This is a genomic window from Geomonas subterranea (assembly GCF_019063845.1).
Classification (GTDB): Bacteria; Desulfobacterota; Desulfuromonadia; order Geobacterales; family Geobacteraceae; genus Geomonas; species Geomonas subterranea.
On the sequence record NZ_CP077683.1, the window covers coordinates 2,470,701 to 2,528,371 of the forward strand.

At 63.6% G+C, this 57,671-nt stretch carries 48 protein-coding genes (2 of these 48 cut by a window edge); 18 read left to right on the forward strand and 30 right to left on the reverse strand.

Features of this window, described 5'->3' with window-relative positions:
• The 5 genes from KP001_RS10750 to KP001_RS10770 form a co-directional block, all read left to right on the forward strand.
• Nucleotides 1-702: the 3' portion of an MFS transporter gene (locus tag KP001_RS10750; protein WP_217289497.1), read on the forward strand. 558 nt of this gene lie to the left of the window's left edge; 702 of the gene's 1,260 nt are visible here — the last part of the coding sequence; the start codon falls outside the window, past its left edge; the stop codon is at nt 700-702.
• Nucleotides 699-1,304 carry a transglutaminase-like domain-containing protein gene (locus KP001_RS10755; protein ID WP_217289498.1) on the forward strand — a complete coding sequence of 202 codons (606 nt, stop codon included), beginning with the start codon at nt 699-701 and terminating at the stop codon, nt 1,302-1,304. The genes KP001_RS10750 and KP001_RS10755 overlap by 4 nt, the downstream gene beginning before the upstream one ends.
• Nucleotides 1,305-1,440: 136 nt before the next feature.
• Nucleotides 1,441-2,346 carry an MBL fold metallo-hydrolase gene (locus KP001_RS10760; RefSeq protein WP_217289499.1) on the forward strand — a complete coding sequence of 302 codons (906 nt, stop codon included), beginning with the start codon at nt 1,441-1,443 and terminating at the stop codon, nt 2,344-2,346.
• Between the two features lie 247 nt (nt 2,347-2,593).
• Nucleotides 2,594-3,667 carry a lactonase family protein gene (locus KP001_RS10765; RefSeq protein WP_217289500.1) on the forward strand — a complete coding sequence of 358 codons (1,074 nt, stop codon included), beginning with the start codon at nt 2,594-2,596 and terminating at the stop codon, nt 3,665-3,667.
• 327 nt (nt 3,668-3,994) lie between these two features.
• Nucleotides 3,995-4,507 carry a lipocalin family protein gene (locus tag KP001_RS10770; RefSeq protein ID WP_217289501.1) on the forward strand — a complete coding sequence of 171 codons (513 nt, stop codon included), beginning with the start codon at nt 3,995-3,997 and terminating at the stop codon, nt 4,505-4,507.
• A gap of 83 nt (nt 4,508-4,590) precedes the next feature.
• Here KP001_RS10770 and KP001_RS10775 read toward each other — a convergent pair whose 3' ends face one another.
• Both KP001_RS10775 and KP001_RS10780 read right to left on the reverse strand, forming a co-directional pair.
• Entirely contained in the window at nt 4,591-9,039 is a 4,449-nt protein-coding gene (locus KP001_RS10775) for a translocation/assembly module TamB domain-containing protein (protein ID WP_217289502.1), read from the reverse strand.
• Nucleotides 9,036-10,838, reverse strand: a complete 1,803-nt coding sequence (locus KP001_RS10780) for an autotransporter assembly complex protein TamA (protein WP_217289503.1) — start codon at nt 10,836-10,838, stop codon at nt 9,036-9,038. The genes KP001_RS10775 and KP001_RS10780 overlap by 4 nt, the downstream gene beginning before the upstream one ends.
• A 380-nt stretch (nt 10,839-11,218) precedes the next feature.
• Here KP001_RS10780 and KP001_RS10785 point away from each other — a divergent pair, with 380 nt between their 5' ends.
• The gene (locus tag KP001_RS10785) at nt 11,219-11,731 is read left to right on the forward strand and encodes a GNAT family N-acetyltransferase (RefSeq protein ID WP_217289504.1); all 513 of its coding nucleotides are present in this window, start codon (nt 11,219-11,221) and stop codon (nt 11,729-11,731) included.
• Nucleotides 11,728-12,951, forward strand: coding sequence for a M20 family metallopeptidase (locus tag KP001_RS10790; RefSeq protein ID WP_217289505.1), 1,224 nt, complete (start codon nt 11,728-11,730; stop codon nt 12,949-12,951). The genes KP001_RS10785 and KP001_RS10790 overlap by 4 nt, the downstream gene beginning before the upstream one ends.
• Here the strand turns inward: KP001_RS10790 and KP001_RS10795 are convergent.
• From KP001_RS10795 to KP001_RS10805, 3 genes are read right to left on the reverse strand one after another with little or no spacing between them, the layout of a single operon-like run.
• The gene (locus KP001_RS10795) at nt 12,948-13,778 is read right to left on the reverse strand and encodes a c(7)-type cytochrome triheme domain-containing protein (protein ID WP_217289506.1); all 831 of its coding nucleotides are present in this window, start codon (nt 13,776-13,778) and stop codon (nt 12,948-12,950) included. The genes KP001_RS10790 and KP001_RS10795 overlap by 4 nt on opposite strands.
• 28 nt (nt 13,779-13,806) lie before the next feature.
• Nucleotides 13,807-14,109, reverse strand: coding sequence for a hypothetical protein (locus KP001_RS10800; RefSeq protein WP_217289507.1), 303 nt, complete (start codon nt 14,107-14,109; stop codon nt 13,807-13,809).
• A gap of 9 nt (nt 14,110-14,118) precedes the next feature.
• Nucleotides 14,119-14,913, reverse strand: coding sequence for a c(7)-type cytochrome triheme domain-containing protein (locus KP001_RS10805; RefSeq protein WP_217289508.1), 795 nt, complete (start codon nt 14,911-14,913; stop codon nt 14,119-14,121).
• 289 nt (nt 14,914-15,202) lie between these two features.
• Between KP001_RS10805 and KP001_RS10810 the strand changes: the two genes are divergently transcribed.
• From KP001_RS10810 to murB, 3 genes are all read left to right on the forward strand, one after another.
• Nucleotides 15,203-16,405: an exo-beta-N-acetylmuramidase NamZ family protein gene (locus tag KP001_RS10810; protein ID WP_239027968.1), complete on the forward strand. Its 1,203-nt coding sequence runs from the start codon at nt 15,203-15,205 to the stop codon at nt 16,403-16,405.
• A gap of 573 nt (nt 16,406-16,978) precedes the next feature.
• Nucleotides 16,979-18,673: a methyl-accepting chemotaxis protein gene (locus KP001_RS10815; RefSeq protein ID WP_239027969.1), complete on the forward strand. Its 1,695-nt coding sequence runs from the start codon at nt 16,979-16,981 to the stop codon at nt 18,671-18,673.
• Nucleotides 18,674-18,829: 156 nt separating this feature from the next.
• The gene (gene murB / locus KP001_RS10820; protein WP_217289510.1) at nt 18,830-19,795 is read left to right on the forward strand and encodes a UDP-N-acetylmuramate dehydrogenase; all 966 of its coding nucleotides are present in this window, start codon (nt 18,830-18,832) and stop codon (nt 19,793-19,795) included.
• Here murB and KP001_RS10825 read toward each other — a convergent pair.
• The 12 genes from KP001_RS10825 to KP001_RS10880 all read right to left on the reverse strand — a co-directional run bounded on the left by KP001_RS10825 (nt 19,792) and on the right by KP001_RS10880 (nt 35,878).
• On the reverse strand, nt 19,792-22,311 hold the full coding sequence (locus tag KP001_RS10825) for an ATP-binding protein (RefSeq protein WP_217289511.1): 2,520 nt from the start codon (nt 22,309-22,311) through the stop codon (nt 19,792-19,794). The genes murB and KP001_RS10825 overlap by 4 nt on opposite strands.
• A gap of 148 nt (nt 22,312-22,459) precedes the next feature.
• On the reverse strand, nt 22,460-23,206 hold the full coding sequence (locus KP001_RS10830) for a PilZ domain-containing protein (protein ID WP_217289512.1): 747 nt from the start codon (nt 23,204-23,206) through the stop codon (nt 22,460-22,462).
• A gap of 24 nt (nt 23,207-23,230) precedes the next feature.
• Nucleotides 23,231-23,920, reverse strand: a complete 690-nt coding sequence (locus KP001_RS10835; RefSeq protein WP_217289513.1) for a lipid-binding SYLF domain-containing protein — start codon at nt 23,918-23,920, stop codon at nt 23,231-23,233.
• Nucleotides 23,921-24,286: 366 nt separating this feature from the next.
• Nucleotides 24,287-24,487 carry a cold-shock protein gene (locus KP001_RS10840; protein WP_217289514.1) on the reverse strand — a complete coding sequence of 67 codons (201 nt, stop codon included), beginning with the start codon at nt 24,485-24,487 and terminating at the stop codon, nt 24,287-24,289.
• 134 nt (nt 24,488-24,621) lie between these two features.
• Nucleotides 24,622-25,350 (reverse strand): hypothetical protein, encoded by a 729-nt coding sequence (locus tag KP001_RS10845; protein ID WP_217289515.1) that lies wholly within the window; start codon nt 25,348-25,350, stop codon nt 24,622-24,624.
• Nucleotides 25,351-25,420: 70 nt separating this feature from the next.
• Entirely contained in the window at nt 25,421-27,928 is a 2,508-nt protein-coding gene (locus KP001_RS10850) for a response regulator (RefSeq protein ID WP_217285666.1), read from the reverse strand.
• Nucleotides 27,929-28,039: 111 nt separating this feature from the next.
• Entirely contained in the window at nt 28,040-28,798 is a 759-nt protein-coding gene (locus KP001_RS10855) for an NADH-quinone oxidoreductase subunit B family protein (protein ID WP_217285667.1), read from the reverse strand.
• Between the two features lie 268 nt (nt 28,799-29,066).
• Entirely contained in the window at nt 29,067-30,578 is a 1,512-nt protein-coding gene (locus KP001_RS10860) for a hydrogenase large subunit (RefSeq protein WP_217285668.1), read from the reverse strand.
• A complete protein-coding gene (locus tag KP001_RS10865; protein ID WP_217285669.1) occupies nt 30,575-32,008 on the reverse strand; it encodes a proton-conducting transporter transmembrane domain-containing protein in 1,434 nt (477 codons plus the stop codon). Before KP001_RS10865 ends, KP001_RS10860 begins: the two co-directional genes overlap by 4 nt.
• Before the next feature lie 4 nt (nt 32,009-32,012).
• Nucleotides 32,013-32,654 carry a hydrogenase gene (locus KP001_RS10870; protein WP_217285670.1) on the reverse strand — a complete coding sequence of 214 codons (642 nt, stop codon included), beginning with the start codon at nt 32,652-32,654 and terminating at the stop codon, nt 32,013-32,015.
• Between the two features lie 4 nt (nt 32,655-32,658).
• Nucleotides 32,659-33,567 (reverse strand): respiratory chain complex I subunit 1 family protein, encoded by a 909-nt coding sequence (locus tag KP001_RS10875; protein ID WP_217285671.1) that lies wholly within the window; start codon nt 33,565-33,567, stop codon nt 32,659-32,661.
• A 334-nt stretch (nt 33,568-33,901) separates the two neighbouring features.
• The gene (locus KP001_RS10880) at nt 33,902-35,878 is read right to left on the reverse strand and encodes a proton-conducting transporter transmembrane domain-containing protein (RefSeq protein ID WP_239027757.1); all 1,977 of its coding nucleotides are present in this window, start codon (nt 35,876-35,878) and stop codon (nt 33,902-33,904) included.
• Between the two features lie 400 nt (nt 35,879-36,278).
• On the opposite strand from KP001_RS10880, the gene KP001_RS10885 reads away from it, so the two are divergent.
• The 3 genes from KP001_RS10885 to nrfD are packed head-to-tail and all read left to right on the forward strand — an operon-like array spanning nt 36,279 to nt 38,784.
• A complete protein-coding gene (locus tag KP001_RS10885) occupies nt 36,279-36,755 on the forward strand; it encodes a cytochrome C (RefSeq protein ID WP_217285672.1) in 477 nt (158 codons plus the stop codon).
• A complete protein-coding gene (locus KP001_RS10890) occupies nt 36,752-37,534 on the forward strand; it encodes a 4Fe-4S dicluster domain-containing protein (protein ID WP_217285673.1) in 783 nt (260 codons plus the stop codon). Before KP001_RS10885 ends, KP001_RS10890 begins: the two co-directional genes overlap by 4 nt.
• Before the next feature lie 2 nt (nt 37,535-37,536).
• Entirely contained in the window at nt 37,537-38,784 is a 1,248-nt protein-coding gene (gene nrfD, locus KP001_RS10895; protein ID WP_217285674.1) for an NrfD/PsrC family molybdoenzyme membrane anchor subunit, read from the forward strand.
• Nucleotides 38,785-38,969: 185 nt separating this feature from the next.
• On the opposite strand, the gene KP001_RS10900 is transcribed toward nrfD, so the two are convergent.
• From KP001_RS10900 to rnc, 6 genes are all read right to left on the reverse strand, one after another.
• On the reverse strand, nt 38,970-40,973 hold the full coding sequence (locus tag KP001_RS10900) for a proton-conducting transporter transmembrane domain-containing protein (RefSeq protein WP_217285675.1): 2,004 nt from the start codon (nt 40,971-40,973) through the stop codon (nt 38,970-38,972).
• A gap of 2 nt (nt 40,974-40,975) precedes the next feature.
• A complete protein-coding gene (locus KP001_RS10905; protein WP_217285676.1) occupies nt 40,976-41,653 on the reverse strand; it encodes a PTS sugar transporter subunit IIA in 678 nt (225 codons plus the stop codon).
• 404 nt (nt 41,654-42,057) lie between these two features.
• Nucleotides 42,058-43,584 carry a NapC/NirT family cytochrome c gene (locus tag KP001_RS10910; RefSeq protein ID WP_217285677.1) on the reverse strand — a complete coding sequence of 509 codons (1,527 nt, stop codon included), beginning with the start codon at nt 43,582-43,584 and terminating at the stop codon, nt 42,058-42,060.
• A gap of 270 nt (nt 43,585-43,854) precedes the next feature.
• Nucleotides 43,855-44,751, reverse strand: a complete 897-nt coding sequence (gene era / locus KP001_RS10915) for a GTPase Era (protein ID WP_217285678.1) — start codon at nt 44,749-44,751, stop codon at nt 43,855-43,857.
• Nucleotides 44,752-44,891: 140 nt separating this feature from the next.
• The gene (locus KP001_RS10920; RefSeq protein WP_217285679.1) at nt 44,892-45,944 is read right to left on the reverse strand and encodes an elongator complex protein 3; all 1,053 of its coding nucleotides are present in this window, start codon (nt 45,942-45,944) and stop codon (nt 44,892-44,894) included.
• A complete protein-coding gene (rnc, locus tag KP001_RS10925) occupies nt 45,941-46,639 on the reverse strand; it encodes a ribonuclease III (RefSeq protein WP_217285680.1) in 699 nt (232 codons plus the stop codon). The genes KP001_RS10920 and rnc overlap by 4 nt, the downstream gene beginning before the upstream one ends.
• Before the next feature lie 246 nt (nt 46,640-46,885).
• Between rnc and tmk the strand changes: the two genes are divergently transcribed.
• The 4 genes from tmk to metG all read left to right on the forward strand — a co-directional run bounded on the left by tmk (nt 46,886) and on the right by metG (nt 51,122).
• Nucleotides 46,886-47,533: a dTMP kinase gene (gene tmk, locus KP001_RS10930; RefSeq protein ID WP_217285681.1), complete on the forward strand. Its 648-nt coding sequence runs from the start codon at nt 46,886-46,888 to the stop codon at nt 47,531-47,533.
• Nucleotides 47,534-48,496 carry a DNA polymerase III subunit delta' gene (holB, locus tag KP001_RS10935; protein WP_217285682.1) on the forward strand — a complete coding sequence of 321 codons (963 nt, stop codon included), beginning with the start codon at nt 47,534-47,536 and terminating at the stop codon, nt 48,494-48,496.
• A gap of 161 nt (nt 48,497-48,657) precedes the next feature.
• Nucleotides 48,658-49,596 (forward strand): PSP1 domain-containing protein, encoded by a 939-nt coding sequence (locus tag KP001_RS10940; RefSeq protein WP_217285683.1) that lies wholly within the window; start codon nt 48,658-48,660, stop codon nt 49,594-49,596.
• The gene (gene metG, locus KP001_RS10945; protein WP_217285684.1) at nt 49,593-51,122 is read left to right on the forward strand and encodes a methionine--tRNA ligase; all 1,530 of its coding nucleotides are present in this window, start codon (nt 49,593-49,595) and stop codon (nt 51,120-51,122) included. Before KP001_RS10940 ends, metG begins: the two co-directional genes overlap by 4 nt.
• A 191-nt stretch (nt 51,123-51,313) precedes the next feature.
• Here metG and KP001_RS10950 read toward each other — a convergent pair whose 3' ends face one another.
• The gene (locus tag KP001_RS10950) at nt 51,314-51,910 is read right to left on the reverse strand and encodes a YdcF family protein (RefSeq protein ID WP_217285685.1); all 597 of its coding nucleotides are present in this window, start codon (nt 51,908-51,910) and stop codon (nt 51,314-51,316) included.
• A 105-nt stretch (nt 51,911-52,015) separates the two neighbouring features.
• Between KP001_RS10950 and rpmB the strand changes: the two genes are divergently transcribed.
• Nucleotides 52,016-52,207 carry a 50S ribosomal protein L28 gene (gene rpmB, locus KP001_RS10955; RefSeq protein WP_012531640.1) on the forward strand — a complete coding sequence of 64 codons (192 nt, stop codon included), beginning with the start codon at nt 52,016-52,018 and terminating at the stop codon, nt 52,205-52,207.
• A 74-nt stretch (nt 52,208-52,281) separates the two neighbouring features.
• On the opposite strand, the gene KP001_RS10960 is transcribed toward rpmB, so the two are convergent.
• The 6 genes from KP001_RS10960 to galE all read right to left on the reverse strand — a co-directional run.
• Nucleotides 52,282-52,662 (reverse strand): RidA family protein, encoded by a 381-nt coding sequence (locus tag KP001_RS10960; RefSeq protein ID WP_217285686.1) that lies wholly within the window; start codon nt 52,660-52,662, stop codon nt 52,282-52,284.
• Nucleotides 52,663-52,818: 156 nt separating this feature from the next.
• The gene (locus KP001_RS10965; protein WP_217285687.1) at nt 52,819-54,969 is read right to left on the reverse strand and encodes a RelA/SpoT family protein; all 2,151 of its coding nucleotides are present in this window, start codon (nt 54,967-54,969) and stop codon (nt 52,819-52,821) included.
• A 121-nt stretch (nt 54,970-55,090) separates the two neighbouring features.
• Nucleotides 55,091-55,297, reverse strand: a complete 207-nt coding sequence (gene rpoZ, locus KP001_RS10970; RefSeq protein ID WP_015721519.1) for a DNA-directed RNA polymerase subunit omega — start codon at nt 55,295-55,297, stop codon at nt 55,091-55,093.
• Nucleotides 55,298-55,327: 30 nt separating this feature from the next.
• Nucleotides 55,328-55,936, reverse strand: a complete 609-nt coding sequence (gmk, locus tag KP001_RS10975) for a guanylate kinase (protein WP_217285688.1) — start codon at nt 55,934-55,936, stop codon at nt 55,328-55,330.
• A gap of 71 nt (nt 55,937-56,007) precedes the next feature.
• On the reverse strand, nt 56,008-56,886 hold the full coding sequence (locus tag KP001_RS10980) for a YicC/YloC family endoribonuclease (RefSeq protein ID WP_217285689.1): 879 nt from the start codon (nt 56,884-56,886) through the stop codon (nt 56,008-56,010).
• Nucleotides 56,887-56,970: 84 nt separating this feature from the next.
• On the reverse strand, nt 56,971-57,671 hold the 3' portion of the coding sequence (gene galE / locus KP001_RS10985) for a UDP-glucose 4-epimerase GalE (protein ID WP_217285690.1). It continues 286 nt past the right edge of the window; 701 of the gene's 987 nt are visible here — the last part of the coding sequence; the start codon falls outside the window, past its right edge; it ends in the stop codon at nt 56,971-56,973.

Genomic DNA, 57,671 nt, shown 5'->3' on the forward strand with positions numbered 1-57,671 from the left:
ATCGTGGCGGCCCTTATAGCCGTTCTGCTGTTCCTGCCGGCCCCCGAGCAGCACCATCACGACGAACACGTCGACGAGCCCGCGTCCGGCATCCTCTCCAACCGCCGGCTCCTGGCGGCGCTGGTCGGCACGCTGGGGGGGTGCTTCGGGTTCGGGATGTTCATCTCCTTTCTCCCCCTGCACGCCCGCGCCCTGGGGCTCAACGTGGGGCAGATCGGCATCATCTTCGCGGCACAGGCCCTGGTGAACGTGCTTTTGCGCATACCGTTCGGTCACCTGAGCGACCGCGTGGACCGGGGACTCATGTCCGGCATCGGGCTCGTGCTCTGCGCGCACGCCGTGGGCGCGGTGGGCCTCGCCCACGGCATGGTCACCCTTCTCATCTGCGCCTGCGTCCTCGGGGCCGGCATGGGGATCGGTTTCACCGCCCTGAGCGCACTCGTCGTGGTCGTCATGCCTCCCAGGCAGCGCGGCCTCGGGCTTGGACTGTACAACAGCTGCATCTACCTGGGCATGATGCTCAGCTCCGCCACCATGGGCATGATCATCAAGGCCGCGGACTTCGCCACCGGCTTTTTCAGCGCCGGTGCCGTCACTTTTATTCTCGCAGTGCTTTTCTCTTATCTATACCGTGATACTATGTTGAGTCTGAAAACGCAGGACCAACAGGCGCCGAACACGACCGGAAAGGACAGAGGATGAAGCAGTACCTCGAAGCGACGACATACATAGATTGGCAACACCCTGCGGTGCTTGAACAGGCTCAAAGCTTGTCGGCAGGAGCGACCAACCAGACAGAGATCGCCAGACGCTGTTTCGAGTTCGTTCGGGACCAGATCAAGCACAGCTGGGATTACAAGCTGAACCCGGTTACCTGCCGCGCCTCAGAAGTCCTCGAACACGGTACCGGCTACTGCTACGCCAAGAGCCACCTGCTGGCCGCCCTCTTGCGCGCCAACCGGATTCCCGCCGGCCTGTGCTACCAGCGACTTTCGGTGGAAAGCGGCGGTCCTCCTTTCTGTCTGCACGGCCTGAACGCCGTATGGCTGCCGGACCATGGCTGGTACCGGGTCGACCCACGCGGCAACAAGCCCGGCATCAACGCGCAGTTCGCTCCCCCCAACGAGCGTCTCGCCTTTTCCATCAGCGGGAGGCTGGAAGCCGACCTCACCGAGATCTGGCCCGAGCCTCTGCCGATGGTGGTCCGGGTCCTCACCGCGCACAAAACAGTCGCCGAAGTCTACCAGAACCTCCCCGACATTGAACTGATCGGGGCCTGCCTGGGAGAAACCGTCACCTTCTGAAAAGGATTCCGAAGCAGCCACTACTTTGAGATTCCCAACGTGGGATGTCAAAGAGGCCGCCGCTACCATCCAGACATCGATCAGGTCACTTGCCAGTCGCCATGGAGTTCATCATTTTCTGAAAAAGGAGAACGCAATGAAGAAAGCCGCCGTACTGACAGCACTCATCCTGTCTTTCACCCTGCTGTTGGCCCAGGCCGCCTGCGCCGAACTCACCAAGCTCGCCGGCAACGTCTACTCCTACGTCGGCTCCAAAGACGCCTCCCCGGGGCACAGCTTCGCCGCCAACGCCGGTATCGTGATTGGCAAGGATGGCGTTCTGGTTATCGACACCCTGATATCCGCCAAGGAAGGGGAGCGGTTCCTTGCCGACATCCGGAAGGTCACCGGGAAGCCGATCAGGTACGTGGTGAACACCCACACCCACCTGGACCACGCACTGGGGAACTGCGTCTTCGCCAAACTCGGTGCGACCGTCATCTCGCACGAAGCCGACCGTAACTACCTCGCCGCAAACGGCGCGGGACTTCTGCAGAGGGCCGCAAGCTATGGCCTTACATCCGAGGACATGGCGGGGACCGAGATAGCCGTCCCGACCCTCGCCTTCACTAACGAAATGCTGCTCGATCTTGGCGGCGAGGAAGTCCGCCTGATCCGTACCGCCCCCTCCCACACCGCGGGAAGCCTGGTGGTCTTGCTTCCCGCCGAAAAAATCCTCTTCGCCGGCGACATCCTCTTCACCGATTTCCATCCCTTCCTGGCCGACGGCGACTTCAGCGGCTGGATCCGGAGCATCGATGCCCTGCTGGCAATGGACGTGGAAAAAGTCGTTCCGGGCCACGGCCCCCTTTCCGGTAAGAAGGATCTGCGGGACATGAAGGAATACATCCAGCTGTTCGACAAGAAAGCGACCGAACTGGCAGCGAAGTCAAATGACGCCGACGCCATCAGCACCGAGCTTTTGAAGACGCTTCCCAAGCGCAACATGGCGGAGTGGATGGTGACATACAACGTCAAGAGCCGGTACCTCGCCAGGAAGTAGCGGTGGGGTGGGAGATTTGAAACGCGAAGGGGCGGCCATTCACTGGCCGCCCCTTCTTTGTGGGCGCTTCCGGGTTCACCCTCCCTTTGGCACTGAGTTCAAGGTGACCAGTCACCACTTCACCTTTGACAGTGGTGAAGGATCTCTATATATTGCGATGGCTTTGCATGAGCAAATTAAAATTATATTAGAAGTTGAGCACCCTGGCATTGGGGGCTCAGCACGTTTGAAATAAGGGGGCATAAAGGTGAATTTCAGATTGTCTGCATTAGGTCTCACTCTCCTGACAATGGTCAGCGCCTGCGGGGATAGTAACACCTCAAAAATCGTGGAAAAGCATCAGTTTGCATACGCTGCAAATATCAACGACAAGACTATTTCAGTCTACACCATCAACCAAACAACAGGTGCATTGACAGCCGGAACGGCTGTGACCGCGGGAACAGGACCTCGCTCCGTAACTGTTAGCCCGTCTGGCAAGTTCGCCTATGCAGCGAATTACTATTCCAACACCATTTCAGTTTTTGCCATCAATCAGGCCACTGGGGAGCTGGCGGCCGGGACCGCTGTAAGTGCTGGCTCAGGGCCTTTTTCTGTTACTGTAGATCCCTCAGAACGTTTTGCTTACGCTACCAATTTTGGATCAAGCAACATATCCGTGTACACTGTCAATCAAACAACTGGAGCGTTAACAACTGGCACTACAATCGCTGCCGGTTCGAACCCGTGGTCCAATCCCTCCTCGATAGTGATCCATCCAACCGGGAAATTTGCATACGTGGCAATTCCAGGCGACGATGCCATATGGGTCTTCAATATCAACCAAGTCACGGGGCAACTGACAGCGCACTCCATTGTCGCCGCCGGTTCCGGGCCAATTTCTGTTACAGTTGATCCAACAGGGAAATTCGCGTATGCCGCCAATGACGTGTCTAACACTATCTCGGTCTATACCATTGACCAAACCACAGGGGCACTGACATCTGGATCTTCAGTACCCGCCGGTTCCAATACGTGGTCTGTAGCTGTAGATCCGTTAGGAAAATTCGCCTATGCAGCAAATGTAGCGGACTGCACCATTTCGGTCTATTCGGTTGACCAGACTACAGGCGCATTGACACCAAGCGGGGCCGTTCCTGCTGAAACTGGACCCATTTCGATCACATTCGATCACTCGGGGAAATTTGTTTACGTGGCGAACCAGGGTTCCAATAGTATCTCCGTCTATACCATCAATCGAAGCACAGGCTCATTGACACCGAGGGGCACCGTGGTTACCGGGGCCAACCCTTCTTCAATAACGACAGCTGCCCCATTATAGTTCAAACACGCTCCTTACCGGCTGCGTGGGAATACTCGAGTAGCAAACCAATAGATGATTTAGTCCACCCTCCCTTTGTCCCAGATCCGGCCCAAGGGGAGTCATGAAGACCAGGAAGTCAGGGATGGAAAAGTAGCCTGTCCCCTTTTCCGTGGAGTACGGGACAGAAGAAAAGGGGACAGGCTACTTTTTCTGTTTCTGGTTCCCCCTGTATGGAGTGACCATGGGAGCCCGAGCCTTTGCAGACTTGGCAGATAAAGTAGCCTGTCCCCTTTTCTTTCTTTCCTTCGTGAAAAAGTAGCCTGAATTTCTGCGAGGACCTTCGCTATGAAAAAACTGTCACTGCTGTTAGCCGCGCTCCTTACCGGCTGCGTGGGAATACCTCAGGGGGTCAAACCGATAGACGACTTTGATGTTCAGCGGTACCTGGGGAAGTGGTACGAGATTGCACGACTGGATCATTCGTTTGAACGGGGACTGACTCGTGTCACGGCGGAGTACGCTTTACGGGATGATGGCGGCATCAAGGTGGTCAATCGCGGTTATTCCGCCAAGGAAGACAGGTGGAAGGAAGCGGTCGGCAAAGCATATTTCATGGCAGAACCGACCAAGGGGTACCTGAAGGTTTCCTTCTTCGGACCTTTTTACGGCTCCTACGTGATCATGGATCTGGATGAAGAGAACTATCAGTATTCCCTTGTCTGTGGGCCGGACAAGTCGTATCTGTGGATTCTTTCAAGGACGCCGATGATGCGACCCGAGCTGAAGAACCAACTGGTTTTAAAAGCGGCAGCTTTGGGTTTCGACACTAACGGCTTGATAAATGTTACCCAGGACTAAATAGGCTGGTGACATGGCGGTAGGCTGAAGCCGGGGATGGCGAAGACGGTATCTGCACGAGGTGCCCATTATTTGGGCCGCGATCACCTGAACTCCAGCTTGTAGTACACATCGACGCCGGACTCGGAACCGCTCTGGGTCTCGATCTGCATCCGCTTGAAGACGTCGTAGCGCAGCCGGAACAGGTTCTGCCCGGTGATCAGGGACCGGCCGTAGTTGAGGTAGAGCTTCGGGGTCAGGTATTTGCCGACCGAGAAGACGGATTCGCCGGCGGCCGGCGCCTTGGCGGAGATGGCGCCGGTCGGGGTGGTGGCTATCTCCTTGTACCCCATCCGCCCGGTGCTCGAGGTGTCGACCCGCTCCAGTCCCAGCGTACTAAGGCCGAGCCGGTCCTTGATCTGCTCCTGCAGCGACTCCGATTTCCCGAAGGAGAAGAGTCCGGCCGCCGCGGTGGCCAGCGCGCCCCCCTGTTCGCCGCTGGTCCCCATGGCGTGCCCGAGCACCATGTACGCGAGGATGTCCACCTCGGGCATGGCGGGCTCGGAGTAAAGCTTCACCACCGGGGCGTTCAGGAACCCGCCCACGGTCACCCCCGCCTTGACGTCCCCAACCGTGCGCAGGGCGAGGACGTCGAGGGTGGGACGCGTCACCGGGGCGTTCACGTAGTAGATCCGCCCCCGCACGATCTCGAGATCCATGCCGTAGGCGCGGTAGCGCCCCTTGACCACCTTGATCTCGCCGGAACTCTCGATCTTGTCGATCCCGTTCAGCACGAGGTCCATGCTGCCACCCAACTGCGCATCGATGCCGGACGCCTCCACGCGCACCTTGTCCCCGAGCACCACCTTCACCTTCCCCTCCAGAAGCAGCGGCTTTCCTGTGTCCCTACCCTTGGGAGGAGCCCCCTCGAAGACCACGTCCTCGCTGGTGGCGACCACGTGCTGCGTCGGGGGGCCGGTGATCAGCATCTCGGGAACGCCGATCTCGCCGTTGACGGTTGCCTTGCCGGCGTCCCCTTCGATGGTGAGCTGAGGCGAGGTGTACATGGTGAGTTCGGGCAGGTACACGGTCTGGAAACGCTGGCCGCTCAGGGTGCCCCGGTAATCGAGCACCCGCCATCCCTTGAGCCTCATCAGGAGGTTGCCGACCAGTTCGCCGCCACCGGAGAGGGCCCTCAGCCGCTCGATGCGCATCTCGTCGCGTTCCAGGCGCGCCAGGAGCTGCACCCCGGTGAGGGTGATCCCGGCGCTGGGGAGATAGGCCCCGGCATCGGCTAGTTCCAGGGTTCCGTTCGCGGTCGGGTCACCCCAGGTTCCTCCCGCCTTGACGTCGACGGTGAGCGTGCCGCGGGTCTCCTGCACGAGCCCCGGGAAGAATGCGGTGAGAAAGCCGTGTTCCTGCAGCTTTCCGGAGAGGGCGCCGCGCACCCCCCCCTCCTGGTTCGGCACCACCGGCAGCCGGGCCGGAACCGGCAGGAGGAAATCCCCCTTCGCCTCACCGTAGTCGGCGAGGAAAAGGTCCAGGTTGCCGGTCAGGCTCTCGCCGCGCCAGTCGAAGTTGAGCAGTGCCGAGCGGATCGCGGCGCTCGCCTCGCCGGTGCTTCCCTGCCAGCGGGCGCTCCCCTGGGAAAACCCGGCCTGGCCCGCAATCTCCAGCCGCTTGCCGGGGAGGAGCCGCCCCTTGGCGCTGCCGTGGAGTTCCCCCTGGAGATCCATGGCCCCGGGAAGCCAGGGACGCAGCAGGGCGGGCTTGATGTCGCTCCACTCGATGCTGAAATCTCCGGTCTCGGGAAGGGTGGTGCCGGCGGGGGAGTCCGAGGAGAGTGCCGCACGGAGGCTGCCGCCGGTGTCGAGCCAGAGATCGGCTGAAGCGCGGGTCCCCTTGTCGTCGGCGTCGGCGCGCAGGGTGAACTGGCTCCCGATCACCTTCTCCCCTTTGGAGCGGTATGCCCCGGTGGCGTCGGCACTGCCATGAAGGACCAGCTTGGCGCCGGCTTTCCCGGCTTCGCGCCGCTCGAAGCTGACTTCGGCATGGTCGATGGATGCGTCGAACTCGTCCCCCTTGCCCCGCCAGATGACCCGGCCGCCGCCGAGTGCGGTGGTACCGCTCAGGTCCATGCGGCGCCCGGGGAGGAGCCGCCCCTTGACCTCGCCGGCAAGCCTCCCCTCCAGGGTCAGCTCGGGCGAAAGGTAGGGGCGCAGGAGCGCGAGATCGAGATCGGTCCAGTTGAGGGTGAGGTCGCCGCGCCGGGGAAGCGCGAGGGCGGCGGGCTCGTCGGAATGGAAGGCGAGACGGGCGTTGCCGGAGCCGTTTTCGAGGGCGAGGTCGGCGCCGGCGTCGATGCCTCCCTCCCCTCCCCGCACCGTGGCTACCAGGCGGGAGAGCCCCACCCGCTTGCCGCCGGTGACGACCGCCCCGCTCGCCTCGGCATAGGCGTTCAGGGTAGCGCGCCCGCCGCGGGCAAGGCGCAGGTCGAAACTCCCTGAAGACGCGCCGGAGAGTTCCCCCTTGGGGAGCCATACGTCGGCCCGGGCGAGGTTGAGGCCGCTCCAGCTGCCGCTGAAGGCGCCGGAGCGGTCGCGGTTCATGTTGCCGGCAAGCTCCACGCGCTCGCCCGGGGCCCCGCCGATTACCAGCGGCGTGGTGCTGAAGCGCCCCTGCCCCACGGTAAGCCGAGCCGGAGCGGCAAGCGAGAAGGGCCCCACGCCGTCGTTGCCTGAGAAGCGGGAAAGCTCGCCGCGCCACGTACCGTCGGCGTACCCCCCCGAGGCGAGGAACTCGACGTTCGCCACGCCCGAGGCGAGCTGCGCCTCCACGGTGTGCCGCATGGAGGTGCCGCGCAGCGCGAAAGAGGCTGCATCCACCGCGACCGGTCCGCTTCGCACCTCACGTGCCGTCCCGCGCAGGGATACGGGGTGATCCTTCCCTTCACCGAGGCTCGCCCGCAGCTCCACAGCACCGGCGCGGACGCCGTCGACCGCCAATTCCCGCCCCGTGGCGGCGGCCGTGCCCGAGAGCATCCCCTCGCGCCAGCGGAGCCACCCTTCGGCCGTGGCTGATCCGGCGCTCCCCGGCAGCACCCCGGAGAGGTCGGTCACGTCTGCGGCGAAGTCAAAGCGCCGCCCGGGCTCGCCGCTGCCCCGGAACCGGAACCCTTTGCCCGCCAGCAGCAGGCGCTTCACGGCAAGCTGGGGACCGCTGAAGCTCCCCTCCAACTCGCCGGTCAGATCGTGCCCCTTCAGCCTGCTTTGCAGCAGCCGCGCCTGTACGCTCCCCCCGACGGCCCCGTGGTCACGCTGTCCCACCGAGCCTGTGAGGTCCAGGTTCACCACCCCTTTCCATTCCGCGGCGAGGGCTTCGGGATCCAGCCCCCGGCCGGACAGTTTCCCGCTGACCCGCCAGCCGCGGCTCCAGTCGACGTCGAGCGCGCCGCGCACGCTCCCCTTGAGCCATTTGCCTGAGAGCGGGTCCAGGCGCATCCCGTTCTTGTCGCCGCGGTAGCGCGCCGCAAGTCCCATGCTTTCCCAGCCGGGGCCCCGGTTGGTGAGGTTGAAGGTGCCCAGGTAGCGGGCGGGGCTGCCAGAGAAGGTGAGCTCGCCGTTGATCAGAACGGGATGGTTGAACTCCCGCTCCAAGTCGAGATCGCCGGCCTTTAGGGCCAGTGCGAAGAGCGGTTCCTCCTTGGTGAGGGTCATGCTGCCGTTGCCGGTCAAGGTTCCCCTGCGGCCGGGGCGCAGCAGCCGGAAATTCCTGAAGTTGAAGCCGGTCCGGGTGACGCCCAGGTCGCTGGCGATTTCCAGGCGTCTGGCGGCGCCACGGCTGCCGGTCAGCGCGACGGGGCCGGCGAGTTGCTCGGGTTCCCGTCCCGGCTCGAGGTGCGCGTTGACCGCAAAGGCGTCCATGTCGGACACGGGGCGCGACGGTGCGAGGCGCAGATCGAGCCGTAGCGAAGGGCGCAACAGCCCGGCCGTCACTTCGCCTGAAGCGCTCCCCTGCGCGGCCGACACGCTCCCTCCGGACATGGTGGTGACCCCGTCGCGCATGGCTAACCCGGCGGTCAGCTCGCTCAACAGGAAGGGCTCACCCTGGAAGTGGCGGTAGCTCATCCCCTTCAGGCTGAAGCGTTCCACCCGTGCCTCCAGGCGCCCCACCGTTTGGCTCACCTGAGGCCAGCGCAACTCCGGGGCCTTGGCGGCCAGCGGCGTGTCGTCCTGGATGCGCAGCGCGGTGAGGGAGAGATCGTGCACCAGGAGCTTGCCGTGCAAAAGACGTACGGGTTCCCAGGAGAGGTCCAGACGCTCCAGTTGCACCACCACCTTGCTCCGGTCGAGCCTCACCCCGGTCAGCCGCAGGCGGTCCCAGAGCCGCCCCTCGACCTGGCGCACCGAGACCGTGGCGCCGGAAAGCCCTCCCACCGTGGTGACGGCGAAACGGGCGCCCGAGCTGGTATCGAGAAGCCAGAAGAGCCCGGCGGCGGGGGCGATGACCAGCCCCAGCACGGGAAGCCCTATGTAGAGCGCGAGCCGCCTCAAAATTCAAACCCCACGGTGAAATGGATGCGAACCGGGGAGGCGCCTGCCGCGAACGGATGGGCCAGGTACAGGTTCAGCCCGCCGACCGCGGTGTAGTAGTGGACCCCCACCCCCGCCCCCTGCATCAAGTCGATGTTGGCGAAGTCGTTGAACGCGTTGCCGATGTCGTCGAATACGGAGACCCCCCAGTTCTTGAACAGGGCGCGCTCCAGTTCGACGCTCCCGACCAGCAGGTGTTTCCCCCCCACCACCCTCCCGGCCGCGTCCCTGGGACCGAGACTTTGATAGGTGTAGCCCCGCACGCTCTGGTCCCCCCCGGCGAAGAAGCGGATCGAGGGGGGGAGTTCGGCGAGCGGATCGGTGAGCACGCTGTACCCCGTGTTGACGCGGGCGTGGAAGGTGAAGCGCCCGGGGACCGGGACCAGCACGCTCGCGTTGCCGATCGCCTGGACCAGCGCGGTGTCCGAGCCGAAGTACTGGTGCGCGCCGCGCAGGTCAACCGAGAAACGGTAGCCGCTGGTCGGGCGGATCATGTCGTTGAAGCGGTCCTTGGAGAAGCGGAAGCCGGGGAGCACCAGCCGGGATTTGGAGCTCACGTTCGCCACCTTGTAGTTTTCCTGCTGGATCTTCAGGTAGGGGGTGGCGAGCTCGCCGCGCCCCAGTCCGAAGTTGCGGTCGAATTCCATGGCGGCCAGGCGGGTTTGATAGGAGGAGACGGTCTCACGCTGCAGGTTCAGCTGGATCGAGGTGGAACTTCTGAGGTCGCTTTCGCTGGGCACGGTGTAGCGCCCGGCGAACCCCTGCAGACGCTCGGCCACATAGAGGCTCAGGTCGAGGTCGTTACCCTCGTGGGCGAGGTTGAGGTCGCGGTAGTGCACCGAGAGCCTCCCCCCGGTGTCGGTGCCGTAGCCGACGCCGGGTCGCAGGGTGCGCCGGGGCGCGCTGGTGAGGCGAACCAGGACCGGTACCTTGTGCTCCTTCGCCTCCTCGCGCTGCGGCGTCACCACCACCTGCCGGAAGCGCTCCGAGTTGGCGAAGTTCAGCTGAGTCTCCCCGAGCTTCGCATAGGAGAACGGATCCCCCTCCTTGAAGGCGATGAACCGCTTCAAAAAGGTATCGGGATAGTCGCCTGCCCCTTCGATGTGGGTGCCGTCGAAGAAGTAGCGGGCACCGGTATTGAGGGTGAGGAGGATGCGGGCCGTGGCGAGGTCTGGTGAGATGCGGATCTCGTGGCGGGGGAAGTCGGCGTCGAGGTAGCCAAGGTTCTGGGCCTGCGCCTGGAGGGCGCTCTTGCCCCGCTCGTAGTCGGTCTGCAGCAGCACCCGGCCGGCTGCCAGCGGGAAGGATGCGGCCTGGCGGCGCATCTCCTTCTGCTCCGCCCCTTCCCCCTCGAGTTTGAGGTCCACCTCGACCACGCGTACCGGTTCGCCGGGGTCGACCACCACCTCCACCCGGCTCTTCTCCCCCTCTTCCCGCACCGCGGCAACAACCTTGGCCCGGTAGAAGCCGTAAGGCTGCAGGGCCGTGCGGGCCTTTTCCGGCGCCTGCCTGGCGAACCGGTCCAGCCAGAGCCGGTCGACCTTGCCGTCGCGCACCAGTCCGTGCGGCAACTCCAGCGCCCGGCGGACGTTGTCCAGCGCGTCCCCCTCGACGCCGGAAACGTCGACCAGCACCGGCTCCTTGGCGCAAAGCGGCGCGGCGTGGCAGAGGAGCCAGGCGGCACAGACTGCGAGGCGGAGGTATGTGACGAGGGTTCTCGGCATGGGCACCACGAGCGGCGCGGCTTCCGGCTGCGCCATGCCCTGCCGGCAACAGGATGGCGAGATGGGAGCGGCCTAACTTTCAGAAAAAGGAATTCCTGAAGTTTACCATGCAACGTCGGGATGTTATCTTTTTCAGGACAATATCGGCAACTAATTCGCGGCACGGGGTCAAAACAATGACAACAGCGGCCCGCGCTGTGTCTGCCTCCGCACTACCGCGGCTGGATAATGTCCATCACCGTTGAAGTTACGTCCTCACGCGGCCTGCAACATGGCTGTTCCTGAGATACCGTTGAGCTAACGGGTCAAGCGGCCGTTATCTCCTGCCAGAGGCCAAAACAACTGTCCCAGTCTGCGGCAGTCCAACTCTGATATAATGTCAGCAGCAGAAATCCCGGTAGTTCACGAGGTAGGCCATGCAGCCAAACGAGACGCACGAGGAAGAGACGCCGCGCATCCGGCAGATGATTATTGAGGACCTGCCGGAAGTGTTCCACATCGGCGAGGAGGTCTTCACAGCCGAATATTCGCAAAGCCTCTACCGCACCTGGGACGAGTACGAGATCACCACGCTGTTCAACTCGGACAACGAGCTCTGCATCGTCGCCGAGCATGACGACCGCATCCTCGGCTTCGCCCTCGGCACCACCGTGAAAAAGCATCACTCGCCCTGGAAATACGGCTACCTGGTGTGGCTCGGGGTGCGTCGCGAACTGCAAAAGCTGCAGGTCGGGGCACGGCTGTTCAAGGAACTGAAAAGGCGCTTCAAGGAACAGGGGGTACGCATGATCATCATCGACACCTCGGCCGACAACGCGCCGGCCATCCGGTTCTTCAAGAAGCACGGTTTCGACAACGTGCAGGAACACCTCTACATGACGCTCAACCTCTCCAAGCGGCACAAGAAAAAACCGGTGAAGAAATCATGAGCGGCCGCCTCGAAGAGGTCATGGCCGCCATCGACCCGGCCCGGCTCAAAGCTACCCTCAGCGACCTGCTCGACATCTACTCACCCTCGGGGAAGGAAGAGGACATCCAGCTCTACCTGGAGGACCTTCTCTCCCGGGCCGGCTTTTCGGTGGAGCGCCAGGAGGTCGAGGAGGAACGCTACAACCTGCGGGTCACCATGGGGGAGGACGAGCCGAGGCTCTACCTTGTGGGGCACGTGGACACGGTTCCCGCCTGGGACTTGGAGGAGTTCGGGGCGCGCGAGGAAGGGGAGATGGTCCGGGGGCTGGGGAGCGCCGACATGAAGGGTGGCTGCGCCGCCATGGTGGAGACGTGGCTCGCCCTGGCGCAGGCGCTCAAACCGGGGCGGCGCCCAAGCGTCGGGCTTTTGCTGGTGGTGGGCGAGGAGGAAAACGGCGACGGCAGCGCCGCCTTCCTGAAGGATGTCCGCGCCCCCTGGGCCGTGATCGGCGAGCCCACCAGCCTTTCCGCCTGCTTCGCGCACTTCGGCTACCTGGAGGCAGGCTTCGTGACGCGGGGGGTGAGGAGCCACTCGTCTCTCCCGGAACTTGGGCACAACGCGGTCGAGTCGATGCTGCGGGTGCTTTTGCACCTGGGCAAGGACTCCCTGTTCAAGCGGGGGGAGTCGGAGATCGTGTACTCGATCCGCGAGATGCGCTCCTCGCAGAAGGGGTTCGTGGTGCCGGACCGTTGCGAGGCGTGGATCGACCTGCACCTCCCCCCCGAGCGCGACCCGGACTCCGTGGAGCAGGCGATCCGCCGCATCATCGCCGGCGCGGGCCAGTTCATCCCCGGGCTCGACCTCTCGGTCGCCTTCGACTTCGCCTCCGCCGGTTACAACCTCGGCACCGACAACGCGCTGGCGCGCATCCTGGAACAGACCTACCAGCGCCTCGGGCTCACCCTCAAATTCGAGGCCTTCCGTTCCCACTCCGACGGCAACCTGTTCCACGCGGCGGGATGCCGCCCGCTCATCCTGGGGCCGGGCGCACTGGAGATCTCCCACACCCCCGAAGAACAGGTGAGTTTCGCGGAGGTGCTGGCGGCGGCGAGGATATACGCGGCGCTGTGCCTTGGGATGGACCAGTACGCGGGGCTCGCCCTGGAGCGCCGGGGGGCGCTGAACTGCTTCGACCGGCAGGCGAGCTGGGTGGGGTGCGTGACGGGAGGGAGAAGCTAGTAGCCGATGCTATTGCTCATCCCCTTGTGGCAGCGTCTGCAGTCGTTCATGGGGAAGGAGACCAGCATGTGGCAGGCACCGCAGAAGTTGCCGTAGATATTGGTTTCCATGGTGAAGGCGGTGGTCGACTTCATCTTGATGTTGAAGATGTCGGGGTGGCAGCTGGAGCAGTCCAGCTCGGCGAAGTGCTCCTGGTGGGAGAAGCTCACGTCGCTTCTGGGCGAGGCGGTGCCGAGCTTGAGCGGCTGCTTCAGCTTGTCCGGGAAGGGGAGCGCGATCTCGCCGTTGATGGAGTTCATGGGGCGGATGCTCCCGTCGCGGTAGGCGGCGGCCCAGTCGATGCCGTTGCCGAAGCTGGCGAGGGGGAGCCCCTCGGCGAACTCCTCGAAGCGCTTGTCCAGGTCCCTGGTGTTCTCCATGTGGCAGCGGTGGCACTGGGCATCCGCCTTCTGCACGCCGAAGGCGGTGGTGCCGTTGTGGCAGACGCCGCAAAACTTCCCCTTGGTGTAGAGGGCGCGGGTGATGCCGGTGTCGCCGCGCTTCATCCCGAAGTTGAGCTCCAGGTGGCATACCCGGCAGGTGTAGCGGGCGCGGTGCACCCAGTGCGGGAAGACCACCGGCGCCATCCCCGCCTCCTTGGCGCGCGTGCGCATGGTGACGTTGCCGAACTTCGCGAAGGGACCGTTGGGGGGAATGGTCTTCAGCACCTTGGCGAGCTCACTGCGGTCCATGGCGGAGCCGCCCGAACTCATCACGAGCACCAGGGCGCACGCCGGCACCGCACGCGACAGCACCCTCATCCCCTTCCGCATTATCCCCGAATCCATCCTGGCACTCCCCCTACACCGGGCAGGCCTACTTGGCCTGGTTGTTCTGCTTGTACTCCAGCATGTACGCGTACAGGTTGCGGCACAGCGAAAGCCGCTTCAGGTAGACCTTGCGCACCGACTCCTCCTGGGTCTCGATCACCTTGCGCAGCGCGTCGCACCTGTCCAGCAGGTCGCGCAGTTCCTGCACCGACATGGCCATCGCCTGGTTGCTCCTGGCGCAGGTATCGTCGAAGGTCGCCTGCCAGGCCTCCTCGGCGCGGACCGGCTGCGCCAGGGCCAAGGCCAGAAGGGCAGCCGCGATCACGCCTTTCATCGTCACGAAGCTCATCGCTCCCCCCTAGACCGGCTTTGAATGGCAGCGCTTGCAGTCGCTTTGCGGGAAGGCCACCTTGTCGTGGCAGACACCGCAGTACCTGCCGTCGAAAAGGTCGATCATGGAGTACTTGGTCGCCCCCTTCTTGATGCCGACGAAGATGTCGGGGTGGCAGACCTCGCAGCCGTTCCATACCGTGTGCTTTTGATGCGAGAAGATGATGTCCGGCATCCCGTCCACCTTCCCCTTCAACGCGAAGTCCTTCTGGACCTTCATCGAGCTCTTCTTGAAGGAGACCCCCTCCAGGGAGTCGATCAGCTTCAGCTGGCCGGTCTCCTCGGCTTTCTCCCAGTTGATCCCGTTGCCGAACGTCTCGCGGGGCATCTTCTCCTGCAAGCGGTAGAAGGCCTCTTCCTTGGCCGGGTCCTTCTCCAGGGCGTGGCACTTGACGCAGCGCTTGTACTCCTCCCTGGTGTAGCTGGTGGCGCAGGAATCGAAGATCTTCACCTTGTTGATGGTCGAGGAGCCGTTATGGCAGACACCGCAGAAGAAGCGCTTGCTGTTGTCGACGGCGCGGATCTGGGTGGAATTGGCGGTCATGCCGAAACCGATGTCCACATGGCACAGCCGGCAGGTGTAATTCTTGCGGTGCACCCAGTGGTCGAAAACGACCGGCGCCATCCCGGCCTGCTGAGAGAAGTTGCTGATGGTCACGCTCCCGAAGTCCTGCGGCAGAGGCTTCTTTTTCTTGGTCCCGGCACCCCAAAGCACACCGGCGCCGCAAAAGAGGATCAGACCAACTAGAAAAAGTCGTTTCATAGCACTCCCTCCCGGTCATCCCTGACAGCTGGGAAGACATGATTATCATCGCTAAATGTGAATAATCTATTTCAAAAACATCAATATGACAAGGCTTATTTTTACTGAGTGTTCACGAAAATCACCCAATCTGTCAGGAGCGATCCGAGCCACAGTGTGATCCAGCTCACCGAAGAACCGCATGGAGCTTGCCTTCACGGAAAGTTCTGGAGTAAGCTCTGCCATCATCTCTACCAGAAGGCGGTACACCGTGTTTCGAGTTTCACCCCCCGTTCTCGCAGTAACCCTGATGCTGTTCCTTTTGTTCCCCTTGACCTGCCGGGCGGAGACCGTCAAGACCGGTGCCCAGGTCCTGAGCGAGCAGGGTTTCCTCCCGTTGCAGGGAAAGCGCTTCGCCCTGGTCACCAACCAGTCCGCCATGGTGGGGGATACCCACCTCCTTGCGCTGATGGAGCAAAAAGGGGTGAAGCCGGCCCTGATCTTCTCACCCGAGCACGGCCTCAAGGGGAAGGCGGAGGACGGCGTCAAGCTGGCCGATGACGTATCCGCGCCCGTGCCGGTGAAGAGCCTGTACGGCGCCAGCAAGAAGCCGCGCCCGGACGACTTGAACGGGATCGACCTGATGGTGTTCGACATCCAGGATGCCGGGGCGCGATTCTACACCTACATATCCACCATGGGACTCGCCATGCAGGCCGCGGCCGAGGCCGGCATCCCGTTCATGGTGCTCGACCGCCCCAACCCGCTGGGGGGCGATTACGTCGCCGGATTCGTGAGGGAGCAGATCCCGGGGAGTTTCACCTCGCTCTACCCCATTCCGCTGGCGCACGGGCTGACGGTCGGGGAACTGGCGGGAATGATCAAGGGAGAGCGGATGCTGCCGGACCTGGAGAAACTGGACCTGCGGGTGGTGCGCATGCAGGGGTGGCAGCGGGAGATGCGCTGGCAGGACACGGGACTTGCCTGGGTTGCGACCAGCCCGAACCTTGCCGCCATAGAATCGGTGCTGCTCTACCCGGGGACCGGCCTCCTGGAGGGGACGGGTGCCTCGGAAGGGCGGGGCAGCACGAGGCCCTTCCAGATCGCCGGGTGGCCCGGCATCGACGCCAAGGCGCTGGCCCTGCGCCTTAACGAGGCACAGCTCCCGGGATTGCGGTTCGACCCGTTGCAGTTCACCCCGGTCCGGCTCCCGGGCGTCTCGAGCGCGCCCAAGTACCGCGACCGGGAGGTGGCGGGGGTGAGCATCGAGATCACCGACTACCGCAAGGTACTGCCGGTAGAGACGGGGGTGGCCCTTCTCGCCGCCCTGCAGGCGGCGCTTCCCGAGAAATCCCGCGCCCTGTTCTTCCGTGGGGGCATCGACGACATGGCGGGCTCACCGCAGTTGCGCAAGGGGCTGCAGGACGGCGAGGCCGCGACGGCCATCGAGGCCCGCTGGACCCCGGGGGTGAAACGGTTCCTGGAGCAGCGCAAGCCCTACCTGCTTTACTGATCCATCGGCACGGTTCAGCCCACGAAAAAAGCAAATACCCCCCTCCTCCCCCCTTCGCCAAGGGGGGTACGCGGGTTCACGTGCATCGCGTGGCGGGCAACAACATCCAGGTTGCCGCAATTTTCGAAGCCCCCCATTTCAGCTCACCGGGGGGCGACTCTCCACCGCACCCGATCTTCCCGAAGCTCCACATGAACCAACACGGATCGCTTTAGAGCCAAAAAGAAGGGGTACCCTCTCGGATACCCCCGGTGCACCTCTCATCGGTATCGGCCGCTAAAAAACACCGATCACATGGCAGAAGGGAACAGCGTTGCCTGCGGCGCCGTTCTGGCACAGGTCCGGCCCTAGCCCGGCCTGCGCACTTCTGTGCCCCGGCATCCCTTCCATGTCAACGCTGTCACCTTATCGCCAGGGTTGCGCGCGACTTGAGGTTTTTTATGCAGAGACACATCACAACTTCGCTCCGGCGCTCATTCGTGGCAAAAAATCCTCAATTTACAGACAAAAGTGCCGATATGAGATGGCGATGGAAAGAACGAGGCAACCGCGCCTCTAGATGAGGAACCACACATGAAACACAAAAACAGGCTGTCCTTTCAAACAAAGCTCCTCCTGTTGGTGCTGGTAAGCTGCTGCGTACTGGGAGCCCCGACCGGTCTGACTGTGATGAAGCAGTTTTATGACCTCACTGCCAGGTTCAACGAGTCCTACCGTGAATCCCTCTACATCAACTCCGACCTCCTGGCCAAGGCCGAGGTACAGACCGCGGTCAGCCTGCTGCAGGAAATCAGCGACCGCCAGCAAAAGGGGGAGATCACTGCGGACGATGCGAAAAAGCAGGGGGCTGACCTGCTCAGGGGGCTCAAGTTCGGCAAGGACGGCTATTTCTGGGCCGACACCTCCGACGGCACCAACGTGGTGCTGCTTGGCAAACCCGCCGAAGGGAAGAACCGCATGAACCTCCAGGACGCCAAGGGCAAATACCTGATCCGGGAGATCATCCAGAAGGGAAAACTGCCAGGTGGCGGTTTCACCGACTACCATTTCCCGCGACCGGGTAGTGACGCCCCCGCACCCAAGCGCGGCTACTCCCTCTACTTCGCCCCCTTCGACTGGGTGGTCGGCACCGGCACCTACGTCGACGACCTGGACATCCTCGTGGCCAAGGCCGCCGACGCGAACAAGCAGCTCATCATGAAGGACGTCTACCTGGTGGTGGCGCTTACCATGGTGATCCTGGCAGCGATCTGCCTGGTGGCGGTCCTGGTGGTGCGCCGGCTGATCGCGCATATCGGCACCGAGCCGGAGGAACTGGAGGAAATCGCTCAGCAGGTGGCGGCGGGGGACCTTACCGTGCGGCTGGAGCCGGGGAGGACCGGCATCTACGAGGCGATGCGGCGCATGGTCGAAGGACTCAGGGAGGTGATGGAGAAGGTGAACCGCAGCGCCCTCGACGTCTCTGCCGCCGCGGGCGAGCTCAACGCCAACGCGCGCTCCATGGCGGATGACGCCGGGGCGGTGGTGAGCCAGGCCGAGACAGTCGCGGTCGCCAGCGAGGAGATGTCCTGCACCAGCAACGACATCTCCCGCAACTGCCACCTGGCAGCCGGCAGCTCCGGTCGCGCCAGCAGTTCGGCCCAAAGCGGCGCCGCCATCGTCAGGGAAACCGTTCAGGGGATGAACAGGATCGCTGACCACGTCCGCAACTCCGCCGGCGTGGTGGAGCAGTTGGGGACCCGTAGCGACCAGATCGGCGAGATCGTAGCCACCATCGAGGAAATAGCGGACCAGACCAACCTCCTGGCGCTCAACGCAGCCATCGAGGCCGCGCGCGCCGGAGAGCAGGGGCGCGGCTTCGCCGTCGTCGCGGACGAGGTCAGGGCGCTGGCCGAGCGGACCACCAAGGCGACCCGCGAGATCGGGACCATGATCAAGAACATCCAGCAGGAAACCAAACTGGCGGTACGGGCCATGGAAGAGGGTGTCGAGGAGGTGGCGCGGGGCACCGGCGAGGCGGCCCGCTCCGGTGAAGCACTCGAAGACATCCTGACCCAGATCAACGACGTCACCAGCCAGATCAACCAGATCGTGACCGCGGCCGAGGAGCAGACCGCCACCACCCAGGAGATCACCAACAACATCCACCAGATCTCGGGCACCGTGCAGCAAAGCGCCAATGGCGCCCAGGAGATCTCCGCAGCCTCCGAGCGGCTCTCCAGGCTCTCCGGCGAGATGCAGGAGATGGTACAGAGGTTCAGGCTTTAAAACCACCCCACCGGAAAGGGGACTGGCTCCGCCTGGTGCCCGTCCCCTTTCCCTTCCGTCCCCTTTCCCTTTTGCGCGGGTGCCCCGGCTGGTCCGAAGGCGTCAGCTCCTCACCGCCTGATTGGCATTGACGCGAACTCGTGTATTATATTCGCTATGCCAAAACCCCACCCGGACAAGAAACCCCACCTCGACATCCAGGAGAACGTGCCGCTGGCACCGTTCACTTCCTTCCGGATCGGCGGCCCGGCCCGCTTTCTGGTAGGCGCACGCGACCTGCGGGAACTCCAGGAGGCGCTGCGCCTCGCCCGCGCCATGAACCTCCCCTTCTGCATCCTGGGTGGTGGCAGCAATCTCCTCGTGAGCGACGACGGCTTCCCGGGGCTCGCCATACGGCTGCTCATGGACCGGGTCACCTTCTCGGGCGGCATGGTCCAGGTGCAGGGCGGCTTCGACCTGACCACGCTGGTCCACCGCACGGCCGATTGGGGGCTGTCGGGACTCGAATCGCTGGCGGGTATTCCCGGTACGGTGGGAGGCGCGGTGCGGGGGAATGCCGGGGCCTATGGCGGGGCCATCGGTGACGTCGTGGCCACGGTTTCGGCGCTCGACAGCACCACGCTCCAGACGCTGACGCTGCGCCGGGACCAATGCGACTTCGGCTACCGGGACAGCCGCTTCAAACGCGATCCCGGGCTGATCGTGGTAGGGACGCTGCTGGCGCTGTTACCGGGGGATCAGGACGAGATCCGGACCAAGGTGGCGCAGACCCTTGCCAAGCGGGAGGCGAAGCAGCTTTCCTGCGACCGGAGCGCGGGCTCGTTCTTCATGAACCCGGAGGTCAACGACGCCGCACTGGTCAGGAGATTCGAGGAGGAGCAGGGGGTGCGCTGCCGGGAGTGCCACATCCCGGCGGGCTGGCTCATCGACCAGGCGGGGCTGCGCAGTCTGAGCGTGGGGGGGGCGGCGGTGAGCCACAGGCACGCCAACTACCTGGTGAACACGGGGTCGGCCACCGCGGGGGATGTGGTGGAACTGGCGAGACTGGTGCGCCAGGAAGTGCGGCGGAAACTGGGAGTCGAGCTCAAGGAGGAGGTAAGCCCCCTCGGACTCGTCATTTAGGCGGGCGAGGCGACGCGCCTGAAATCCGCCAGGGCCCGCTCCATCTCCCCGAGCAGTTCCGGCAGCCCCGATCGCTCCTGTTCCAGCTGTGCCGACTGCTCCATCTTGAGAGCGACCTCGCGCATCACTTCAGCGCCGATGCTGGCGGCGGCTCCCTTGATGCTATGGGCCTGCAGGCGCACCTCAGGATAGTCCTCCGCCTCGACCGCCTTCCGCAAAAGGACCATCAGCTTGTCCGTGCTGTCCAGATACTTCTCCACGAACATCTCCACGAACTCGTCATCCCCCAGCCGCCGCACCAGGCCGTCCCGATCGAAGACCGGCACCCCTGTACGCTCCGGCTTACCCTCCTGTTCCGGCGCCCCAGCGGACGTGGGCGACACGCCGTGCCCGGGTGCGCCCTCATGCTGTACCGGCCCGACCACCTCGACCGTCCTCCCCCGCGCGGCGGAATCAGGTGCGGTCCCGTTGTCCGGAGCGATCGTGGCGCACTCCGGGATCCAGCGCAGCAGCACCTCGGCCAGTTGCCGGGAGTCGAAAGGCTTGCTGAGGTAGTCGTCCATTCCCGCCGCGAGGCAGAGCTCGCGATCGCCGGCCAGGGCGTTGGCGGTCAAGGCCACCACCGGCAGGTGCCCTCCCCCCTCGTTCCGCTCCCGCTCCCTTATGGCGCGGGTGGCGGCGAAGCCGTCCATGTGCGGCATCTGGCAATCCATGAAGACCAGGTCATACCCCCCCTGCGCCGAGGCGGCAACGGCAAGTTCCCCGTCGGCGACGATCTGCACGCGGCAGGAAAGCTGCCCCAGCATATGCCGCACCACGTCCTGGTTCACCGGGTTGTCCTCCGCCACGAGGATGTGGGCGTCGAATACCGGCTTCGCCCCCCCCTCCAGCGGGGCCGACTGGTACGCCAGGCTTTCCGGTACCTCCTTGAGCACCTGGAGCCTGACGCTGAACCAGAAGGTGGAGCCGACGCCGTACTCGCTGCTGAGACCTAGTTCCCCTTCCATCAGCTGGGCCAGCTGCCGGGAGATGGCCAATCCCAGCCCGGTCCCTCCGAAGGTCCTGGTAGTCGAATAGTCCGCCTGGGAGAAACTCTCGAAGATGTGGGCCTGCGCCTCGGGGCGGATGCCGATCCCGGTGTCCGCCACCTCGAACCTGAGCCACCCTTCCCCCTGCTCCTCCAGCGGTGCCGCGGTCAAGCGCACCTCACCGCGGCTGGTGAACTTGACCGCGTTCCCAAGGAGGTTCACCAGGATCTGGCGCAGACGCACCGGGTCACCGACAACGTAGCGCGGCAACCGTGGGTCGAGGTGCAACGAGATGCCCACCCCTTTTCGCTGCGCCCCCGCCGCGAAGATCTCCAGCACGCCGCCGAGTATGTCGTGCAGGTCGATTGGGGCGGGCTCGAGCTCCATGCGCCCCGCCTCGATCTTGGAGAAGTCCAGGATGTCGTTGATGATGGACAGCAGCGACTCGCCGGAATTACGCACCGCCTCGGCGAAGCGGCGCTGTTCGCCGCCGAGTCCGCTTTCCAACAGTACCCCGATCATCCCCAGCACTCCGTTCATCGGGGTCCGGATCTCGTGGCTCATGTTGGCGAGAAACTGGGACTTGGCGAGGCTCGCGGCTTCGGCCGCCTCCTTTGATAATCGCAGCTCCGCCACGGTCTGGTTCAACTCCCGGTTGGCAGCCGAGAGCTGTCCGGTACGACGCTGCACCTCCCCCTCCAGTTCCTGGCGCTGCGCCTCCAGTTGCTGGTCGCGCCGCTGGATCTGGACCAGCATCTCGTTGAACCCATCTATCAGGGTCCCCAGTTCGTCATCCCCCTGCTTTTGGGCCCGCATGTAGTAGTTCTTCTCCACCGAGACCGCCTTGATCACCTGCGCCAGATGCGTGATGGGCGTCGAGATCAGGCGCTGAAGCCGCGAAGCGATGAAGTAAACGAGGAGCAGGGCGCTCAGCATCACCCCGGTTACCAGGAGGAAGAAACGGGCCAACCGGTCGGTGAACTCGCGGGGGTCGGACTGCAGGACCACGGTGCCGATCTGCTGGCCGTCCAGCAGGATGCGGTGGACGCCATAGATGTCTTCGCCTATGGCGAGGGGTGAGCGGGAACGCTGCAGGGTGGAGTTGAAGCTGCCCCGGTCGATGCTAAGCCGGGCACCGGCCGTGACGGCGAACGGAAGGGAACGTGCCGGCTTCCCCGGCGCCAGGTAACGGGCCAGCACCGTGTCGTCCTGCAGCACGATGAAGGCGGTGCGTATGTACGGTTTGGCCCGGAGGGCTGCGAGGGTGTCCCCGGCGGCCTGCCGGTCGTTGAAGGCCACCGCGGCGGAGCTGTTGTTGCCGATGATCTCCGCGAGTGCCGTGAGCTCGGTCTGCATCTCGGTCCGGAACCGGTTCGCCTCGTTCACCACGAACGCCGCCGAAACCAGCGCCAGCACAACGGCGTTGGTGAAAAGCAGCATGGCAATGAGTTTTCGTCTGATGGAGAGGTCGCGGAGCCGTTTGATCATCTACTTTCCTGTTGCTGGGGGCGCGGCGCAAGCTGCGTGATCCCACGAAAATCTTGGTAATCCTTAGCTGATTACTCGGCATCAACCACGGATACTTTAGCTGCAAATGCTCCTGACGGGGGTTTCGTGAGGTTTCAGGTGGGAGGGTTCAGGCTGGGGCGACCTGTTTCAGCCATTCGACCTGGCGCGGCGACAGCCCCTGGTCGAACATCACCCCGATCCCGGGGATGCTGCGGCATCCTCCCCAGGGGATGCTCCAGCAGACGCCGGCCTGAAGAGCCTCTTCTGCCAACGCCGGGAAGCGAAGCCAAACGCGGTCGGTCTTGGCGAAGGGATCGGTGGTCTGTATGAAGGCCCCTCCCTGGGAGATGTTGACGGTGAAGGTCTTGAGCGCCGCGGTGGACGGGAGGCCGTCGCGGGAAAGAAGCAGACTCAGGTAACTGTCCTTCCTGGCGAAACGCCTCAGGCAACGGGCTGGGAAGGTGCCACAGCGCTCCTGCACGAAGCGGGTGAGCGCGGTGTGGGTATCGGCGGCGGAGTTTTCCTGCGGGCCCGGCGTGATGCTCTGCTGCCTGGCGTCCCACTTGATGCGCAAGGTGGGGTAGAAGTTGATGCAATCGTAGGCGATGTTTTTTTCTTCCTTGGAGCAGCGCACCAGGGTCAGGACGTCGACCAGGAGGCCGCTGTACGCGGACTCCACGGTCATGCGCAGCACCTCGTTGAAGTCGCAAGCCGTGTGGTAGCTGACGCCGATCCGGTCGAGCGCCTGCTCGTACGCCGACCTCGCCTCCGGCTCACGCACCACCATCAATATCCTGGTATCTTCCATGACGCTCGCCATCGCCTCGTGACCGGGACCGGCGCCCCGCTGAGAGTCCAGGGCACCGGTCGCCAAGCCTGCGCCCGGCCGGGCGCCTATTTACTCCTGGGTCGCCCTGCTCAGTTCCTGCCGCAGCCTGTTGCTCGCGGCGATCCGCTTGCCGGCGTTCCCCACCATGATGTCCTGTGCCGCGATCTCCCTGCCGTAGTAAGCGGCATCGGCCTGGTCGTCCACCTGGAGCGCCGCGCCTTCGAGGGACAGGCCTGCGAACAGGCCCCGGCTGCGCGAATAGGAGAGGATGCCCGATTTGAAGGTGATGTCGGTCGCGGCTTCCACCTTGCGCCCCACCGGACCGGCGGCGACCCCGGCGTCGGCCCCGAGGGTAAATTTCCCCTGCAGCAGCTTATCCACGTCCTTTAGCTCCTTGAAGACGAGGATGAGGTCGGTGGAGGTGGCCCCCACCTGCCATCCGATACTGCCGCCGGTGATGCTGACGAAGATCGGGTCGCTCCAGCTGCTGTCCTCCTTTCTCACGGACAGGACCCCGGTGCCATGCCGCCCCCCCACGACGAACGCCCCCTTGATCACCCCCGGTATGATGGCGACCGCCTTGGCGTCCCGCAGCAGCGCCGGGGGAATCCCCTTCTCCGGTATCTTCATGATGTCCTGCAGCACAGTTGCCGACTTCTGAACCTTCTTGGCTTCGCCCTTGGCGCAGGCGGCGCCGGCCCAGCATGCGACCAGCAACATGGCGACCATACCTACCGAGATCTTCCTGGCGATACTCATGGCTTACCTCCTTTTCCGCCACGGCCTTGAAAGCCTGCGGGCCCTGGTGCTATCTCTCCTGTGCGTGCGGCTTCGACGCATCTCGATCCGGAGTCATTGCCCGGTCCTTCGCGACCATGTGCCCAACCACCGATATTCCTGCCATGATGACAGCGATGCAGCAATACCTCGTAGTCCTGGTGATCTTCATGAACACGCCCCCCTTTTATATTAATTTGGACCAATAATGGATAACACAGGGGAAAAGGTTGTCAACGGAGGTGCTGGAGCAGAGAGCGCGGGAGGAGGGATGGGGTGGCGGGAAAAAGGACAAAAAAAAAGCCCCGGATCGCTCCGGGACTTTTTTCGCTGCGTTGATGAAAACCTTTAGGCGCGGGTGACGTTAGCCGCCTGCAGCCCTTTGGGTCCCTTCGCCACTTCGAAAGTGACGCTATCGCCTTCAGCCAGGGATTTGAACCCGTCGCCGGTGATGGCGGAGAAATGAACGAACACGTCGTCGCCATTCTCCTGCTCGATGAAACCAAACCCCTTGCTGTCGTTAAACCATTTTACAGTTCCGTTAACCATTTACTTTTACCTTCTCCATGCTTTCTGCTGTTTATTCGTCCGGTTCATTCCGGAACTTGGACACCTTAGCAGCTTGCCAGTGGCAAAGCAAGCTATTTAAGTTTTCGGCGTTTTCACAGCGATCTCCTCGCCGGCTACCGGACCAGCTTCACCGGATAGTCGATGCCGTCGATGGTCAGGGTAGTGGTAGCACCCGCGTTGACGACGCTGGCGAAGTTGCGCACGAAAATTTTCTTCGTGATGAAAGTCTGTGTCTGCGTGACGCTGCCAAAGATGGCGGTGGAATCGGGATTGACCACACCCGGTTCGGTAAGAACGAAGATGGCGCTACCGGAAGCGGAATCCTTGATGCTGATAGTGTGGGATGCCGCGATATTATCCACACTGCGAATTTCTGCCTCGGCCTGGAGATAGGAGCCCACCGCGACCGGTGTGCTGAAATTGCCGAGGATTTTAGTGGAACTGACGAAGTTGGCGCTCACGGTGCCAATTGTGAGCGTGCTCACGGTGGACGTCCCGGGGGTGCTCGCCGAGGTATGGGTCACCGTGACTTTCTGGCCATTACTGACGGAGCCGCTTGCGGCAGCAGCGGCGCCGTCGATGGAGAAGGTGCTGCTGCTCGAGGCAGAGCCGGTTATGGATATGGGGCTGGATGCGCCGGTAAGACCTGAGACAGTGATGGCTTCGGAGGTAACCGGTGCGTTCATTTCCGTGTTGGTTTTTGGCTGGAAAGAGAAGGAATCCGGGGTCGTCGGCTCCCTCACGTACGGTGGGAACCATTCGATTTCGCCGCAGCCTGCGATGCCGAGAACCAGCAACAATGAGGCCGCCCGCAGCAGTGCCCGTAACAATGGTGATTTCATTACATCCTCGCTCGGTGTGATTTGGCTAAGGCGTTGATACTACTCAAAGAGAGGAGCCTTGACAAGAGGATTAACGTATCCGGGCCGAGCTCTCCCAATTAAGCGAGGAGAGGACATCACGCAACGCCGAGAGCTTGTACGGCTTTTGCACGAAACCGGAGATCCCCCTGCCGAGGAACTTGCCGGAGACCTCGTGCTCGCTGAACCCGCTGGACATGACCACCTTGACCCGCGGGTCCAACCGGCGCAGTTCCCTGAAGCACTGCTCGCCATCCATGTGCGGCATGGTCAGATCGAGCAGCACCAGGACGATATCGTTGCGGCTGCGGAAGATCTCCATCCCCTCCCGTCCGTCGGCGGCCGTCACCACCTCGAACCCCAGTTCCCCGAGCATCTCGCTCGCCAGCGCCCTGATGGTGTCCTCATCGTCGATCAAGAGGACCGTGCCGCTCCCCCGCCAGGCCTGCTCCGGGGCGGACTCCGCGTGGTGCGGCTCGACCGCCGCGCCGTCCGCGGGGAGTATGACCTTGAAGGTGCTCCCCTTCTCCGGCTCGCTGTAGACCCTGATGGCGCCCAGGTGGCCGCGCACGATGCCGAGCACCGCCGCCATCCCCAGTCCCCGCCCGGTGAACTTGGTGGTGAAGAACGGATCGAAGATCTTCGCCATGGTCTCGCGGTCCATGCCGCAACCGTTGTCGGACACCTCCACGTAGGCGTAGAGCCCGGGCTGGATGGGGTCGGAGAGCCATCCGCCGTTGAAGTAGGGCTCGGTGCACTCCAGGCGCCCGGTGGAAATGGTTATGATCCCGCTCTCGTCGCCGATCGCCTCGGAGGCGTTGATGACCAGGTTCATCAGCACCTGCCGGATCTGGGTGGCGTCACCGGTGATCGACGGCAGGGGGCGGCCAAGGTTGTAGACGAGTTGCGCCTTCTTGGAGACCGAAACGCTCAGCATCTGCCCCATCTCCTCCACCAGGCGGTTCAGGTCCAGTTCCTCGGTCACAAAATGTCCCTTGCCGGAGTAGGCCAGCATCTGGTGCGCCAGGTCCGAAGCCCTGGCCGCCGCCGTCTCGATCCGGCGCAGGTTGTCAATGACGGGGGACTCAGGGGCAAGCCGCATGAGAGCGAGGTCGGTGTTGCCCACGATGACGGTGAGGATGTTGTTGAAGTCGTGGGCGATCCCCCCGGCCAGCACCCCGAGGCTCTCCAGCTTCTGGGCGTGCAGCATCTGCTTTTCCAGCTTCAGACGCTCCTCTTCGGCCCTCTTTCTCTGGGTGATGTCGTGGGCGGACCAGATCACCCGGTCGCCCGGCATGGGGGTGACGTTGCCGGTGAACCAAATCTCCTCCCCCTGGATGACCAGCGGGTAGTCGACCGTGATGGTTTTTCCGGCGGCAAGTGCCTTGCGGATGGTGGAGACGAAGAAGTCGGCGAGTTCCCCGGGAAAGACGTCCGGTATCTTCCTCCCCACCAGCTCGTCGGGGGGGCGGTACAGACGTTTCGTGCTGGTGGGGGCGATCTCCAGGTAGCGCCCTTCGGCATCCAGCACCAGGATGACGTCGGTGAGCGAGGCGAAGATGGAGCGGAGCTTCTCTTCCGAGGCCAGCAGGGCCTGCTCGGCGTGCTTGCGCTCGACCACCTCGGTCTGCAGCCGTGCATTGGTCGCGGAAAGTTCCCGGGTCCTCTCCTCGACCATGCGCCTTAACACGATAGGCTGGCGCACCAGCCAGTACGCGGTGAGGGCACCCAGGGAACTCAGGAGCAGCACCAGGGCTACCTCCCCCAGAACCACCTGTCGCGCGTACCATCCCCCAACCGGTTCGACGGAAAGAATCCATTCCCCGTTGGGGACTGAGATGTGCTGGCTCACCGGCCTGACCAGCGGAGCGCCATGGTTCCAGAAGACGTCGATCGTCCCGGTGTCGGGCTTGATGCGGCTGATCCGGTAATTGAGGTCGGGGGTGAGCGTGGTCTGCAGATGTACCGCCTCGAAGAAGCTCTCCAGACGGATCATCGCGGCGGTGAAGCCCCAGAAGCGCTTCTCCCCCCCGGCCCCTTTCAGATATACCGGGAGCCTCCCCATGAGCGCCAGCCCCCCCTGCACCAGCTCGAAAGGGCCGGCCAGGGTGAGCGAGCCGTGGCGCAGCGCCTCCACGGCCTCGGTGTTGGCATGGGACTTGTCCAGGAGGTTCAGGCCGATGGCCTTCTCGTTCCCCTGCAACGGGAAAATTTCGGTGACGACGCCGCCGGGAACCAGTTGCAGGGCGGAGAGTCCCGGGTAGAGATCCAGCATCTCCCTGGCCAGCTCCTGGAAGTTGTCGATCCTGCCGTTGCCCTGACGGATGACCGCGGCAAGGGCGTAGGTGGAGGAAATGGAGCGGTTCAGGTACTCCTGGATGTCGTGGCCAGCGTTGGTGGTAAGGTCCATGACCGCCTGGCGGCGGCTGTCCTGGCGCTTGCTTTCGTAGAGCAAAACCGTGGAGCCGGAGAGGAACAGACCTATGAGAAAAGCGAGGAGCGTGACGCTCCAGACCCGGAGGTTATCCGAGGGGGGGGACGCAGTTGGCGCATCGTTCATGTGCGCATCCATGGGGAGCTCGCTGAAACGGGTTCGGTACGGGGAAGATAGAGGCAACCTCTTGAATAACCGAAACTTCGCCGTAGTGCAAGCTTTTTAGGAATTGCCGTTTCAACCCATGCGGTCCAGCAGGCGCAACAAGCCGTCCAGGATGGTCACCGGGTGCGGCGGGCACCCCGGGATGTAGAGATCGACCGGCAGCAGGCGGTCCACCCCGTCGTGGGCGGCAGGGGAGCCGATGAAGGGGCCGCCGTTGATGGCGCAGGCGCCGCAGGCGATGACGAGTTTGGGGGCCGGGATGGCCTCGTAGGTCCTCAGCAGCGCCTCGCGCATGTTCTCCGTCACCGGACCGGTGACCCAGAGGGCGTCGGCATGGCGCGGGCTGGCGACGAACTGCAGTCCGAACCGCCCGATATCCCAGCCGATGGTGGAAAGGACGTTACTGTCGGCCTCGCAGGCGTTGCAGCCGCCGGCGACCACGGAACGGAACTTCAGTGAGCGCCCGAACAGCGCCAGCATCTTCTGGTCCAGGGCCCGCGCCAGCCTGCGCTCCTCCCCTTCCCGCACCACCAGGTCCTCGCGGGAGTTCACGGCCAGGCGGGCGTCGTTGGTGTAGGAGATGGCACCTTTAGGACAGGCACCGGCACATTCGGCGCAGAACAGGCACTTTCCGAGGTCGACGGAGAGACCCTGCGCAGATCCCACAGCCCCCACCGGGCAGGCGTCGGCGCAGAGGCGGCAGTCGGGAGGGCAGAGAGAACCTTTGAGTTCCGGGTAGCCACGGAAGCGCTCCGGCAGCGGGAGCGGTTCCTTCGGGTACGCCATGGTGCGGTGCCCCTGCTTGATGCGTGCGAGTATGGCCTTGATCATGATGCGACTCCTGTCTTCTGATAACCAACTCTTCGGTTCATCCCCCCTCTCCCGGAAGGAGAGGGTAGTAGAGAAGCGGCGGTAGTAGAGAAGCGCCTGTCCGTCCTCCCAGTCCGTCCTCCCAATCCATCCTCCCTCTCCCTCTGGGAGAGGGGCGGGGTGAGGGTCTTCCCCCGGGGAGGACGCCACTTCGTGGCCACGCCCTCACCCGCCCTTCGGGCACCCTCTCCCGGAGGGAGAGGGGTAGCGGACATGCAGAGTGCTGCGGCTAGAGGTCGAACCCGCAGTAGGAAAGGTTGAAGCTCTTGTTGCACAGCGGGAAGTCCGAGATCTGCCCCCCGCGGAGTGCCAGCGCGAGACCGGTCCAGTTGTGGAAGGAGGGGTCGGTCACCTTGTAGCGCAGGAAATTGCCCCGCTCGTCAGTGAGAGCCACATGGCAGATCTCGCCACGCCACCCTTCGGTCAGCGCCACTGCGAGTTGCCCCCCACCCACCTCGCGCACGGGGTTCGCCACCTCCACGCCCGGCAGCTGGGAAAGCTGCTCCTCGATGAAGTCGAGCGACTTCTCCATCTCCAGCCAGCGCACCATGGTCCTCGCGTAGACGTCGCCGCTCTTCGCGGTCTCCACCGGGATCTGGCTCATGCTGTAGATGCCGAAAGGATGGTCGCGGCGGATGTCCCGGTTGAGGCCGCTGGCGCGGGCGGCAGGTCCCACCAGCCCAAGTTCTATCGCCGTCTGCTCGCTCACCACGCCGGTTCCCTCGAGCCTCGCCAGCACGGACGGGGTATCCCAGAGTAGATCGACCGCGTTGTGCACCTCGTCGCGGGCCACCTTGATGCGGTCGGCAAGCTGCCGCGCCCCGGCGCTGTCCAGGTCGAAACGCACCCCCCCCGGAAGGACCAGGTCCCGCCCGAAGCGGCTGCCGCAGATCCCCGCGGTCACATTGAGAAAATCGCCGCGGATCCTGCCGCAGAACGAGGCGGTTGGAAGGTAGCCGACGTCTCCTGCGATGGCGCCCAGGTCGCCGGTGTGATTGGCAAGCCGCTCCAGTTCCAGGGCGATGCCGCGCACCGCCTGGGCCCGGGCCGGCACCCGCGTCCCGGAAAGGGCCTCGACGATCATCGCGTAGGCGGTGCCGTGGCCGATGCTGGTGTCTCCCGCCACCGTCTCCATGAGCTTGCGCATCCGCTCGCCCGGGCGTCCCTGCATCATCCGCTCGACCCCCCTGTGCTGGTAACCGAGCGAAATCTCCAGGTGCATCACCTCCTCGCCGAAGCACTGGAAGCGGAAGTGACCCGGCTCGATGATGCCGGCATGCACCGGCCCGACCGCCACCTCGTGCACCTCGTCACCATCGACGCGGTAGAAGTCCATCACGCCGATGGTGGGAGGGGGCTGCGGAGTATCCCCGGGAAGCGAGCCGAGCGCCGGCGCGAAACGGACCGGCTTGGGCCAGGGGTGCCCCTCCAGGTTCAGGTAGAACTGCTCGGCGATCTCGCGCTCGAAGAGGTGCAGCTGCGGCGCCTCGGAAACCAGCGAGTAGAAGTTTTTGCCGGTGACCAGGGTGCTCATGACACCTATGGTGGCGTGGCTCTTGAAGGAGAGGAGGCAGTACAGGCACACCCCGTCATCCTCCTGCATCCCGAAGTAGGAGACCACACGCCAGCCGCCGTCAATCGCGGAGAGAAGCGCCTGCGCGAAGCGCTCCGGCGCGTGACGCGGTATCTCCCGGCGCGACAGCACACCGCCGTTTTGGGTGAAGACCAGGGCCGGGCTCATGCCTCACCTCCCAAAAGCCGCGCCGCCTCGCGCAGGAGGTCCTGCAGCGGCGCCGGTATCCACAGCCCCAGCACCAGCACGAGCCCCATCAGCACCAGGGGGGGCAAAACCGTGGGCGCGGCATCCCGGTAGCGGGTCCGCTCCAGGTCCTGCGGCACCTCCCCCAGGACGACCGGGAGCACGGTGGAGGCCATGCCGATGAAGATCAACGCCAGGAACAGGAGGAACAGCCCGCCGGTCCAGTGGTTTCCCTGCCCGAAGGCGGAGGAGACGATGAGGAACTCGCTGACGAAGGGGGCGAAGGGTGGCGACCCGGTGATGGCCAGGAAGGCGGCGAGAAAGAGCGCGGCCGACCAGGGGGTGCGCCGGATGGCGCCCCGCACGAACAGGGTGCTCTTGGAGTTGAAGGCACGGTGGATGTTGCCGCAGGAAAGAAAGAGCACCCCCTTGGTGAGGGAGTTGTTGATCATGTGCAAGAGCCCCGCGAAGAGCGCCCCCTTTCCCAGCCCCAGCGCCACCGCGATGATGCCGACGTGCTCCACGCTTGAATAGGCGAGCATCCTCTTGAAGTCGCTCTGGCGCGCCATGAACACGGCGGCGAAGGCCATGGAGACGAGCCCCATGGTGAGGAGCACCTGCTGGAAGAGCGCCCCTTCGCTCGAGGCGGCGGCCACCTGGTAGACACGCAGAAGCGCCAGGAGGGCGCAGTTCACGAGCCCCCCGGCGAGCAGGGCACCGACCAGCCCCGGGGCCTCCCCGTAGGCGTCCGGCTTCCAGGTATGCAGCGGCGCGAGCCCCATCTTCGAGCCGAAGCCCACCAGCAGGAAGATGAACGCGGCGTGGCGCCACCCCGGATGCAGGGCTGCGGCGTCCCGGATCAGGGTCGGGAGGAGGAGGCTCACCTCCTGCTTCGCCACGATGGTGGAGTATGCCAGGAAGAAGAGCCCCAAAAGGGCGATGGCGATCCCCACCGAGCAGATGAGGAGGTACTTCCAGGTCGCCTCGATGGAGCGGGCGTTGTGGTTGAAGTAGATGAGCGGCGCCATGGTCAGGGTGGTGGCCTCGAGCGCGATCCAGAGGAGCCCCAGGTGCTGCGAGATGACCACCAGCGAGGTAGCGGAGAGGCAGACCAGCAGCGAGGCGCACAGGACCCGGTTCGGGCGCTTGAGCCGGTAGCTCAGGTACCCCACCGCGTAGAAAGAGCAGATGGTGAAGAGAACGCTGTTGGCCATGAGCACCAGCTTCCCCAGTGGGTCGAGCCATATCCATCCCGCCGGGGAGGGGGGGGGCGTGTGCACCAGGAGCGCTGCGCTCACCCCGAGCTGCGCCAGGGAGAAGAGGGGGAGCACCCAGACGCGCCTGCGGTTGTCCGGGACAAGCCAGGAGAGCGCGGCGCCAAGAAGCGGAAGAAGGACCAGGGCCCACATCATGTCGCTATTCCTCCCTCAGCGCGGAGAGTCTCGAGGTGTCGATGCTCGAGAACTCGCGGCTGATGTGGTTGATGACGATCCCCATGACGAAGATGCCGACCAGGAGGTCGAGGAGCGCCCCCGCCTCCACCATGACCGGCATGGCGTCTGCCAAAAGGAGGCCGAACAGGAAGATGCCGTTCTCCATGAGCAGGTACCCGAGCACCTGCGAGATCGCCTTGCGCCTCCCCATGAGGACCAGGAAGCCGCTCATGAGGGTCGCGGCGGCCGCCGGCACGATCAGGAGCCCCTCGTGCTCGGGAGAGAGCGGGAGCTTGGCGGCGAAGATGAAGGCGAGCGAGGTGAAGAGCGCCCCCAGCACAAGCGATGGGATATAGCCGATGAAGGGGGAGAACTCGCGCTCGATCTCGGCCTTCTTGATGGCCCGGATGATCAGGACCGGGATCAGCGCCCCCTTGACCAGGATGATGCTCACCACGATGAAGCTGACGTGCCAGGAGAAGGGGTGCACCAGCGCCGGGAGCGTGCCGAGCAGCACCCCCTGCACCGCCACGCAGCGGACCGAGAAGGCGAGCCGGCTGGTCCCCAGGACGGCGAAGTTGATCAAAAGGCAGAGTACCAGCAGCTGGTCGGCCAGGGAATTCATATGGTCACCTCACAACCAGAACCAGGGAAAATGCGGTCAGTATCAACGCCGCCACCAGAAGCTGCGGCACGCGGATGAGCCTCAGGCGCGCCATCACCGACTCGACCACCCCGATGGCCACCGCGAGGAGCAGCATACCCGCCGCGAAGGTGGCCCAGTCGAGGTAGGCGTTGCCCGAGGCGAAGGGGAGCGCGATGTTCACGAAGAGCGCCCCCAGGAGGTAGAGCTTCAAGGCGGCGCCGTAGAGGACGCAGCAGAAATAGGGGCCGCTATGGTCGAGCACCATCACCTCGTGGATCATGGTGAGCTCTAGGTGCGTGTTGGGATCGTCGAAGGGGATGCGGCAGTTCTCGGCCAGGAGCACCACGAAGAGGCCGGCCAAAAGCAGGATGAGCGACGCGCCGGTCGCCATCCAGACCGGAGGGGTCACGTGCTGCAGCATCGGGGTGAGGCTCATGGTCCCCGAGAGCCTGGTCAGGGTGATCAGGGCGAAAAAGAGCGTCGGCTCGGCCAGGCAGGAGAAGCTCACCTCGCGCGCCGCCCCCATCCCCTCGAAGCTGGAGGCGGTGTCGAGCGCCGCCGTCGTGGTGAAGAAGCGCCCCAGGGCGAAGAGGTAGGCGAAGAGGATCATGTCCCCCTCGAAGGAGATCGGGGCCGGGTGCTTCCCAAGCGGCACCAGGAGCGCGGCGAACAGGGTAGCGGCGAGCGTCACCACCGGCCCGGCGCGGAAGATCCAGGTGGTGCTGTCGGAGAGGACGATCCCCTTTTTCATGAGCCGTCCCATGTCGTAGTAGGGCTGCAGGAAGGGAGCGCCCACCCTCCCGGCGAAGGCCGCCTTGGTCTTGCCGATCACCCCCAGCAACAGCGGGGGCATGGCCAGCACCAGCACCACGTGGAAGATTGTGTCGATCATGTCCGACTCCTGTGCCGTAGGGGCGGATACTCATCCGCCCAGCGGGTCGTGTCCCATCCCTGTAGGGGCGAATAACCATCCACCCAGCGGGTCGTGTCCCATCCCGGTGGGGGCGAATAATCACTCGCCCAGCAGGTCGTGTCCCATCCCTGTAGGGGCGAATAATCATTCGCCCACCCTTTTCCCGGCGTCGTTCTTGTTGCCTTCTGCCCCACCTCCCTCTCCCACCGGGAGAGGGTCGGGGTGAGGGCGCTGCAACAGGCGATTCTGTCTCTTCGTGGCGTCTCCCTCACCCGGCCTCCGGCCACCCTCTCCCGGAGGGGTAGGGAACCTTTTAATGCACCCACAACAAAAGCAGCATCAGCGTGACGAAGATATAGAGAATATAGATCTGCACCTCGCCGTGCTGCAGGCGTCTGACGAAGGCGCAGGCGATCCCCGCGACGCTCAGGACCGGCAACACCACCCGGTGCAGCAGCGTCTCCTCCGGGTGATAGCTCAGCCGGGCCGCGGCGGGGGTGAGGCCGGTTATCTGCCCCATGGTGATCCGGGTGCGGATCAAGGATCCCGCGAGGGAGGAGAAGAAAGCGCCGAAAGAGCTGCCCGTGTACTGGATGCGCGGCGAAGGACGGAGGTAGCCGCACCCCCAGGTGGAGGCGGCAGCGGTGCGCCCGCTGGTCTTTGCCTGCAGGAACAGGAAGAGGACCGTAGCGAGACAGATGACGCTCCCCCCCGCCAGTGCGAACCAGACCGGCGCGATCGGGAGGAGCGCGGCGTGCGCCGCATCCGGGGCGATTCCCCGAAATGCCGGCTGCACCAGGGCCAAAAAGAGCTGGGGAAAAAGGCCGCCGGTGAGGGCGAGCCCGGCCAGAAGACCGATGGGGGCAAGCATGGTCCCGCTCGCCTCGTGGGCCGCGGCGGCGGCCGCGGTGCGTGGTTCCCCGAGAAAAGCGATGCCGTAGAGCTTCACGAAGGAGATCACCGCGACGCCCCCCACCAATGCGAGAACCGGCGCGCCGAGGGCCACGAAAGGCTGACCGGCACGCGCCTCGCCGAAGAACCCGAGGTACAGGAGCATCTCGCTGGCGAAGCCGTTGAAGGGGGGAAGCCCGCAGATGGCGACGGCGCCGCACAGGGTGAAGAAGGCGGTGTAGGGAAGCCGGCGGGCCAGTCCACCCATCCGGTCCAGGTCGCGGGTGCCGGCGGCGTGCATGACGCTCCCGGCGCAGAAAAAGAGCAGCGGCTTGAAGATGGCGTGGTTCAGTACGTGGAAGAGCGCCCCGGCGAGCCCCAGGAAGGCGAGCCGCTGGTTGCCGGTCCCATTCCCCAAGAGGAACATCCCGATACCCGCGCAGATGATGCCCAGGTTCTCGATGCTGCTGTAGGCCAGGAGGCGCTTGATGTCCTTTTGCGCCGATGCGACGCAGATCCCCATCACCGCCGAGGTGAGCCCGGCCACGGTGAGCACCCCGCCCCACCAGAGCGGGCGCTCCGGGAAGAACGAGATCACGCGGAGGATGCCGTAGACCCCGATCTTCAGCATGACACCGGAAAGAAGCGCCGAGACGTGGCTCGGGGCGTTGGCGTGGGCCGACGGGAGCCACAGGTGCAGCGGCATGATGCCGGCCTTCGAGCCGAACCCGGCGAGGGCGAGCCAGAACAGGGTGGCGGTAAGACCCGCGCCGGCGACCAGCGAACCGCCCCCCGGGAACCCGAAGCTCCCGGTGATCATGAACAGCGAGGCGAACAGGAGCAGGAGTGCAGCTCCCCCCAGGTGGCTCGCGACGAGGTAGACCGTCCCCGCGCCGCGCACCTCCCCCTCGCGGTGCTCCGCGACCAGAAGAAAGTAGCCGGAAAGCGCCATGATTTCCCACGACATCATGAACATGGCGCCGTTTCGGGACACCACAACCAGCGCCATGGCGCAGGCCAAAAGACCGTAGAAAAAGGTGACGCTTCTTTGGGAACTGTGCGAGGCGGCGGGCCAGTAACCGAGGGCGTAGAGGGAGCCGGCGGGGAAGATCAGGAAGATGGGGATCAGAAAGAATAGAGAGAGAGGGTCGAGGGCGACTTCGCAGGGGCCGAAGGGGAGGTTCCAGTTCAGGAGGAAGGTTGCTTCTCCTCCCCCCAGCAGCAGGTAGAGAAGAGACGGTAGCGCGAGGAGAGCGCTTAAAAGCGCGGCTACCGAGGCCAGCCGTTGTCCGAGTGTCCCGTCTCGCAACACGAGACCGGGAAGCCCCGAACAGCCGGCTAGAGCTATTGCGCAAAGGACCAGGGAAGCCGGGTCCCGCATCATGTCAAAAAACAACATAACCCACCCTTTCGAACCAGGAACGGATCGTCAATCTGCCCATCGAGTTTCAACCTCCCGCGCAACCGGGGATGCCGGCGGGGCGGAAGGGGAGCAAGGCTGCCAGAACCTGCCGTTTTTCCCTTCAACAGTGGCGACTGGGTGTCGATACGGTTTACTGGGGCGACAGGGACCTCACCATACTCCCTGAAAATAGATTTGTCAAAAAAAGATTCTTAATGACGGGTAGCAGAAGATAAAACAACAATACCGCTGAAGTAGCTTGTCTTCAAGCGGGTTGCCGCTATCATTAAACACTAGCTCCGTTTCTTGTTCGAACATTGTTATACGAAACGAGACACCGTGACTGTTTTTTCCACGCTGTCGCGAACCGATACATCAGGGTGAAAGGAGGGAGGCTGTGAAGAGTCATGTTTGGCGGCCGCTGGTCGTGGTGCTGGTGGTGATCGCCCTGGTCCTGGTGGCGCGGAAATTCCTGGTCCCCGCGGACTTCGGGGTCGGCGCCAGGGGGTACATGTACGGCTGGCACCGCGCCGGCAACGAGCAGCAGTGGAAAGATGTGAAGGTGAAGTACAAGACCGCGGCCTTCTGCAAGGACTGCCACCCCGACAAATACGACGAGATGAAGGAGTCGCCGCACCGCAACATCAATTGCGAGAACTGTCACGGCCCCGCCCTGAACCACCCGGACGATCCCCGGTCGCTCACCATCGACCGCAGCCGCGAACTCTGTGCCCGCTGCCACACCCGCCTCCCCTACCCCAACAGCGGCCGGGGCGTGATGAAGGGGATCGACCCCACGACTCACAACGTCGGCCTGGACTGCGTCACCTGCCACTGGCCGCACGACCCGAGGAAGGAGGGGCACAAGAGATGATTTCGAGACGATCCTTCTGCAAGAAATCTCTGCTCATCGCGGGGGGGCTGGCGATTCCCCTCTCCTGCCTGGAACTTTTCGACCCCAAGCGGCTTCTGGCCGAGAAGGACGATACGGGTGCGCGCTGGGTCTTCCTGGTGGACACCCGGAAATGCGTGGGGTGCGGCTTCTGCGTCAAGGGGTGCAAGGTGGAGAACGAGGTCCCCTATGACGCCAACGTGACCCGCACCTGGGTGGAGCGCTACATCGTGACCAAAGACGGCAAGACCCACATCGACTCCCCCAAGGGGGCGCGGGACGGCTTCCCCAACAAGGGGATCGACATCGGACACGGCAGGCTGGAGGAGATCAAGGACGACGACATCGAGAAGGCCTTCTTCGTGCCCAAGCTCTGCAACCAGTGCGACAACCCGCCCTGCGTCCAGGTCTGCCCCGTGGGCGCCACCTACCAGACCGCCGACGGGGTGGTGCTGGTGGACCGCAGCTGGTGCATCGGCTGCGGCTACTGCATCATGGGGTGCCCTTACGGGGTGCGCTTCTTCCATCCGGTGTTCCATGTCGCCGAGAAGTGCAACTTCTGCTACCACCGCATCACCAAGGGAATGCAGACCGCCTGCGTCGACAGCTGCGCCTTCGGAGCCCGGCGCGTGGGGAACCTCAGGGACCCCGAGGATCCGGTAACCAGGGTCATCATGACCGAGCGCGTCAACGTGCTCAAGGAAGAGTACGGCACCAAGCCGCAGGTCTTCTACCTCGGCCTTTCCAAGGAGGTGAAATAGCCATGGTGCATGGAGAAGCCTGGACCATAAAGGAGTTTTTCACCTACCCCAACGAGTACATCTACTGGACCATCCAGATCGTCATGTACCCGTTCATGACCGGCCTCGTGGCGGGCGCCTTCGTGCTCTCCTCGCTGTACCACGTCTTCGGGGTGAAGCAGCTGAAGGGGATCGCGCGCTTCTCGCTGGTGTTCTCGTTCGCGCTGCTGCCGGTCGCCATGCTGCCGCTTTTGATGCACCTGCAGCAGCCGCTGCGCGGCATCGAGGTGATGATGACGCCGCACTTCACCTCCGCCATCGCCGCCTTCGGCATCGTCTTCAGCACCTACGGGATGATCGTCGCTTCCGAGCTCTGGTTCGTGTTCCGCAAGCACTTCGTGGAGACCGCGCTGTCGCTCAAGGCAGTGGAGGGACGGAGCGCGCTGCAGCAGGGAGAGTACCTTTTGTTCAGCATACTGACGCTCGGCGCCTGGGATATCTCGCACGAGGCGCTCGAGACCGACGAGCGGGCGGTGAAGAAGCTTGCCGCCGCAGGCATCCCGGTCGCCTGCTTCCTGCACGGCTACGCCGGTTTCATCTTCGGGTCGGTGAAGGCGAACGCGCTCTGGATGACCCCGCTCATGCCGGTCATCTTCATCTGTTCGGCCGTTGTTTCCGGCATCGCCCTGTGCATCCTCACCTACATCCTCACCATGGAGATCCGCAAGCAACTGGCGCGCCGGCGCAGGCTCGCCCACCCGGAGCTCCCCTCCATGGAAGAACTGAAGAGCGCCGAGGCCCACGTGGTGGCCATGACCTCGCGCTACCTGCTCATGTTCATGGTGGCCGCCATCACGCTGGAGTTATTGGACCTGATCTTCAGGGGATACACCGCGGTCAAGTCGTGGGACATCCTGAGGAGCGTCATCTACGAACGGGATTTCGTGAACATCTTCGTGGTGCAGTACGGACTTGGGAACCTGGTTCCCTTCGTGCTGTTCCTGATCCCGGGACTGACCATCCGCCGGGCGGCGGTGGGAACCGTGCTGGTGCTGCTGGGCGTCTTCATGATGCGCTGGAACGTCGTGATCGGCGGGCAGGCGTTCTCCTCCTCCTTCTCCGGATTCATGCACTACGTCCTGCCGATATGGCCGGACAGCATGGAGACGCTGAAGGAGGGATTCTTCGGCGCCATGATCGTGGCGGTGGTTCCCTTCTGCATCTTCTACGTTTTGAACAAGGTGATGCCGGTGTTCAAGGAGACGCATTAACGGCGGTTCTACGTTCTATGTTCTACGTTGCCCCCTCGCCCTCCGGGCTTGTTCACCGAAGCCTCGGCATGGGTGGAAGAGGTTTTTGTGGGGGGAGGATAAGAAGTCACAGTCGCGGCGGCAAAGGGAAAGAAAGAGGCGGGCGAATAAATATTCGCCCGCCTTTGCTTGAAGCCGATGAACCGCTACTGCGCGGAGGTCAACGCGAGCAGGAGGACCAGCGTCACGAAGGTGTAGAAGATGTAGATGTTCAGCTTGCCGTGCTGCAGGCGCCGCACCGGCTGGGCCTTCTCGAACAGATACTCCAGAAAGGGGAGATACCCCTTCTCCAGCACCGTCTCGGGAAGATGGCTCTCGTGACTGGAGGGCCCCGGGAAAAGTCCGTGCACCTCGGTGCGGTGCCGCTCGGGACGCAGCAGCACCGAGAACCACGTCACGAGCATGGCGCCGAACGAGGAGGCCGTGTACTGCATCCGGGGCGTTGGCCTTAGGTATCCGCACCCCCAGGTCGGCGCTACCGGCACCGGCAGACGCGCGGAGCGCCTGGCAACGAAGACCCAGAGCAGGGCCAGGAGCAGGAGGAGCCCCACCCCGACGATCGAGATCCAGGGGAAGGGAACCAGGCTGGCGATCCCTTGCAACGCCAGCGACCCGCCGTAGTCGCCCAGGGCCGCGTCCAGGACCGGCACCAGCAGCCCCGGCGCCAAACCTATCACCCCGCAGCACGCGGCAAGCACCCCCATGGGCAGCAGCATCCCCGCTCCCGCCTCATCCCCTCCTGCATGTTCCGACGAGCGCGGCGCCCCCAGAAAGACCACCCCGTACACTTTGACGAAGCAGGCGACCGCAAGCCCCCCCACCAGCGCCAGCACCGGCGCCGCCAGCGCGGGAAGCGACGGCCCGAGGCCGGCCGCTGCGCCGATGGAGTTGAAGGCGCCCAGGTAGATCATCAATTCGCTGACGAATCCGTTCAGGGGGGGAAGCCCGCAGATGGCGACGGCTCCCACCAGGAAAAATGAGGCCGTGCGGGGCAACCGGCGCGCCACGCCTCCCAAGAGGTCGATCTCCCTGGTGCCGGTGGCGTGGATCACCGAACCGGCCGAGAGAAAGAGCAGCGCCTTGAAGAGGGCGTGGTTCACGACGTGCAAGAGCGCCCCCGCCGCACCGAGGGCGACCAGCGCCTCCCATCCCTGGTTCGCGCCGATCAGCGCCATGCCGAGCCCCATCAGGATGATGCCGATGTTCTCGATGCTGTGGTAGGCCAGAAGCCGCTTCAGGTCGTGCTGCCCGATGGCGTAGGCGACCCCGAGAACCGCCGAAACGGCGCCCATTACCAGGACCACGCCACCCCACCATAGCGGCGGATCGCTGAAGGCGCAGAAGACGCGCATCATCCCGTAGACCCCGGTCTTCAGCACCACCCCGGAGAGAATTGCCGAGACGTGGCTGGGGGCGTTGGCGTGCGCCGAGGGGAGCCAGATATGCAGCGGCATCACCCCCGCTTTCATGCCAAAGCCGAACAGGGCGGTCAGAAAGACTGCCGTGGCAAGCGGCCCGGTGGCGGCGAGGGAACCGGGAGACGGGAACAGGTAGGCGCCGGTCGCCGCGTTGAGCAGCGAGAAGGTGGCGAAGAGAGCCAGCGCCCCGAAGTGGGCCGTGATCAGGTAGAGCACCCCGGCCTCGCGCACCTGCGGCTTTTCGTCCTCGGCGGTGAGGGCGAAGTAGGCGGCGAAGGCCATCACCTCCCACGCCATCAGAAAGAGCAGCGTGCTCCTGGCGACGAGCACCATGGTGAGGGCGGCGGACAAGAGCCCGAGGAAGAAGGCGAGCTTGCCGCCGTGCGCGGTGTGCCGCGCCACCGGCCAGTAACCCGCGCCATAGACGGCGCAGCAGCCGGTAACGATGAAGATGGGGAGCAGAAACAGGGAGGAGAGCGCGTCGCTTCCGATCTCGAACCCACCAAAGGGAAGCCCGGAGGGAAGCAACCAGGTTCCGTCCGCGGGCAGGAAGACGGCACCGAGTGCACCGGCGCACCCCATGATGGACGCGGCGACCATGAGCGAGACCCCCAGACGCTGGGCGAGGCTAGAACCCGGGCGCAGCAAAAGCGGCACGCCCGACACGGCCTGGCAGCAGACGGCGAGCAACAACAATCCAAGAGAGGTCGCAGGCTCGCCGGAGAAGGTCATGATCAGCTCCTCTTGCCGCGCTCGAAGCGCCGGGCGGCTTCCATGATGGCCGCGGGATCACAGGCGTTGTTGAGGATGCCCCGGAACTCCTGGTCATGCAGGGCGTAGGCGAGCCGGGACAGCAGATGCAGGTGCACCTTTACCGTGGGGCTGGTTATCAGGAACAGGATGCGCACCGGGATGCCGTCCAGAGCCCCGAAGTCGATCGGTTGCTCCAGGAAGCAGAGGGACACGGCAGGCTGCGGCTTGGTCTGCAGCAGGATCGGATTGCGGACGTGGGGGATGGCGATGCCGTCGCCGACGGCAGTGGTACCGAGGGCTTCGCGGGCCAGTAGCACCTGGAGCAGGAATTCCGGGTCTACCTGCGGGGGGAGCCGCAGCAGGTTGACCACGTTGCGCAGCACGGAGAGCTTGTCGTCGCCGGGGACGCCGCAGTGGATCCCGCCGGCTTCCAGGGCCTGGGCCAGGGTGGGGAGGTCCAGGTCGGCCTGCACCGCCTCGAACAGTTCGGGCGGCACCTTGATGCCATGCTCGGTGGCCCACTCCAGGAGATCGACCCGGTTGATCTGGTAGGTTCCGTGCACCAGGGTGGCCGGAAGTTTTTCCTTCCGGATCCACTTGAGGACCGTGCTCTCGTCCTGGTGCAGCAGCGCGGCCACTTCTGAAGCCTTCATCAACATCGACTCTTCCCCCCATTGCTGAACACGGAAAGGTATAGCACCGTTAAGATGAAGATGCAACGCCGTTAATGTTGAAAAAGCGAATCTTACCGACTGGTTGGGGGACTGCTCGACGAACAGGAGGTCTTACCGTCCCCCTCCTCCCCTTCGCGAAGGCTCATCCCGGAATTCCGGGGGTGAAGCCGAAAAAAGGAAAAAAAAAGGGGACAGGCTACTTTTCAAGCTCATGGTTTCTATGGGCAACCTGGCCCGGTAGACAGTCTGCAAAGTCTGCAAATGTCCGGGCTCCCAACGTCACTCCATTCAAGGGGAACCGGAAAACAGAAAAAGTAGCCTGTCCCCTTTTCCTTCTCTTCCCGAAGTAAAAAGCCCCCGGAGCGTTCCGGGGGCTTTCTCTTGCTGTTTTACTTCTTGGCGTGCTTCTCGCCGCCGGGGACGTCCTGCCCCCCTGCCGAGTGGCAGTCGCTGCAGTTCGCTTTGAAGAGTTCATCGCCGATGTCAACCGGGTGGACGAACTCTTTAACCGGGGCCGCGCCGGCCGGGATGTTCTCCTGCTTCTGGCTCAGCACGGTGTGACACATGTTGCAGTCCTTGGAGATAACCTTGCCGGAAGCGGTCTTGTGCTTGCCGTCGTGGCAGCGGAAACACCCGGGGCTGTAGAAGTGGCCGATGTGGTTCGGGTACGTGTTCCAGGAAATCTTCATGGACGGGAAGAAGTTCTTGTTGTAGATGTCCTGCACGACGGTGACGGCGTGCGCTACTTCCTTCTCCTTGGCCTTGGCGACCTGCGGGTAGTTCTTGGCGTAGTACGCGGGAAGTTCCTTGGCGATGGTCGCCTTGGCCTCTTCCTTGTCCTTGTACGGCCTGGTCAGGATCTCGACCGCGGTCTTCTTCAGGTACGGCAGCCCCTGGTCGATGCGTTTGGCGGCAAACGCCTCGTCCATCTCGACGCCGGGCGAACGGTAGACGTGAGCCGGACGGTTGTGGCAGTCGAGGCAGTCCATGACCCTTTTCTGCGCCTTGGCAACGTCATCCTTGGAGAGCGGCTTCTCGGTGGTCATGTATTCGGTGACGGTGCCGTCTTTCTCCTTGACCGCGATGTACGGGATGTTCATGCGCTGCCTGTCGGTCGCGATGTAGGAGACTTCCTGGCCGATGTGCCAGTGGATGCCCCTGTGGTGCTCGCTCTTGGGGGTCCCGCCGATGTTGATCAGCATGTTGATCTCGCGCGGCGTGTTCTCCTCGTTGGGAGCGTAATGGTAGAACACCTTCTGGCGCCCGGCGTAGAACTTTTCGGGCCAGTGGCAGTGTTCACAGGTATCGCGCGCCGGACGGAGGTTGTCGATCGGCGTCTCGATGGTCTCCGGGTAGGTGTGGAAGGCGACCGCGTAGAGCTGCCTCATGCCGGAGATCTTGGCTTTCACGTACCATGCGGCGCCGGGGCCCACATGGCACTCCACGCATTTGACCTTGGCATGCGGAGAGTTGGCCCAGGCAACGTGCTCGGGCTCCATGACCCGGTGACAGAGCTCACCGCAGAAGGTGGTCGATTCGGTGAATTCGTACCCCTTGAGGGAAGCTACGGAGACGATGAGCACAAAGCCGATGCTGGCAACGATGAAGAAGAGGAACAGATGGCGTTTGTGTGCGTCGTTGAAGTCCACCCGCGGGAAGGGGGGGATTTCCTCGTCCGGGTGCCTACGCCTCTTTTCCCGTACGACGTAGGCGCCCAGCGGGACCAGGATGAGGCCCACGATGAGCATGCCAGGGAAGAGGAAGTAGGTCATCAGGCCGAGGTAGGGCTTCTCGACGCCGGTTATCCCCTCGTAGGAGAGGAAGCCGATGATCAGGCCCGTCGCGGTGACGGCCAGGATCATGCCGACCAGGCTGATCAGGTTCCAGGCGTAGCCGGCATACTTTCTTAATGCCATAGTGTCGTCTCCTTGCGTGTGTTACGTATGGTTCCAGGAAAATAGGGCAGAACCTTACTATCCGACATGACTTATGTCAAAAAAAACTATGTTAATGTATACGCGATATTTTAAAACAACTATCTACAAAAAACCCGCAGGAATCATGAGGGAAATGGAGCCACAGCTAGAGCCTGCACCGGAAAAATAAAAAACAATGTTATACTATCAAACAAACTTATAGACTGCAAGCAATTACTCATGAGGAGTACGGGAGCGCTTTCCGCTCCGTCACGACTCGTAGCCGAACTCCTTGAGCATCCTGCTGTTATCGCTCCACTCGCCGCTCACCCGCACGAACAGTTCCAGGAACACCTTGGTGTCCAGCAGCCGCTCGATCTCCTGGCGCGCCTGGGAGCCGATCTTCTTCAGCATGTCTCCCTTGCGGCCGATGATGATCCCCTTTTGGGAATCGCGCTCCACGTTGATGGTCGCCTGGATCGCCACCACCCCGTTTTCCCGTTCCTTGAAGCTGTCCACCACCACCGCCGTCGAATAGGGAACCTCGTCCCGGGTCAACCGGAAGATCTTCTCGCGGATGATCTCGGCGACGATGAAGCGCTCCGGCACGTCGGTCAGGATGTCGTCGGGAAAATAGCAGGGGCCTTCGGGCAAAAGCCCGTGCACCAGTTGCACCAACTGGTCCACGCCGTCGCCGGAAGCGGCCGACACCGGGATTATTTCCTTGAACGGGTAGGTTTCGCCGTAGACCGCCATGCGCCCGAGGAGGTCCCCCTTCGGGATCAGGTCGATCTTGTTCAGCACCAGGATAACGGGGGCCTCGACGCCGGAGAGAACCTCCTTGATCATCCCCGCCTCCTGCTCGGGATCGAAGGCGCCGTCGACGAGGAACATGATCAGGTCCACCCCCTGCACCGAGGAGAGGGCCTCCTCCACCATGAACTTGTTCAGGCGGGTCTTGGCCCGGTGGATCCCCGGAGTATCCAGGAAGACGATCTGCCCGCCGGGCACGTTGTGGATCCCCTTGATCTGGTTGCGGGTGGTCTGGGGCTTGTCCGAGGTGATCATCAGCTTCTCACCCAGGATGCGGTTCAACAGCGTCGACTTGCCAACATTCGGCCGCCCCACGATGGAGACGAAACCGGAACGGAATATCTTTTCAGACATATTCTTAATGCCCTCCTGGCTCTTGTTGCGGTGATCGAAGCGTTACAACATACGGGAATTGGTACTGCAAGGAAAGCGTTCTTTGCATCCGCACCGGTGTAAGGCGCACCGACACAGTATACCTCGAACCTGCGTTCTGCCTAGTGACGGGGGTGAGACTCGAAGAGGCTCGCGTACCGGACCAGCTCGCCCCAGGTAAGGGAGATGCGGCCGTGAGGGAGCGCGGTGTCCTCGGAGACGGATGGGTTTACGCCGTAGTTGGCGACAAGCCGCCGCAGGTTTCCCCTGCTCTGCCCCACGAGGTCGGAGACCCTCCCCTGGGGAGCGCCGAACGTGACCCGGCTTCCTGCCGGGATCCCCTCGAGGAGCGCGGACATGCGGTCGAAGCAGAGCTCGGACTCGACCAGCTGTCCGAAGGCCGGATGGTAGGGTCCGGCCAGCACCACCCCGGGGGAGTCGAGCTCGGAGGTGGGCTGCAGTCCGAAGCGGATCACCGGAACACCGGCCTCCCCGGCGGCAACCAGCATCTCCTTGCACAGGGACACCGCCTGCGGCAGGGAGAGGGGATGATAGCTTCCCTCACGGTAGCGCCGCGCCAGCTCGGTCCCCTCGATGACCAGGGTGGGGTAGATGCGCAGAAATGCTGGTTTGAGGGCGAGCGCACGCCGCAACGAGACCAGCGAGCGCTGCGGCGTGTCGCCGGGAAGTCCCGGCATGAGCTGGAGCCCCACCTCGATCCCGGCCCTCTTGAGGACGGCCACCGACAGCTCCACCTCGCAGGGACCGTGGCCGCGCCCGGAGAGAAGGAGCACCTCCGGGTCCAGCGACTGCACGCCCAGTTCGACCGTGGCGACCCCATGCTCCTTCAGAAAGGCCGCGGTGTCCGGATCGACGGCATCGGGGCGCGTGGAGAGCCGCACCGATCGCACGATTCCCGCGGCCAGCAGCGGCTGCAGGGGAAGAAGCAGCCCCTCCTGGTCCCGGCGGGGGAGCGCGGTGAAGGTGCCGCCGTAAAAGGCGACTTCCAGCTGCCGCGCCGGCGCCCCCAGCCGGTACTCCTCGATGCGGCGCAGCAGGTGCCCGGGGGTGGGAAGTCCCGCCGCGGCGCCGGCCACGCGCTCCTGGTCGCAGAAGACGCAGCGGTGCGGGCACCCCTGATGGGAAATGAAAAAGGGGACCAATAGCGGTCTCAACGCTCACCCTTGAGGACCAGGTTGGCGGCGCGGGCCGCGTCCTGCTCGGCCTCCTTCTTGGTCCGCCCCACCCCCTCCCCCATCAGTTCTTCACCCAGGTAGATCTCCACGGTGAAGCGGCGGTCGTGGTCGGGGCCGGTGGCCTCTTTCAGCTGGTAGCGCGGCATCTCCCGCCGCAGGGTTCTCGCCAGCTCCTGCAGTTCGGTCTTGGCGTCCCGCCCGGAGAGCCGTTGCGGGGAATCCAGCAGGGGTTCGAACAGCTCGTGCACCACGCGCCGCGCGGGGTCGATGCCGCCGTCCAGGTACAGCGCGGCGAGCAGGGCCTCGAAGGCGTCCGCCAGAAGAGATCGCTTCTGCCGCCCTCCCCCTTTCTCCTCGCCCCGCCCAAGGCGCAGCGACGCCCCCAGCTCCAGTTCGGCAGCGATGCGCCCAAGGCTCACCTCGTCCACCAGCGCGGCCCGGATCTTGGTCAGTTCCCCCTCGCGGCTCTCCGGGAAACGCCGCAGCAAAAGGTCGGAAAGCAGGAAATCGAGCACCGCGTCGCCGAAGAACTCCAGGCGCTGGTTGTCCTTCCCCCCCGCCTCGTTGACGTAGGTGCGATGGGTCAACGCCTCATCCAGGAGCTCGCGGTTGACGAAACGGTACTTGATGCGCGCCTCGAGCCCCGCCAGGGGTTTCTCCTGCATCTCATTCATAATAAAAGCCCGTGCCTTTTCTTAATTTGAGCCAAATATAGACAAAGGGGCGCGGCATGGCAATAGGGTTCTCCGCGGCAGCGCATTGGCGGCTTAAGTGACGCCGCCGGGCGGTGCCCCGCGAAGCGGCGCCAGCCGCGGCCAGGGGCTGTGCCACGCGGCTTCGCGGGGGCATTTAAATCTTGCATAATAATCGCCCCTCCCATATAATTCAGTGATTTTATAGAGGATCATGAGACCGGAGACATGGGCTTTTTCATTACATTTGAAGGCGTTGAGGGGTGCGGCAAAACGACCCAGCTGAGGCTCCTGAAGGAGCGCCTGGAGACGGCCGGAGAGACGGTGGTCGCCACCCGCGAACCCGGCGGATGCCCGATAGCGGACCAGATGCGCGCCATCCTGCTGGACGCGAAGAACAGCGCCATCACCCCCCTGTCGGAGCTGCTGCTCTACGCGGCGGCGCGTGCCCAGCACGTCCAGGAGGTGATCGTCCCGGCGCTTGAGCGGGGCGAGACGGTACTGTGCGACAGGTTCACCGACGCCACCGTCGCCTACCAGGGGCACGGCAGGGAGCTCGACCTCGATGTGATCCGCCAGCTGAACGCGCTGGCCACCGGCGGGGTGCAGCCAGACCTCACCGTGCTCATCGACTGCCCGGTCCAGACAGGACTGTCCCGCGCCCTGTCCCGCATCGAGGCGACCAGCGGCGCCCGCGAGGAGCGCTTCGAGTTGGAATCGGTGCGTTTCCACGAGCGGGTGCGCGAGGGGTACCTGGCGCTCGCGCGCGCCTACCCGGAGCGCTTCATCGTGGTGGACGGTTCCGGCGACGTGGCACGGACCGAGGTGCTGGTCACGGCGGCGCTCATGGGCCGGCTTCCGGCGGGTGCGCGCTAGATGCCCTTCTCCGAAGTCATCGGGCAGGAGCGGGCCATCTCGGTGCTGAAGCGCTCCATCGCGCTGGAGCGGGTGGCGCACGCCTACCTTTTCTCCGGCATCGAGGGGTGCGGCAAGAAAAAGACCGCCCTGGCCATGGTGCAGGCGGTTTTCTGCGGCAACGAAGAGGCCTGCGGCGTCTGTTCCTCCTGCCGCAAGATCGCGAGCGGCCAGCACCCGGACCTGCACATCCTGGAGCCCGACGGCGCCTTCATAAAGATCGACCAGGTACGGGAGCTGCAGAAGGAGCTCTCCTATCGCCCGTTCGAGGCGCCCAAGAAGGCGTGCATCATAGATGGCGCGGAGAAGCTGAACCTCGCCTCAGGCAACGCCCTGTTGAAGACCCTGGAGGAGCCTCCTGGCAACGCGCTGATGATCCTGGTCACCGCCGAGCGCTCCGCCGTGCTGCAGACCATCCTCTCCCGCTGCCAGACGCTGGAGTTCCAGCCGTTGCCGGCGGAGCTGATCGAGGGGCGGCTGGTGCGGGACCAGTTCCCGGCCGAGGCGGCGCGGGTGGCGGCGTCGCTTTCCGGCGGCAGCCTGAGCCGCGCTCTGGAGATCGCGGGAGACGGCGTCCTCGAGGGGCGGGTGAGCTTTCTGGAGCGGGTGCTCAGCCTGAACCTGAAGAATATCAACGCCCTCTTCGCCACGGCGGAGGAACTCGCCGCGGACAAGGAAGGGCTGCCGGGATTTCTGGAGCTGCTCCTCTCCTTTCTCCGGGACGTGCTCATCTACCCATCCACCCCTGACGCGCTGGCCAACCTGGACCTGACCCACCTGGTGGCCAGGGAAGCCGGACACTGCACGGAATCGACGAGCATCGAATTGATCGAGCAACTGGTCTCACTGCGCCGGCTGCTCGTTCGCAATGTGAACGCGAGGCTCGCCTTGGAGGTCTTCTTCATGCGCCTGGCGGCGCGGTAAGAGAGCCATAACGCCCGGGCGCCAAGGCTCGGCGAGGAGCAAGCTGCATCCATCCCGTTTGCGTCTTCGCGGCGTTGCGTATCCGCGTTAGAAGCTTTTCTCGTAGCACCTGGTACACGAACCACAGGTTGACCAAGACCTGTTTCCCTTTTGGAGGCATTTTGGCAAAGATTGTAAGGATTCAATTCAACACCGCGGGCAAACTCTACGACTTCACCGCCGGCAGGGTCACCGTCAAACCGGGGGACCGGGTCATCGTGGAGACCGAGCGCGGCAAGAGCATAGGACAGGTCGTGGCTGGCCCGATCGAGGTGGACGACGCGCTGGTCCCGGAGGGGACCAAGCCGGTGCAGCGTCTGGCCGAACTGGCCGACCTGGCGACGCTGGCCGCCAACACCGCCAAGGAGAAGGAGGCCCACAAGTTCTGCCTGGCCCGCATCAAAGAGCGGAACATGGACATGAAGCTCGTCAAGGTCGAATACCTCTTCGACGGCTCCAAGGCGATCTTCTACTTCACCGCGGACGGCCGGGTGGACTTCCGGGAACTGGTCAAGGACCTGGCCCACGCCTTCCACACCAGGATCGAGATGCGCCAGATCGGGGTCAGGGACGAGTCGAAGATGGTCGGCGGCATCGGCATCTGCGGCCGCGAGCTCTGCTGCTCCTCATACCTGCGCGAGTTCGAGCCGGTCTCGGTGAAGATGGCCAAGGAGCAGAACCTGGCGCTCAACCCGAGCAAGATCTCCGGCCAGTGCGGCAGGCTCCTTTGCTGCCTCTCCTACGAGTTCGACACGTACTGCGGCCTGCGCAAGGGGCTTCCCAAGTGTGGCAAGAGGGTGCAGTGCGGCTGCCACGACGGAGAGGTGGTCAAGGTCAACGTGCTGGAACAGACCGTCACGCTGAAGACGGCGGACGACTCGCTGGTCACCCTGAAGGGGGAGGACATCGCCCCCGAGAACATCAGCGACCGCGTGAAGAAGCCGCCGCAGGGCAAAGGTGAACAGCAGGGGGGCGACAAGGGGAAATCCCAGGGACCCGGCAAGCAGCGCCGCAACAGGCCCGTCGACGTCAAGGAAAGAAAAAAGGAGAAACCACAATGAAACCCGCTTTTTACGTCACCACCCCCATCTACTACGTAAATGACGTCCCGCACATAGGGCACGCGTACACCACCCTGGCTGCGGACGTGCTGGCCCGCTACAAGCGGCTCAAGGGTTTCGACGTATTCTTCCTCACCGGTACCGACGAGCACGGGCAGAAGGTCGAGAAGGCCGCCACCGCCGCCGGCGAGACGCCGCTCGAGCTCGCCGACCGCGTCATGAAGCGTTTCCAGTCGCTCTGGGAGAAGCTGGAGATCTCCAACACCGATTTCATCCGCACCACGCAGGAGCGGCACAAGAAGGGGGTCTCCGTCCTCTTCGAGCGGGTCATGGAGAAGGGTGACATCTATCTCGGCGAGTACGAGGACTGGTACTGCACCCCGTGCGAGACCTTCTGGACCGAGACCCAGCTGATCGACTTCAAGTGCCCGGACTGCAACCGCCCCACCGAGAAGCTCAAGGAGGAATCCTACTTCTTCAGGATGAGCAAATACCAGGATCAGCTTCTGGCGCACATCGAGGCGAATCCCGACTTCATCCAGCCCAAAAGCCGCCGCAACGAGATCATCTCCTTCGTGAAGGAAGGGCTGCGTGACCTCTCCGTGTCCCGCACCACCTTCCAGTGGGGCATCCCGGTGCCGGGCAACGACAAGCACGTGGTGTACGTCTGGTTCGACGCGCTCACCAACTACATCACCGCGCTCGGCTACCCGGAGGAGGGGGGCGACTTCGGCACATACTGGCCCTGCGACGTACATCTGATCGGCAAGGACATCCTTAGGTTCCACACCGTCTACTGGCCCACCTTCCTGATGGCGGCCGGTCTTCCCATCCCGAAGAAGGTCTTCGCCCACGGCTGGTGGACCGTCGAGGGGCAGAAGATGAGCAAGAGCCTGCAGAACGTGGTCGAGCCGAACATGCTGGTCGACAAGTACGGCGTGGACGCGGTGCGCTACTTCCTCCTGCGCGAGGTCCCCTTCGGCCTCGACGGCGACTTCTCGCACCAGGCGCTCATCCACCGCATCAACTCGGACCTGGCCAACGACCTGGGCAACCTGTTGAACCGCTCCACCGCCATGCTCGGCAAGTACTTCGGCGGCGTGTTGCAGGCGCCTGGGGCGGAGTCCGAGGTGGATACCGCGCTGCGCGAGAAGACCACGGCCATGATCGGCCAGGTGGATGGATTCATCGAGGACCTCGCCTTCAGCCGCGCGCTGCAGGCGATATGGGAAGTCATCTCCGCGGGGAACAAGTACATCGACGAGACCGCCCCGTGGGCGCTGGCCAAGGATCCCGAGCAGCGCGAGCGTCTCTCCACCGTGATGTACTACATGCTGGAAAGCCAGAGGGTGGTCTACACGCTGCTCTCCGCCTTCATGCCGAAGACCGCGCAGAAGGGTCTCTGCTGCCTGGGGTGGCCCGAGGAAGCCAGCGAGGAAGGGCTCACCTGGGGCGGCCTGAAGCCGGGCACCGCCATCGCCAAGGCCGAAGCGCTCTTCCCGAGGATCGAGGAGAAAGGGGAGTAAACCTCCTCACGCTCACGCTCACGCAAAGACGCAAAGACGCAAAGCAAGGTAAGGCAAAACGTTTAACAGGGATGAAAGGGATGAAGAGGATATAAACCAAGATCTGGTTTTATCCCTTCTATCCCCTTCATCCCTGTTTGTTTGTGAAGTTGGTTCTTTCTTTGCGCCTTTGCGGCTTTGCGTGAGGCGCCTTAGTTGTTCACCGGCAGCGGCAGCGGCCTCAGCTCGCCGGGTGCGAACATGAAGAAGAAACGCAGGATGCAGTACTTGTAGAACTCGGAGAAGAGGAGCTTGAAGCTCCCGGAATGGCTCCACCACTCTTCCTTGAGATTGCTGGAGTCGACCGGGTGCGGGTAGATGGCCACGTCCTTGGGGAGCGCGTTCCTGAACAGGATGGTGGAGCGCTTCATGTGGTAGCGCGAGGTGATCAGCTTGATGGAGCCGACCTTGTACTTCATGATGAGGTCACGGGCATAGATGGCGTTCTCCAGGGTGTTGCGGGAATTCTGCTCCAGGTAGACGTTCCCCGCCCCCTCACCCTGGTAGAGCTCGCGCTTTTTCACCGCGGGGTCCACGCCGATCAGGAACAGCTTCTTCCCCTGCCCGGCGCGGTACAGCCGCACCCCTTCCTCCACCCGGCCTCGCCCTCCGGTCAACACCACGATGGCGTCACTCTTCACGTCGCGCGGCGTCAGGGAGAAGGTCTTGTACACGAAGTCCACGAACAGAACGCTTAGTACAATCAGTATCAACAACAAGAGGGAGAACAACCCCTTCAATAAAGCCATGATTTAGCACCTAAAAAAACGAGATTCCCGCCACTTTTTGCTTGCAACGGCGACGAGTTTCTGCTACTAATTACGACTTCAGTAATCACCGGAGGGTACAAAGAAATGTCCAGAATATGCGAGATTTGCGGTAAAGGCCCTAGCTTCGGGAATAACGTTAGCCACGCCAACAACAAGACCAGCAAAATTTGGCGCCCGAACCTGCAGAAGATCAAGGCCGTGAAAAACGGTACCGTCAGGAGCATCAAGGTCTGCACCCGCTGCATCCGCTCCGGTCACGTCACCAAGGCTCTCTAAGAAGATCTTCCGCACAGTCCCTAAAGCCGCGGCGCAATGAGCGCCTGCGGCTTTATTTTTGCCCGTCCCTTCCCTTAACGGCAAAGAGCGGTGACCTCTATCTCCACCAGGACGCCGCGCGGCAGCCCTTTCACCTCGACGGTGCTTCGGGCAGGCGGGTTCTCCTGGAAGTAGCCGCCGTAGATGCCGTTCACCGTTGCGAAATCCCCCATGTTGGCCAGGTAGATGGTGGTCTTGACCACGTCCTGGAAGCCCAGCCCGGCTGCAGCCAGAAGGGCGCCGATGTTCTTCATGACCTGCTCGGTCTCCGCCACGACGCCCCCCTGCACGACCTCGCCGGTGGCCGGGTCGAGCGCGATGGCGCCGGAGAGAAAGAGAAAGCCCCCGGCTTTCACGCCCTGTGAATAGGGGCCGATCGCCTTGGGTGCCTGGTCGGTGCTGATGATTTCCTTCATGCCTTCCTCCTTCTTCTTGCTTTTTTCGACTGACACGAACTCCCGCTCTCCCTGTGGGAGAAAGCCGGGTGAGGGGATCGCCCCTACGCACCATCCTGCCACTTCGCAGCGCCCTCACCCCTGCCCCTCTCCCGGAGGGCGAGGGGATAAGGCGGACTAGCTCTTCAGGCGCTCCACCTTGATGACGCCCTTCACCTTCATGATGGCGGCGAACACCTTCTTCAGGTGGTCGAGGTCGGTCACGTCCACCTCGAAGAGGTTCTCACCCCGCTTGTCCAAGGTGCTCTGGATGGAGGCGCTGGAGATGTTGGCCTCGCAGTTGGTGATGGCGGTGGCGATGTTGGCGAGGATCCCCTTCTCGTCGTTGCACACGACGCGGATCTTGACCGGCAGCGCGCTCTTTTTCCCCTTGTTCCAGGCCACCTCGATGCGCCGCTCCGGCTCCAGCGCCATGGCGAAGGGGCAGTCGGCGGTGTGCACGGTGACGCCGCGCCCGCGGGTGATGAAGCCGGTGATCTCGTCGCCGGGAAGGGGATTGCAGCACTTGCCGAAGCGCACCAGTACGTCCTCGACGCCGTTGATCTCGATGGCGGAGGAGGATTTTCCCTTGAGCGCACCGATCACCTTGCCGATGCGGGTTTCCTTCTGTTCCTTGGCCGCCTCTATCTTGTCGGCCGGAACCAGCTTGCCGACCACCTGGTTCGCGGAGAGCTTCCCGTAGCCGACCGAGGCCATCAGGTCGTCCTCGGTCTGGAAGCCGAACTCCTGGGCCACCTTCTTCAGCTCGCCCGTCTTTTGCAGCTTGCCGAAGTTCAAGGAGTAGCGGCGGAAATCCTTTTCGCAGATCTCGCGCCCGAGGGTGATGCTCCTCATCCGCTCCTCGGTCTTCACCCAGGCCCTGATCTTGTTGCGCGCCCGCGAGCTCTTGACGATCTTCAGCCAGTCCTTGCTCGGGGTGTGGTGCGGCGATGTGATCACCTCGACGATGTCGCCGGTCTTCAGCTCGTACTTCAGAGGGACCAGCTTGCCGTTCACCTTGGCGCCTACGCAGCGGTGGCCGACGTCGGTGTGCACCGAGTAGGCGAAGTCGATGGGGGTGGACCCTTTCGGGAACCCCTTCACGTCCCCCTTCGGGGTGAAGATGAAGACGTCCTCCGGGAAGAGCTCGACCTTCACCGTGTCCATGAACTCCTTGGAGTCGTCGAGCTCCTGCTGCCACTCGAGAAGCTGCCGGATCCAGGTGAAGCGGCGCACCTCCTTCTCGTCGTACCCCTTACCTTCCTTGTACTTCCAGTGCGCCGCGATGCCGCTCTCGGCCACGCGGTGCATCTCGGCGGTGCGTATCTGCACCTCCATCCTCTCGCCGTAGGGGCCGATGACCGTCGTGTGCAGCGACTGGTACATGTTCCCCTTGGGCATGGCGATGTAGTCCTTGAAGCGCCCCGGAATCGGCTTCCAGGTGGAATGGATGATCCCCAGCACCTCGTAGCACTCGCGGATGTCGTCCACCGAGACCCGGATCGCGATCAGGTCGTAGATCTCGTCGATGTCGACGTTGCGGCTCTGCATCTTCTTGTAGATGGAGTAGAGGTGCTTGGAGCGGCCGGAGACGTCCCCCTTGATACCGTGCTCCTCGAGCTGCTTCTTGATGATGTCCTTGACCGTGGCGACGTAGGACTCGCGCTCCTGTTTCTTCTTGGCGACCTTGCCCGCCAAGTCGTAGTAGAGCTGCGGCTCCAGGTAGCGGAAGGAAAGGTCCTCCAGCTCCCCCTTAACCCAGGAGATACCGAGCCGGTTGGCGATGGGGGCGTAGATGTCCAGCGTCTCCTTGGCGATGGTGCGCTGCTTGGGCTCGGGCTGGTACTGCAGGGTGCGCATGTTGTGCAGGCGGTCGGCGAGCTTGACCAGGATGACCCGGATGTCGGTCGCCATGGCGAGGAGCATCTTGCGGAAGTTCTCGGCCTGGCTCTCCTCCTTGGTCTTGAAGTGGATCTTGCCGATCTTGGTGACGCCGTCCACCAGGCGCGCCACCTCGGCGCCAAAGAGCGACTCCAGCTCCTCGTGGGTGGTCAGGGTGTCCTCGACGGTGTCGTGCAAAAGGCCGGTCACCACGGCGGGGAGGTCCAGTTTCAGGTCCGCCAGGATCCCCGCCACCTCCATCGGGTGGATCAGGTAGGGCTCTCCCGAGAGCCGGGTCTGCCCCTGGTGTACCTTGGCGCAGAAGACGTAGGCCTTGCGTAAAAGGTCAAGGTCCGCACCCGGGTTGTAGGAGGAGACCTTGTCGAGTATGTCGTTGAGTCGTATCATCGCGCCCGTTTTATCTGGAAAAAGAAGGGGCTAACAGCACCGGGGCAGATGCCCCGTCAGCCGATAGCCCCAGCCGGTTTGAAAAAAAGGGAGACCGCTCACGCGCCTCCCTTTCGATCTGTTAACGACCTTTCTTGCCGATCTCGCAGCCGATCTTGCCGGCGGCGATTTCCCTGAGGGAGACGACCACGTTCTTGTTCGCTGCCCTGTTGTCGATGAGCGGCTTGGCGCCCTTGAACAGCTGCTTCACCCTCTTGGAGGCGAGCATGACCAGGAGGAAGCGGTTGTCCACCTTCTCGAGGCAATCTTCTACGGTAACCCTTGCCATAAGTGAAATCCCCTTTGTGATGTTAAACGTCTAAATCGTGAAGATCCTGGAAAGCCCCTGCAGCAGGCGACTGGTGCGGCACTGCTCGGCGATGAGCACGCTTTTCAGCTGGTCCAGGGCCTCGGAAAACTTGTCGTTGACGATGATGTAATCGTACCAGCGCGCTTCCTTGATCTCGCCGGAGGCGTTGTGGATGCGGCGCTCGATGACTTCCTGCGAGTCGGAGGAGCGGTTGTCCAGGCGGCGCCTGAGCTCCTCGATGCTGGGCGGGAGTACGAAGATGTAGACCCCTCCTTCGAAACGCCCTTTCAGCTGCCGCGCACCCTGGCAGTCGATATCAAGGATAAGGTCGATCCCCTCGGCACGGGATTCCTTGAGGGTGGCGAGCGACGTGCCGTAGAAGTTGCCGTGCACCTCGGCCCACTCGGCGAATTCCCCGTCCTCGACCATCCGGTCGAACTCGTCCTTACCCACAAAAAAATAATCACGCCCGTGCACCTCTCCGTTCCGGGGAGGGCGCGTCGTGTAGCTGACAGAATGCCGCAAGTTAGGAAAGATGTCAATTATTTCCTTACAGAGCGAGGTCTTGCCTGCCCCAGAAGGGGCCGAAATCACGTACAATACGCCTTCACGTTTCATAGATCACCCGTTGCCGTTGTCGGGATCCGCTACAAAACAGAGGCGGCGGACCCCCAAACTGTAAAGTTCCCCTACTCTATGTTCTGCACCTGCTCGCGGATCTTCTCCAGCTCCGCCTTCAGCTCCACCACCAGGGCCGCCATCTGGGCATCGTTACCCTTGGAGCCGATGGTGTTCACTTCGCGGTTGATCTCCTGGAGCAGGAAGTCGAGCTTTCTCCCCACCGGCTCGCTTTTGGCCAGGGTCTCGTCGAACTGGCGCAGGTGGCTTTCCAGGCGCACCAGTTCCTCGGTGACGTCGCACTTGTCGGCCATGACCGCGACCTCCTGGACCAGGCGCTCCTCGGGAAGGGAGGCCTCGCCCAAAAGCTGCGCGATCCTCTCCTTCAGGCGCTGGCCGTACTCGGCAACCACCTGCGGGGCGCGCGCGGCGACCTTCCCGATCAGCTGCGCCAAGGTCTCGCGGCGTCTCTGGAAGTCGGCGTAGAGCGACTCCCCCTCGAAAAGGCGCATCTCGTCCACCCGGCGCAGGGCTTCCTCCAGCGCGGACATCAGTTCCTGCGGCATCTCCTCGAGGGTCGCCTCGGCCTCGGCCGCCACGGTGACCACGTCACGCTGCGACGCCACCAGCGCCAGATCGACCTCGCCGGAGAGCCCCAGCGCCTCGCCAATGGTCTGGAAGGCCTTCAGGTAGCCGCGGGCCAGCGGCAGGTTGGCCGTCGGCACCCCGAGGGCGACCGCGTTCTCCACCTGGATGAAGACGTCGATCTTGCCGCGGACGAGCCTCTCGCCCACCCGCTTCTTGATCTCGTTCTCGAACTGCAGCAGCACGCGGGGGAGCTTGACGGTGATCTCGCCGTAACGGTGGTTCACGCAGCGCACCTCGACGACGAAGCGCCCCGCCTCGTGGACGGCCTCCCCCTTGCCATAGCCGGTCATGCTTTTTATCATGCCATCTCCTTCTGCGCTCCCCGCGCCGGCCGCTGTGACCGCGCCCCGGGAACATCGTATATGTTGGTTATCCCCGCGCCTTGGCTAGCGGGATTGCCAAAGCTTCTGCTCCCAGCGCCAGGCATCGGCCACGATGGTGTGCAGGTCGTTGTGGGCCGGCGTCCAGTTAAGGAGGGTGCGGACCTTGTCGGCCACCGCAATCAGGCTGTCCGGGTCGCCCGGACGGCGCGGCGCCTCGTTCACCCTGAAATCCACGCCGCTTACGTCTTTCACCACCTTGATCACTTCGCGGACACTGCTCCCCTTGCCGTACCCCACGTTGATGACGTCGGAAGCGCCGCCCGCTTTCAGGTAGGCAAGCGCCGCCAGGTGCGCCGAAGCGAGGTCCTCGATATGGATGTAGTCGCGGATGCCGGTGCCGTCGGGGGTGTCGTAATCGGTTCCGAAGATGGATACACCGTCGCGGGCGCCAAGGGCGGCCTGGCAGGCGACCTTGATCAGGTGGGTCGCCTCGGGGGTTCTCTGCCCCATGCGCGCCTGCGGGTCGGCGCCGGCCACGTTGAAGTAGCGAAGCGCCACGTAGGAGAAGCCGTGGGCGAAGGCGGCGTCCCTGAGCATCCACTCGCTCATAAGCTTTGAGGTGCCGTAGGGATTTATGGGGGCGGTGCGGCTCTGCTCCGAGGCGCGCCCCCCCTCGGGGATGCCGTAGACCGCCGCGGTGCTGGAGAAGATGAAGCGCTCGACGCCGTGATCGACGCAGGCCTGCACGAGGTTCAGCGTGTTCC

Excerpts from the sequence above, each read along its gene's own strand:
- KP001_RS10755 (WP_217289498.1), top strand. The coding sequence starts at position 699 with ATGAAGCAGTACCTCGAAGCGACGACATACATAGATTGGCAACACCCT.
- KP001_RS10760 (WP_217289499.1), top strand. The coding sequence starts at position 1,441 with ATGAAGAAAGCCGCCGTACTGACAGCACTCATCCTGTCTTTCACCCTG.
- KP001_RS10770 (WP_217289501.1), top strand. The coding sequence starts at position 3,995 with ATGAAAAAACTGTCACTGCTGTTAGCCGCGCTCCTTACCGGCTGCGTG.
- KP001_RS10780 (WP_217289503.1), bottom strand. The coding sequence starts at position 10,838 with ATGGCGCAGCCGGAAGCCGCGCCGCTCGTGGTGCCCATGCCGAGAACC.
- KP001_RS10785 (WP_217289504.1), top strand. The coding sequence starts at position 11,219 with ATGCAGCCAAACGAGACGCACGAGGAAGAGACGCCGCGCATCCGGCAG.
- KP001_RS10790 (WP_217289505.1), top strand. The coding sequence starts at position 11,728 with ATGAGCGGCCGCCTCGAAGAGGTCATGGCCGCCATCGACCCGGCCCGG.
- KP001_RS10795 (WP_217289506.1), bottom strand. The coding sequence starts at position 13,778 with ATGGATTCGGGGATAATGCGGAAGGGGATGAGGGTGCTGTCGCGTGCG.
- KP001_RS10800 (WP_217289507.1), bottom strand. The coding sequence starts at position 14,109 with ATGAGCTTCGTGACGATGAAAGGCGTGATCGCGGCTGCCCTTCTGGCC.
- KP001_RS10805 (WP_217289508.1), bottom strand. The coding sequence starts at position 14,913 with ATGAAACGACTTTTTCTAGTTGGTCTGATCCTCTTTTGCGGCGCCGGT.
- KP001_RS10810 (WP_239027968.1), top strand. The coding sequence starts at position 15,203 with ATGCTGTTCCTTTTGTTCCCCTTGACCTGCCGGGCGGAGACCGTCAAG.
- KP001_RS10815 (WP_239027969.1), top strand. The coding sequence starts at position 16,979 with ATGAAACACAAAAACAGGCTGTCCTTTCAAACAAAGCTCCTCCTGTTG.
- murB (WP_217289510.1), top strand. The coding sequence starts at position 18,830 with ATGCCAAAACCCCACCCGGACAAGAAACCCCACCTCGACATCCAGGAG.
- KP001_RS10825 (WP_217289511.1), bottom strand. The coding sequence starts at position 22,311 with ATGATCAAACGGCTCCGCGACCTCTCCATCAGACGAAAACTCATTGCC.
- KP001_RS10835 (WP_217289513.1), bottom strand. The coding sequence starts at position 23,920 with ATGAGTATCGCCAGGAAGATCTCGGTAGGTATGGTCGCCATGTTGCTG.
- KP001_RS10840 (WP_217289514.1), bottom strand. The coding sequence starts at position 24,487 with ATGGTTAACGGAACTGTAAAATGGTTTAACGACAGCAAGGGGTTTGGT.
- KP001_RS10845 (WP_217289515.1), bottom strand. The coding sequence starts at position 25,350 with ATGAAATCACCATTGTTACGGGCACTGCTGCGGGCGGCCTCATTGTTG.
- KP001_RS10850 (WP_217285666.1), bottom strand. The coding sequence starts at position 27,928 with ATGAACGATGCGCCAACTGCGTCCCCCCCCTCGGATAACCTCCGGGTC.
- KP001_RS10855 (WP_217285667.1), bottom strand. The coding sequence starts at position 28,798 with ATGATCAAGGCCATACTCGCACGCATCAAGCAGGGGCACCGCACCATG.
- KP001_RS10860 (WP_217285668.1), bottom strand. The coding sequence starts at position 30,578 with ATGAGCCCGGCCCTGGTCTTCACCCAAAACGGCGGTGTGCTGTCGCGC.
- KP001_RS10865 (WP_217285669.1), bottom strand. The coding sequence starts at position 32,008 with ATGATGTGGGCCCTGGTCCTTCTTCCGCTTCTTGGCGCCGCGCTCTCC.
- KP001_RS10870 (WP_217285670.1), bottom strand. The coding sequence starts at position 32,654 with ATGAATTCCCTGGCCGACCAGCTGCTGGTACTCTGCCTTTTGATCAAC.
- KP001_RS10875 (WP_217285671.1), bottom strand. The coding sequence starts at position 33,567 with ATGATCGACACAATCTTCCACGTGGTGCTGGTGCTGGCCATGCCCCCG.
- KP001_RS10880 (WP_239027757.1), bottom strand. The coding sequence starts at position 35,878 with ATGTTGTTTTTTGACATGATGCGGGACCCGGCTTCCCTGGTCCTTTGC.
- KP001_RS10890 (WP_217285673.1), top strand. The coding sequence starts at position 36,752 with ATGATTTCGAGACGATCCTTCTGCAAGAAATCTCTGCTCATCGCGGGG.
- nrfD (WP_217285674.1), top strand. The coding sequence starts at position 37,537 with ATGGTGCATGGAGAAGCCTGGACCATAAAGGAGTTTTTCACCTACCCC.
- KP001_RS10900 (WP_217285675.1), bottom strand. The coding sequence starts at position 40,973 with ATGACCTTCTCCGGCGAGCCTGCGACCTCTCTTGGATTGTTGTTGCTC.
- KP001_RS10905 (WP_217285676.1), bottom strand. The coding sequence starts at position 41,653 with ATGTTGATGAAGGCTTCAGAAGTGGCCGCGCTGCTGCACCAGGACGAG.
- KP001_RS10910 (WP_217285677.1), bottom strand. The coding sequence starts at position 43,584 with ATGGCATTAAGAAAGTATGCCGGCTACGCCTGGAACCTGATCAGCCTG.
- era (WP_217285678.1), bottom strand. The coding sequence starts at position 44,751 with ATGTCTGAAAAGATATTCCGTTCCGGTTTCGTCTCCATCGTGGGGCGG.
- rnc (WP_217285680.1), bottom strand. The coding sequence starts at position 46,639 with ATGAATGAGATGCAGGAGAAACCCCTGGCGGGGCTCGAGGCGCGCATC.
- tmk (WP_217285681.1), top strand. The coding sequence starts at position 46,886 with ATGGGCTTTTTCATTACATTTGAAGGCGTTGAGGGGTGCGGCAAAACG.
- holB (WP_217285682.1), top strand. The coding sequence starts at position 47,534 with ATGCCCTTCTCCGAAGTCATCGGGCAGGAGCGGGCCATCTCGGTGCTG.
- metG (WP_217285684.1), top strand. The coding sequence starts at position 49,593 with ATGAAACCCGCTTTTTACGTCACCACCCCCATCTACTACGTAAATGAC.
- KP001_RS10950 (WP_217285685.1), bottom strand. The coding sequence starts at position 51,910 with ATGGCTTTATTGAAGGGGTTGTTCTCCCTCTTGTTGTTGATACTGATT.
- rpmB (WP_012531640.1), top strand. The coding sequence starts at position 52,016 with ATGTCCAGAATATGCGAGATTTGCGGTAAAGGCCCTAGCTTCGGGAAT.
- KP001_RS10960 (WP_217285686.1), bottom strand. The coding sequence starts at position 52,662 with ATGAAGGAAATCATCAGCACCGACCAGGCACCCAAGGCGATCGGCCCC.
- KP001_RS10965 (WP_217285687.1), bottom strand. The coding sequence starts at position 54,969 with ATGATACGACTCAACGACATACTCGACAAGGTCTCCTCCTACAACCCG.
- rpoZ (WP_015721519.1), bottom strand. The coding sequence starts at position 55,297 with ATGGCAAGGGTTACCGTAGAAGATTGCCTCGAGAAGGTGGACAACCGC.
- gmk (WP_217285688.1), bottom strand. The coding sequence starts at position 55,936 with ATGAAACGTGAAGGCGTATTGTACGTGATTTCGGCCCCTTCTGGGGCA.
- KP001_RS10980 (WP_217285689.1), bottom strand. The coding sequence starts at position 56,886 with ATGATAAAAAGCATGACCGGCTATGGCAAGGGGGAGGCCGTCCACGAG.